The organism is Photobacterium atrarenae, from assembly GCF_024380015.1.
GTDB lineage: Bacteria > Pseudomonadota > Gammaproteobacteria > Enterobacterales > Vibrionaceae > Photobacterium > Photobacterium atrarenae.
The window spans coordinates 1,723,900-1,781,570 of record NZ_CP101509.1; the positions used below are offsets into that span (position 1 = coordinate 1,723,900).

Annotated in this window: 55 protein-coding genes and 1 pseudogene (1 of these 56 running past the window's edge); 37 read left to right on the forward strand and 19 right to left on the reverse strand. The window is 50.3% G+C overall.

Features of this window, described 5'->3' with window-relative positions; genetic code table 11:
- The 4 genes from NNL38_RS23710 to NNL38_RS23725 all read left to right on the forward strand — a co-directional run.
- Positions 1-189 carry the end of a transporter substrate-binding domain-containing protein gene (locus NNL38_RS23710; protein ID WP_255391336.1) on the forward strand. The gene continues 591 nt to the left of window position 1, outside the view, so the window shows 189 of its 780 coding nt (coding positions 592-780); its start codon lies beyond the left edge, outside the window; the stop codon is at positions 187-189.
- A 330-nt stretch (positions 190-519) separates the two neighbouring features.
- Entirely contained in the window at positions 520-870 is a 351-nt protein-coding gene (locus tag NNL38_RS23715) for a hypothetical protein (RefSeq protein WP_255391337.1), read from the forward strand.
- A gap of 127 nt (positions 871-997) precedes the next feature.
- The gene (locus tag NNL38_RS23720; protein WP_255391338.1) at positions 998-1,792 is read left to right on the forward strand and encodes a Mut7-C RNAse domain-containing protein; all 795 of its coding nucleotides are present in this window, start codon (positions 998-1,000) and stop codon (positions 1,790-1,792) included.
- A gap of 66 nt (positions 1,793-1,858) precedes the next feature.
- The gene (locus tag NNL38_RS23725; protein ID WP_255391339.1) at positions 1,859-2,623 is read left to right on the forward strand and encodes a VIT1/CCC1 transporter family protein; all 765 of its coding nucleotides are present in this window, start codon (positions 1,859-1,861) and stop codon (positions 2,621-2,623) included.
- 10 nt (positions 2,624-2,633) lie between these two features.
- Here NNL38_RS23725 and NNL38_RS23730 read toward each other — a convergent pair whose 3' ends face one another.
- On the reverse strand, positions 2,634-2,918 hold the full coding sequence (locus NNL38_RS23730) for a hypothetical protein (protein WP_255391340.1): 285 nt from the start codon (positions 2,916-2,918) through the stop codon (positions 2,634-2,636).
- 63 nt (positions 2,919-2,981) lie between these two features.
- Positions 2,982-3,149 carry a DUF1737 domain-containing protein gene (locus NNL38_RS23735; protein ID WP_255391341.1) on the reverse strand — a complete coding sequence of 56 codons (168 nt, stop codon included), beginning with the start codon at positions 3,147-3,149 and terminating at the stop codon, positions 2,982-2,984.
- A gap of 709 nt (positions 3,150-3,858) precedes the next feature.
- Here NNL38_RS23735 and ltrA (NNL38_RS23740) point away from each other — a divergent pair.
- Entirely contained in the window at positions 3,859-5,151 is a 1,293-nt protein-coding gene (gene ltrA, locus NNL38_RS23740; RefSeq protein ID WP_369414611.1) for a group II intron reverse transcriptase/maturase, read from the forward strand.
- 85 nt (positions 5,152-5,236) lie between these two features.
- Here the strand turns inward: ltrA (NNL38_RS23740) and NNL38_RS23745 are convergent, their stop codons facing one another.
- On the reverse strand, positions 5,237-5,587 hold the full coding sequence (locus tag NNL38_RS23745; RefSeq protein WP_255391342.1) for a hypothetical protein: 351 nt from the start codon (positions 5,585-5,587) through the stop codon (positions 5,237-5,239).
- 75 nt (positions 5,588-5,662) lie between these two features.
- Between NNL38_RS23745 and NNL38_RS23750 the strand changes: the two genes are divergently transcribed.
- From NNL38_RS23750 to cutA, 3 genes are all read left to right on the forward strand, one after another.
- Entirely contained in the window at positions 5,663-6,064 is a 402-nt protein-coding gene (locus NNL38_RS23750; protein ID WP_255391343.1) for an ACT domain-containing protein, read from the forward strand.
- A 102-nt stretch (positions 6,065-6,166) separates the two neighbouring features.
- Positions 6,167-6,805, forward strand: a complete 639-nt coding sequence (locus NNL38_RS23755; RefSeq protein WP_255391344.1) for a LysE family translocator — start codon at positions 6,167-6,169, stop codon at positions 6,803-6,805.
- Between the two features lie 32 nt (positions 6,806-6,837).
- Complete coding sequence (gene cutA, locus NNL38_RS23760; protein ID WP_255391345.1) at positions 6,838-7,176, forward strand: divalent-cation tolerance protein CutA; 339 nt, start codon at positions 6,838-6,840, stop codon at positions 7,174-7,176.
- 166 nt (positions 7,177-7,342) lie between these two features.
- On the opposite strand, the gene NNL38_RS23765 is transcribed toward cutA, so the two are convergent.
- Positions 7,343-8,989 (reverse strand): electron transfer flavoprotein-ubiquinone oxidoreductase, encoded by a 1,647-nt coding sequence (locus tag NNL38_RS23765; protein ID WP_255391346.1) that lies wholly within the window; start codon positions 8,987-8,989, stop codon positions 7,343-7,345.
- Between the two features lie 248 nt (positions 8,990-9,237).
- Between NNL38_RS23765 and NNL38_RS23770 the strand changes: the two genes are divergently transcribed.
- Entirely contained in the window at positions 9,238-9,987 is a 750-nt protein-coding gene (locus tag NNL38_RS23770) for an electron transfer flavoprotein subunit beta/FixA family protein (RefSeq protein WP_255391347.1), read from the forward strand.
- A complete protein-coding gene (locus tag NNL38_RS23775) occupies positions 9,987-10,916 on the forward strand; it encodes an electron transfer flavoprotein subunit alpha/FixB family protein (protein ID WP_255391348.1) in 930 nt (309 codons plus the stop codon). Before NNL38_RS23770 ends, NNL38_RS23775 begins: the two co-directional genes overlap by 1 nt.
- Positions 10,917-10,933: 17 nt before the next feature.
- Here the strand turns inward: NNL38_RS23775 and NNL38_RS23780 are convergent, their stop codons facing one another.
- Entirely contained in the window at positions 10,934-11,899 is a 966-nt protein-coding gene (locus NNL38_RS23780) for a LysR substrate-binding domain-containing protein (protein ID WP_255391349.1), read from the reverse strand.
- A 178-nt stretch (positions 11,900-12,077) separates the two neighbouring features.
- Between NNL38_RS23780 and NNL38_RS23785 the strand changes: the two genes are divergently transcribed.
- Together NNL38_RS23785 and ltrA (NNL38_RS23790) are read left to right on the forward strand one after the other, a co-directional pair.
- On the forward strand, positions 12,078-13,514 hold the full coding sequence (locus tag NNL38_RS23785; protein WP_255391350.1) for an MATE family efflux transporter: 1,437 nt from the start codon (positions 12,078-12,080) through the stop codon (positions 13,512-13,514).
- 642 nt (positions 13,515-14,156) lie between these two features.
- Entirely contained in the window at positions 14,157-15,449 is a 1,293-nt protein-coding gene (gene ltrA, locus NNL38_RS23790; protein ID WP_369414646.1) for a group II intron reverse transcriptase/maturase, read from the forward strand.
- A 47-nt stretch (positions 15,450-15,496) separates the two neighbouring features.
- On the opposite strand, the gene NNL38_RS24820 is transcribed toward ltrA (NNL38_RS23790), so the two are convergent.
- Entirely contained in the window at positions 15,497-15,682 is a 186-nt protein-coding gene (locus tag NNL38_RS24820) for an SPOR domain-containing protein (protein WP_369414627.1), read from the reverse strand.
- A 15-nt stretch (positions 15,683-15,697) separates the two neighbouring features.
- Positions 15,698-15,958 (reverse strand): hypothetical protein, encoded by a 261-nt coding sequence (locus NNL38_RS24825; RefSeq protein ID WP_369414628.1) that lies wholly within the window; start codon positions 15,956-15,958, stop codon positions 15,698-15,700.
- A 267-nt stretch (positions 15,959-16,225) separates the two neighbouring features.
- Between NNL38_RS24825 and NNL38_RS23800 the strand changes: the two genes are divergently transcribed.
- The 9 genes from NNL38_RS23800 to NNL38_RS23840 all read left to right on the forward strand — a co-directional run bounded on the left by NNL38_RS23800 (position 16,226) and on the right by NNL38_RS23840 (position 26,855).
- Positions 16,226-16,609 carry a LexA family protein gene (locus NNL38_RS23800; protein WP_255391351.1) on the forward strand — a complete coding sequence of 128 codons (384 nt, stop codon included), beginning with the start codon at positions 16,226-16,228 and terminating at the stop codon, positions 16,607-16,609.
- 6 nt (positions 16,610-16,615) lie between these two features.
- Positions 16,616-17,920 carry a Y-family DNA polymerase gene (locus tag NNL38_RS23805; protein WP_255391352.1) on the forward strand — a complete coding sequence of 435 codons (1,305 nt, stop codon included), beginning with the start codon at positions 16,616-16,618 and terminating at the stop codon, positions 17,918-17,920.
- A gap of 121 nt (positions 17,921-18,041) precedes the next feature.
- Complete coding sequence (locus tag NNL38_RS23810) at positions 18,042-20,066, forward strand: TonB-dependent receptor (protein WP_255391353.1); 2,025 nt, start codon at positions 18,042-18,044, stop codon at positions 20,064-20,066.
- A gap of 249 nt (positions 20,067-20,315) precedes the next feature.
- The gene (locus NNL38_RS23815; protein WP_255391354.1) at positions 20,316-21,245 is read left to right on the forward strand and encodes a Fe(3+) dicitrate ABC transporter substrate-binding protein; all 930 of its coding nucleotides are present in this window, start codon (positions 20,316-20,318) and stop codon (positions 21,243-21,245) included.
- A 77-nt stretch (positions 21,246-21,322) separates the two neighbouring features.
- The gene (locus NNL38_RS23820; protein ID WP_255391355.1) at positions 21,323-22,285 is read left to right on the forward strand and encodes a FecCD family ABC transporter permease; all 963 of its coding nucleotides are present in this window, start codon (positions 21,323-21,325) and stop codon (positions 22,283-22,285) included.
- A 5-nt stretch (positions 22,286-22,290) separates the two neighbouring features.
- On the forward strand, positions 22,291-23,265 hold the full coding sequence (locus tag NNL38_RS23825) for an iron chelate uptake ABC transporter family permease subunit (RefSeq protein WP_255392325.1): 975 nt from the start codon (positions 22,291-22,293) through the stop codon (positions 23,263-23,265).
- A complete protein-coding gene (gene fecE / locus NNL38_RS23830) occupies positions 23,265-24,029 on the forward strand; it encodes a Fe(3+) dicitrate ABC transporter ATP-binding protein FecE (protein WP_255391356.1) in 765 nt (254 codons plus the stop codon). Before NNL38_RS23825 ends, fecE begins: the two co-directional genes overlap by 1 nt.
- Positions 24,030-24,115: 86 nt before the next feature.
- Positions 24,116-26,224, forward strand: a complete 2,109-nt coding sequence (locus NNL38_RS23835; RefSeq protein ID WP_255391357.1) for a TonB-dependent receptor family protein — start codon at positions 24,116-24,118, stop codon at positions 26,222-26,224.
- A gap of 397 nt (positions 26,225-26,621) precedes the next feature.
- Complete coding sequence (locus tag NNL38_RS23840; RefSeq protein WP_255391358.1) at positions 26,622-26,855, forward strand: hypothetical protein; 234 nt, start codon at positions 26,622-26,624, stop codon at positions 26,853-26,855.
- A gap of 131 nt (positions 26,856-26,986) precedes the next feature.
- Here the strand turns inward: NNL38_RS23840 and NNL38_RS23845 are convergent, their stop codons facing one another.
- The 4 genes from NNL38_RS23845 to NNL38_RS23860 all read right to left on the reverse strand — a co-directional run bounded on the left by NNL38_RS23845 (position 26,987) and on the right by NNL38_RS23860 (position 32,148).
- A complete protein-coding gene (locus NNL38_RS23845; RefSeq protein ID WP_255392326.1) occupies positions 26,987-27,931 on the reverse strand; it encodes a YeiH family protein in 945 nt (314 codons plus the stop codon).
- Between the two features lie 153 nt (positions 27,932-28,084).
- Positions 28,085-28,408 carry a YdbL family probable chaperone protein gene (locus NNL38_RS23850; protein WP_255391359.1) on the reverse strand — a complete coding sequence of 108 codons (324 nt, stop codon included), beginning with the start codon at positions 28,406-28,408 and terminating at the stop codon, positions 28,085-28,087.
- 18 nt (positions 28,409-28,426) lie between these two features.
- On the reverse strand, positions 28,427-28,636 hold the full coding sequence (locus NNL38_RS23855; protein ID WP_255391360.1) for a YnbE family lipoprotein: 210 nt from the start codon (positions 28,634-28,636) through the stop codon (positions 28,427-28,429).
- 47 nt (positions 28,637-28,683) lie between these two features.
- Positions 28,684-32,148 (reverse strand): intermembrane phospholipid transport protein YdbH family protein, encoded by a 3,465-nt coding sequence (locus tag NNL38_RS23860; RefSeq protein ID WP_255391361.1) that lies wholly within the window; start codon positions 32,146-32,148, stop codon positions 28,684-28,686.
- A 397-nt stretch (positions 32,149-32,545) separates the two neighbouring features.
- On the opposite strand from NNL38_RS23860, the gene NNL38_RS23865 reads away from it, so the two are divergent.
- Together NNL38_RS23865 and NNL38_RS23870 are read left to right on the forward strand one after the other, a co-directional pair.
- Positions 32,546-33,823, forward strand: a complete 1,278-nt coding sequence (locus NNL38_RS23865) for an NRAMP family divalent metal transporter (protein ID WP_255391362.1) — start codon at positions 32,546-32,548, stop codon at positions 33,821-33,823.
- A 385-nt stretch (positions 33,824-34,208) separates the two neighbouring features.
- Positions 34,209-35,129 (forward strand): LysR family transcriptional regulator, encoded by a 921-nt coding sequence (locus NNL38_RS23870; RefSeq protein WP_255391363.1) that lies wholly within the window; start codon positions 34,209-34,211, stop codon positions 35,127-35,129.
- Between the two features lie 75 nt (positions 35,130-35,204).
- Here NNL38_RS23870 and NNL38_RS23875 read toward each other — a convergent pair whose 3' ends face one another.
- Positions 35,205-37,898, reverse strand: a complete 2,694-nt coding sequence (locus NNL38_RS23875; RefSeq protein WP_255391364.1) for a bifunctional acetate--CoA ligase family protein/GNAT family N-acetyltransferase — start codon at positions 37,896-37,898, stop codon at positions 35,205-35,207.
- 309 nt (positions 37,899-38,207) lie between these two features.
- On the opposite strand from NNL38_RS23875, the gene NNL38_RS23880 reads away from it, so the two are divergent.
- From NNL38_RS23880 to NNL38_RS23900, 5 genes are all read left to right on the forward strand, one after another.
- Entirely contained in the window at positions 38,208-38,819 is a 612-nt protein-coding gene (locus tag NNL38_RS23880) for an SPOR domain-containing protein (protein WP_255391365.1), read from the forward strand.
- Positions 38,820-39,424: 605 nt separating this feature from the next.
- Positions 39,425-40,717 carry a group II intron reverse transcriptase/maturase gene (ltrA, locus tag NNL38_RS23885; RefSeq protein WP_369414611.1) on the forward strand — a complete coding sequence of 431 codons (1,293 nt, stop codon included), beginning with the start codon at positions 39,425-39,427 and terminating at the stop codon, positions 40,715-40,717.
- 327 nt (positions 40,718-41,044) lie between these two features.
- Entirely contained in the window at positions 41,045-42,037 is a 993-nt protein-coding gene (locus NNL38_RS23890) for a D-alanine--D-alanine ligase (RefSeq protein WP_255391366.1), read from the forward strand.
- A gap of 89 nt (positions 42,038-42,126) precedes the next feature.
- Complete coding sequence (locus NNL38_RS23895; protein WP_255391368.1) at positions 42,127-42,300, forward strand: YhfG family protein; 174 nt, start codon at positions 42,127-42,129, stop codon at positions 42,298-42,300.
- Positions 42,290-42,925 (forward strand): putative adenosine monophosphate-protein transferase Fic, encoded by a 636-nt coding sequence (locus NNL38_RS23900; protein ID WP_255391369.1) that lies wholly within the window; start codon positions 42,290-42,292, stop codon positions 42,923-42,925. Before NNL38_RS23895 ends, NNL38_RS23900 begins: the two co-directional genes overlap by 11 nt.
- 48 nt (positions 42,926-42,973) lie before the next feature.
- On the opposite strand, the gene NNL38_RS23905 is transcribed toward NNL38_RS23900, so the two are convergent.
- A complete protein-coding gene (locus tag NNL38_RS23905) occupies positions 42,974-43,945 on the reverse strand; it encodes a tyrosine-type recombinase/integrase (RefSeq protein ID WP_255391370.1) in 972 nt (323 codons plus the stop codon).
- A 246-nt stretch (positions 43,946-44,191) separates the two neighbouring features.
- Here NNL38_RS23905 and NNL38_RS23910 point away from each other — a divergent pair, with 246 nt between their 5' ends.
- Complete coding sequence (locus NNL38_RS23910; RefSeq protein ID WP_255391372.1) at positions 44,192-44,557, forward strand: DUF3319 domain-containing protein; 366 nt, start codon at positions 44,192-44,194, stop codon at positions 44,555-44,557.
- 56 nt (positions 44,558-44,613) lie between these two features.
- On the opposite strand, the gene NNL38_RS23915 is transcribed toward NNL38_RS23910, so the two are convergent.
- Both NNL38_RS23915 and NNL38_RS23920 read right to left on the reverse strand, forming a co-directional pair.
- The gene (locus tag NNL38_RS23915) at positions 44,614-45,132 is read right to left on the reverse strand and encodes an ATP-dependent zinc protease family protein (RefSeq protein WP_255391373.1); all 519 of its coding nucleotides are present in this window, start codon (positions 45,130-45,132) and stop codon (positions 44,614-44,616) included.
- Between the two features lie 98 nt (positions 45,133-45,230).
- A complete protein-coding gene (locus NNL38_RS23920) occupies positions 45,231-45,836 on the reverse strand; it encodes an HAD family hydrolase (RefSeq protein ID WP_255391374.1) in 606 nt (201 codons plus the stop codon).
- Between the two features lie 119 nt (positions 45,837-45,955).
- Between NNL38_RS23920 and yciH the strand changes: the two genes are divergently transcribed.
- The 3 genes and pseudogenes from yciH (at position 45,956) to NNL38_RS23935 (ending at position 48,619) form a co-directional block, all read left to right on the forward strand.
- Positions 45,956-46,279 (forward strand): stress response translation initiation inhibitor YciH, encoded by a 324-nt coding sequence (yciH, locus tag NNL38_RS23925; RefSeq protein ID WP_255391375.1) that lies wholly within the window; start codon positions 45,956-45,958, stop codon positions 46,277-46,279.
- Between the two features lie 483 nt (positions 46,280-46,762).
- A pseudogene (locus tag NNL38_RS23930) lies at positions 46,763-47,785 on the forward strand (helix-turn-helix domain-containing protein).
- 369 nt (positions 47,786-48,154) lie between these two features.
- The gene (locus NNL38_RS23935) at positions 48,155-48,619 is read left to right on the forward strand and encodes a phage protein (protein WP_255391376.1); all 465 of its coding nucleotides are present in this window, start codon (positions 48,155-48,157) and stop codon (positions 48,617-48,619) included.
- 48 nt (positions 48,620-48,667) lie between these two features.
- Here the strand turns inward: NNL38_RS23935 and NNL38_RS23940 are convergent, their stop codons facing one another.
- The 3 genes from NNL38_RS23940 to NNL38_RS23950 form a co-directional block, all read right to left on the reverse strand.
- A complete protein-coding gene (locus tag NNL38_RS23940) occupies positions 48,668-49,993 on the reverse strand; it encodes a hypothetical protein (protein WP_255391377.1) in 1,326 nt (441 codons plus the stop codon).
- A 61-nt stretch (positions 49,994-50,054) separates the two neighbouring features.
- Positions 50,055-50,234, reverse strand: coding sequence for a hypothetical protein (locus tag NNL38_RS23945; RefSeq protein WP_255391378.1), 180 nt, complete (start codon positions 50,232-50,234; stop codon positions 50,055-50,057).
- Complete coding sequence (locus NNL38_RS23950) at positions 50,218-50,625, reverse strand: hypothetical protein (RefSeq protein WP_255391379.1); 408 nt, start codon at positions 50,623-50,625, stop codon at positions 50,218-50,220. Before NNL38_RS23950 ends, NNL38_RS23945 begins: the two co-directional genes overlap by 17 nt.
- Positions 50,626-50,915: 290 nt before the next feature.
- Between NNL38_RS23950 and NNL38_RS23955 the strand changes: the two genes are divergently transcribed.
- The 4 genes from NNL38_RS23955 (at position 50,916) to NNL38_RS23970 (ending at position 54,943) form a co-directional block, all read left to right on the forward strand.
- Positions 50,916-51,413 carry a helix-turn-helix domain-containing protein gene (locus NNL38_RS23955; RefSeq protein WP_255391380.1) on the forward strand — a complete coding sequence of 166 codons (498 nt, stop codon included), beginning with the start codon at positions 50,916-50,918 and terminating at the stop codon, positions 51,411-51,413.
- Between the two features lie 145 nt (positions 51,414-51,558).
- A complete protein-coding gene (locus NNL38_RS23960) occupies positions 51,559-51,987 on the forward strand; it encodes a hypothetical protein (protein WP_255391381.1) in 429 nt (142 codons plus the stop codon).
- 1,061 nt (positions 51,988-53,048) lie between these two features.
- Entirely contained in the window at positions 53,049-53,924 is an 876-nt protein-coding gene (gene rpoS, locus NNL38_RS23965) for an RNA polymerase sigma factor RpoS (protein WP_255391382.1), read from the forward strand.
- A 539-nt stretch (positions 53,925-54,463) separates the two neighbouring features.
- Positions 54,464-54,943: a YceB family lipoprotein gene (locus tag NNL38_RS23970; RefSeq protein ID WP_255391383.1), complete on the forward strand. Its 480-nt coding sequence runs from the start codon at positions 54,464-54,466 to the stop codon at positions 54,941-54,943.
- Between the two features lie 131 nt (positions 54,944-55,074).
- Here the strand turns inward: NNL38_RS23970 and chrA are convergent, their stop codons facing one another.
- Positions 55,075-56,226 (reverse strand): chromate efflux transporter, encoded by a 1,152-nt coding sequence (gene chrA / locus NNL38_RS23975; protein WP_255391384.1) that lies wholly within the window; start codon positions 56,224-56,226, stop codon positions 55,075-55,077.
- Between the two features lie 429 nt (positions 56,227-56,655).
- Here chrA and NNL38_RS23980 point away from each other — a divergent pair, with 429 nt between their 5' ends.
- Entirely contained in the window at positions 56,656-57,585 is a 930-nt protein-coding gene (locus NNL38_RS23980) for a LysR family transcriptional regulator (RefSeq protein ID WP_255391385.1), read from the forward strand.
- The last annotated feature ends 86 nt before the right edge of the window (positions 57,586-57,671 follow it).

Consider the following 57,671-nt stretch of genomic DNA (forward strand, 5'->3'; position numbering starts at 1 on the left):
TTTGTATTTGTCGGTGACGCGGTCACGGATCCAGCTTATATCGGGGAAGGGACCGCATTGGCCCTGCGCAAGCAAGATAGCGAGCTGGCAGAGAAATTTAACCGGGCGATCCAAACCATTCGTGATAACGGCACGTATGACAAGATTGCAGCGAAATATTTCACCTTTGATATTTATGGTGATGAATAATACCAATCGCAGTAAATAACGGGTGATCCTAGCTTGTGTAAATGCTCGATAACTGCGTTAGAATTTTTGATTGTAGAATAACTAGTTATCAAGAAATTCTGCCTTGTTCTCAAACATTTCTCCTGCGCTATTTTTGATCATTGACTTACTTTGATTGGTATAACCTGCGCTGCGCCTTAACGAAGCAGCAAGTTTGAACAAAAAAACAGCGCTTTTGCGTTGTTTTTATGTGGCGCTGTGACATTGCTAACTTTGTCGCTTCAATGCAGATGATCAGCGGCTACTCCCTGAGATACTGTATGCACTCTTGTTTATAACGGGTTTGTGTCGATGAAGGATTTGCTGGGGTTTGTCGTGCTCGCCAATGGTCTGGCCGGTGCAGTCGTGTGGCTCAGCGACCGTTTTTTGGGGTGGCCGGCGGTTCATTATTTTTCAGATTTTCTGTTCTTCAGCGCATTGCTTTTATGGGCGCTGGCCGGACTGATGTGGGATGGCGGCAGGCAAGGGCGCTTTTATGATCGGGACCGCGTTGCCAGAAAAGTGCAGTCGCTGGTGACGGATTTTGATCATGGCCAAAATAACCTTGATGAGTTCCGGGCCAATTTTCACACCGGCTTAAAACTGTTCATTGCAGGTCTGGTGGCATTGTTTGGTAGCTTTTTGCTCAACCAGATGTCTTAGCGGGTTGCTGTTTGGCGCCAATCCAACATACCGCGCGAGCAGCACACATCGGGCGGTTTGCTGCTCCCCGTGCGCTGAACTAGGCTTGGGAGTATTGCTGGATAATCTCTGATGGCCTTCGTTGTTGATGTGTAATCCTGCCGATGATCTTCATGCGCCGCGCTCGCGAACAGCCTGGTTCCGTTTTTACGAAGAGCTGAATGATTTCTTGCCCAAAGCGCAGCGAAAAGTGCGTTTTCCCTACGCCTTTACCGGGAAACCAGCCATCAAAGATACCCTCGAAGCGATTGGCGTCCCGCATACGGAAATTGATTTGATCCTGGTCGACGGCCGGTCAGTCGGCTTTGACCATCAGCTTCAGGGCAACGAACAGGTTGCTGTTTATCCAATGTTCGAGTCGTTCGATATTCAGTCCATGGTACGACTGCGACCGAAATCGCTGCGGGAATCCCGGTTTGTGGTCGATGTCAATTTGGGAAAACTGGCGCGTAAGCTGCGGCTGCTCGGCTTTGATACTTTATACAGCAATCAATTCGATGATGATGAAATCGTGGCCCTGTCGGTGGCGCAACAGCGTATTATTCTGACCCGGGATAAATTTATTTTTAAATACCGGGCGGTCACCCATGGTTACTGGGTACGCAGTGATCGCCTGGATGAGCAGCTCCATGAAGTCATCGGCCGTTTCCAGCTCGAAAACAGCTTTCGTCCGTTTACTCGCTGCGCCCGGTGTAATGGGCGGTTATCCCCGGTGGCACGGCAGCAGGTGATTGGCCGGGTGCCGGAAAATACCCTCAGGTATTACACCGAATTTTTCCAGTGTCGGGGCTGCCAGCATCTCTACTGGAAAGGCACCCATTTTACCCGTATGACACAATGGATGCGTCAGTTGCAGGCCTCATCCAAAGCATTTGCCGACTAGGCTTATGCCATGGGCCCTTGCTGCTGCAACGAGCGGGTTGATGGCAGCAACGGTGGAGGAATCAGTATGAAATATAATGCAACTGAAGATCTGCTGCGTTCACATCAGCCGGAAGTGATCCGTAAGCGCCTGGCACAGCCGCCGGAGTCTCAGAATATCTCCGATGCCGTACTGGGCGGAATCGACGGCTGTGTCACGACCTTTGCCGTGGTTTCTGCGGCTGCGGGGGCCGGGTTACCGGCATCCGTGGCGGTGATCCTCGGGGTCGCCAATCTGCTTGCCGACGGATTCAGCATGGCGGTCAGTACCTATGAATCCCATCGGGCAGAGCAGGACTATGCCCAAAGCCTGCGGGAAATGGAAGAAGCGCATATCGATTTGGTACCGGAAGGTGAGCGGGAGGAGATCCGCCAAATCTTCATCAACAAAGGCTTCGATGGTGAGGTGCTGGAAACCATCGTGGATACAATTTGCGAAGATCGCAAATTGTGGGTTGATACCATGCTGGTGGAAGAGCATGGGGTGAACGATCAGGCGTACATCAATCCGCTGGCTTCTGCCGGCGCGACCTTCCTGGCTTTTCTTGTTGTCGGGGCTGTTCCCCTGCTGCCTTTTTTGACCAGTGCCTTGACCTTAACTCAGCAGTTTGCCCTTAGTACAGCGCTGGCAGCGCTGATGTTTTTTATGATCGGGATGCTCAAAAGCCTGGTATTTAACCTGCCATATTTATGGTCTGGTCTGCGGACACTGGCGATGGGCGGTGCTGCGGCCAGTCTGGCGTTTGTGTCCGGTTACTTGCTGCGGGAGCTGTTCGGTCTATCCGGCTTCTAGGAGCGGCGATCTATTCGCTGCGGCTGAGATCGGTTTTGATCAGGTGCAGGACAGCGACATCATGCCCTACCGCGAAGCGGACCGTCCAGACATTGGTCAGATGGCCTGCCACCGCCGGACTCAGATCTGCCAGGCCGGAGAGCAGCGCGTCAGAATCCGTGAGTGGGAAGCCATCGATCGTGCAGACATCCAGTTCTTCACACCAGGCGTGCAGCGCCGATTGCTCGTCGCTTGACTCGACTTGCGAGAGGTAGGTTGCGCCATCATATTCTAGCACCAGGGTATACACAGCCATGCCTTAGCTTCCGGTTTGCCACTGGCATCGATGCGGTGTTGCAAACAGCGACCGCCGTCTGGCTCAGTCATCTCGAATCATCGACTGGGTGTACCAGCATGTCAGTTCGTGATCACTGCTGACCAGATTGACCACAACTTCACCGTAGAGTCGCCAGCCGTCTCCCATCAACTCGTTAATTTTTTTCTCAAAATCAAATTCATGTTTGTCACAGACAATTTTGTACTGCATATGTTGCCTCCGGCTGACTGTGATTGGCCTTTGCTTTTCGCTGGTGGTCCTGAATCCAATGGCATTGCTTTTTAAGGATAGCTAGAAAATGTTCGGTGGGCGGCACAAGGATAAGAAAAAAGCCAGCAGAACGCTGGCTTTTGAAGTTGTGCGCCGAGCATGGCGTTGTTCTAGGAGGTGAAAGTCCTCTACGGGCTCAGTCGAGCGAGAACCGTTAGCCTATGCAAGGGTGCCCACCGTGAGGTGGGATCTGAAGGAAGCAAACGGCAAAACTTGGGTGTGACGAACAGAAACCTGATAGTAGGCCAGTACAACTTGGGTAACCTAGCAATATATAGAACAGCCCAATGCCTCGACGGGAAGTGTGTACGGGTAAATCAGGCACAGCCAAGGGAAAGAACAACGTCTTACCTCGGGAGATCTTACGACCTGTCTCGGATGAGACTAATACAACAGTGATGTTGTGTGACGGGTAATAAGAAGTCAGCAGAAGGCATAGTACCTTGGGGAAGTACAACCCAAGGGAAGGCCGGAACTGAATATATCAAGAAGCAGTCACTAGACACTCAATCATGTGGGGTCATAGCAAGATGAACAACATCTCTACGTACTACTGGGCAACACCGCAAGTGACGCTCATGGCCACGAAGAATGACAAGCATGATCGGCGTAGACAGGAGGACGAGTCTTGGTGACCTCAACTCAGTTGATGGAGCGGATCTGCTCCTCAACAAATCTGAACCAAGCCCTGAGAAGAGTGAAGAAGAACAAGGGATGTGCTGGGGTTGATAAACTCGACATAACAGCGACTATCTCGATGCTTCGGCAGTCTTCTAATGGGCAAGCGCTCCGCCAGAGCCTTCTGGACGGGAGCTACCAACCGCAACCCGTTCTGGGTGTAGAAATTCCCAAACCTAGCGGGGGAGTGAGGCAGCTAGGTATCCCAACTGTACTTGATAGGGTAGTCCAACAGGCCATTACCTCAGTACTGACAGATATCTACGAACCTCAGTTTTCAAGCAACAGTTATGGGTTCAGGCCTAACCGCAGTGCCCACCATGCATTGGTGGCAGCAAGCCACTACATCAGGGAGGGGCGGGGTTATGTAGTCGACATAGACCTGGCGAAATACTTCGATACTGTGAACCACGATAGACTGATGCACAGGCTATCGGAGGACATCACAGATAAACGGGTCCTGAAGCTGGTCAGGTCATACCTACAGGCAGGCATAATGCGAAACGGGTTAGTTGAGCAGAGGCAACGAGGGACGCCACAGGGTGGACCATTATCTCCGCTGCTATCAAATATCGTATTAGATGAGTTGGATAAAGAGCTTGAGCGAAGAGGGCATAAGTTCTGCCGATATGCAGACGACTGCCAAATCTACGTGCACAGTGAGGAAGCCGCCAATCGAGTAAAAGCCTCAATCACGGAGTTCTTGGAGCAGAAACTGAAACTCAGGGTTAACCGTGAGAAAAGTGCGGCAACGAGAGTGACAGAGCGGACTTACCTAGGCCATCGCTTTCAACGAGATGGAAGCATCCATATCTCGAAGACAGCACAAACTCAGATGAAGAAGCGAGTGCGTCAAATAACGAAGCGGAATCGAGGGCGAGAGTTGAAGACAGTCCTAGTCGAACTCACTCAATACCTAAGAGGTTGGCAACACTATTTCAAGCTTGCCATACGGAAAAGCGCGATGCAGCGCTTGGATGAATGGATAAGGCGGCGCTTACGGTGCTATCGCCTCAAGCAGCGCAAGCGCAGATACAGCATAGCGACATGGTTACGCCAAGAGGGTGTAAGCGAACGCAATGCGTGGAAGCTGGCGATGTCAGATAAAGGGTGGTGGCACTTGGCTTTATCGCCCCAGCTCAATCAGGCCATGCCAATGAAATGGTTCAAGGAGATGGGTCTGTACTCGTTGCGAGATGGGTACGAGTCACTGAAAATATATTCGGAACCGCCGTATGCGACCCACGCTTGTACGGTGGTGTGAGAGGACGGAGGCCGTGAGGCCTCCTCCTACTCGATTTGAATAAAGAGAAATATTAATACCAATCAATGACTTACTGTGATTGGTATTACAGGCGTTTTGGTTGACGATAGGTACGGCCGGCTGCCTGGTAAATATCCTTGAGCTTGAGATCGAAGTTATCATAGAAGAACCAGGCGACAAATTTGATAACGTCGTCACCATCATTCATGATCCACTCCGCGAATTCTTCTGGTTCGCCTTGCTCATTTTCCTGCATCGACACATGATAAATGCGCTTTTCACCGTCGATTTCTGCCAAGCGGAACTGACCGGTCAGGGCTGCCGCGGCTTCAGCTATTTCCTGATCTTCACAGGATTTTAAGGCGTTCAGAACTTCAGGCATAGTGCTATGTTGGCACAGGGATTTAACCAAGGCTTCAAATTGATCTTGTTGCATTTCTTTTCAACTAATAATATTGATAGTCCTATTGTAGCAGTGACCGCCTTGTAAAGGAAAATGAAGGAGTTATCAATGACAGGCATGACGGATCTCAACCAGTTACTGCGTCATATGCAGCCCCGGCTTCGCGATGGCGAGTATGTGTTTTGTACCACAACGGCGCTTGATGATGCGCTGCTCGTCCAGCTCAAACCGTTGGCGACGTTTCGCGAAGATGAAGGGCTGACCCTGATACTGGAAAGAAACCTCGCCCGGGAACATGGGTTTGAGGCTGGATCGGTTTTTCGCGCGATCACCCTGACGGTGCATTCCAGCCTGGAAGCGGTCGGGTTGACCGCGGCTGTCGCCGGCAAGCTGGCAGAGAAAGGCATAAGCGCCAACGTGGTTGCGGCTTATTACCACGATCATATTTTTGTTCAGGCGGAGAAGGCGCAGCTTGCGCTGGACGCACTGGCTGAACTGAGTGCCCAGTGAGATCAATTGAATCAGTATCGACCATTGACTAGTTGATCGCTGCCGTCGGGTTGTTTGATGTTGCGTTTGAACGCATTGAGAGAATGATAAGGAAAATTATTGATGGAATTACATACCCTGTTACTGTTTGCACTAGCTTCTCTGACCCTGAATTTGATCCCGGGCCCGGACGTGGTTTATATCTTATCGAATACCATGAAGGGGAAGGCTTCGGCTGGTACTCAGGCAGCGCTGGGACTGGGTGTAGGCTATCTGTTTCACACCGTCGCAGCAGTGTTTGGTTTGTCGGCCCTGATCCTCAGCTCGGCGTATGCGTTTATGGTGGTGAAATACCTTGGAGCGGCCTACCTGTTGTATCTGGGCATTTGTGCGTTGAGAAGTTTTGCCCGCGGCGAGTCCAAGTTGGCACTGGATGATAGCCAGGCAGGAAATCAGAATATTTTCCGCCAGGGGGTGATTGTCAGTATCCTGAACCCGAAAGTGGCGATGTTCTTCCTCTCGTTTCTGCCTCAGTTTATTGATACCTCGCTGGCATCGTCACCCACCCATCAATTGTTGATCCTGGGTGTGGTGTTCTGTGGTCTGGCAACCTTGTGTAATGGCGTATATGCCATGCTGGGAAGCTGGGTGCTGGGCAGCCCGCAGGCCTCGCGTTTTAGCCGGGCGATTGAAGGGGTATCCGGGTTACTGTTGATTGGTCTGGCGGCGAAAATTGCGTTCAGTAAAAACAATGTCGGATAATGCGGCTTCACGATAGACATAGCGAGAATATCATGAGCTCAGATCAAACCTGTTGTATGGTGATGACCACCTTTGCCGATGAAGCGAATGGCCGGGCCATCATCCATTCCCTGATTGGAAAGCGATTGGCGGCCTGTATCCAGGTGCAGTCGATTGAGAGTTACTACCACTGGAAAGGGGCGGTCAATCAGGATCAGGAGAAACTGATGATGATTAAAACCACCGTCGAGCTATATGAGCAGGTCGAGGCAGATATTCTCGCTAACCATGATTATGAAACCCCGGAAATTATCCGGCTGCCCATTACTGCCGGGCTGCCGGATTATCTCCATTGGATCCGCTCGGAGTGTAATACCAATCGCAGTAAATAACTGGTCATCCTAGCTTGTTCAAATGCTCGATAACTGCGTTAGAATTTTTGATTGTAGAATAACTACTTATCTAAAAATTCTGCCTTGTTCTCAAACATTTTTCCTGCGCTATTTCTGAACACTTACTTACTTTGATTGGTATAAGCCATAGCGGATCCGAATGTGCTCACATATTCGGATAATTAGGACCACCGCCGCCTTCCGGCGTTACCCAGGTGATGTTCTGGGATGGATCCTTGATATCACAGGTTTTGCAATGAACGCAGTTGGCGGCATTGATCTGAAACTTGGGTCTGCCGTTGCTGCTCACTATCTCATATACCCCGGCCGGGCAATAGCGCTGGCTGGGCTCTCCAAATTGCTCTAAATGCATGCTGAGCGGCAAACTCTCATCTTTGAGCTTCAAATGACAAGGCTGGTTCTCCTCGTGCTGGGCGCCTGATAAATACACCGATGACGGTTTATCAAAGCTGATCACCCCGTCGGGCTTCGGATATTCGATTGGCTGGCTTTTTTCCAGTGGCCGCAGGCATTCATGATCGGCTTTGCGATCTTTCACTGTCCAACGCAGCCGGTGTTTGAGCCAGTTATGCTCCACGGTGGCCAGGGCGCCGCCGATAATGTTGCCGAATTTATGGATTTGAGCCCCGAAGTTTCGCGCTTCATCCAGCTCCTGGTAGAGCCAGGACTGTTCAAATAACTGCTCGTAGCCTGGCATGGTCTGGGCGAATCCCTGGTTGATCTCGGCAAATACCGCCTCGGCCGCCAGCATGCCAGACTTCATCGCGGTATGGCTGCCCTTGATTTTGGCAAAGTTCAGCGTGCCGGCGTCACAACCGACAAGGACGCCGCCCGGAAATTGTTGCCGGGGCAGGGAGTACAAGCCACCTTTCGTAATGGCCCGTGCACCATAGGCAATCCGCTGGCCGCCTTTGAGATATTGATGATACAGCGGGTGATGCTTCATCCGCTGAAATTCGTCGAACGGGCTGAGGTACGGGTTGTGATAATTGAGATCGACAATCAGTCCGACGGCCACCTGGTTGTTTTCCAAGTGGTAGAGAAAGCTGCCGCCGGTGGTGTCTGACTGGCTTAATGGCCAGCCGACCCCGTGCAGCACAAGCCCGGGCTGGTGCTGATCGGCGGGGATCTCCCACAGCTCCTTGATCCCCAGCGCGTAATGCTGCGGTTGTTTATCGTAGTCGAGATCGAAGTTGGCGATCAGCGTTTTGCCCAGATGGCCGCGGGCCCCCTCGGCAAAGATGGTGTACTTGGCTCGCAGCTCGATACCCGGCTCGAACGTCTGTTTGGGCTCGCCCTGTTTATCCCGCCCCATATCTGTGGTGATTACCCCGGCAACGGCGCCTTGCTCGTTGTAGAGCACTTCCGCTGCGGCAAAACCGGGATAAATTTCTGCACCGAGTGATTCGGCCTGCTGGCCCAGCCAGCGACAGAAGTTGGCCAGGCTGATGACAAAGTTGCCATCGTTTTTCATCGGCTCTGGGGTGAGATTGAGCGGGAAGTTCAGAAAATTGTGCTGGTTGGTGAGGAGACAAAATTGATCCTCGCACACGGCGGTGTGGAGTGGGGCATCCAGCCGCTCCCAGTCCGGAAACAATTCATCCAGGGCCCGATGTTCGAACAGGGCGCCCGAGAGAATATGGGCCCCGACTTCCGCCCCTTTTTCAACCACGCAGACGGATAGCGTCTGGCCGTTGTCCTCTGCCAGTTGCATCATGCGGCAGGCGGCGGAGAGGCCGGCAGGGCCTGCACCCACAATGACAACGTCAAATTCCATGCTTTCTCTTTCCATGTCTTCTTTTCCTATGCGTTCATTTTCCATGCAAAGTTTCCTGAACATCCGAGGCAATATTGGTAACTATAGTCCAGTTGACGTAAACGTAAATTCAACTAGGCTCAAAGAGTATCCGTTCTTGGATATGTCGGTATAAGTCAAGCCTTTAAGTCAACTTCGTGCTGGCTGTGATCAAAGGTCTGGCGGGGTTCCGGCTCGTGTTTACAGCATGTTGACAGTAACTTTAATCTGAAAAGGAAGACATCGTGAAAGTACTGGTAGCGATAAAACGTGTGGTGGATCCATACGTCAAAATCAGGGTCAATCGTGATGGCACTGGGGTGGAAACAAATAATGTCAAAATGGCCATGAACCCATTTTGTGAGATCGCCGTCGAAGAAGCCGTCCGGCTCAAGGAAGCAGGCATTGCTGAAGAAGTGGTTGTGGTCTCAGCCGGTGATTCATTGTGTCAGGAGCAGTTGCGAACAGCATTAGCCCTGGGGGCCGATCGGGCCATTCATATCGACACGGAAAACAACCTCGAGCCGCTGACAGTCGCCAAGTTGCTCAAGGCGGTGATGGAGAAAGAGCAGCCCGGCCTGGTGCTGCTGGGCAAACAGTCGATTGACTCGGACAATAACCAGGTGGCGCAGATGCTGGCGGCCCTGACCGGACGACCTCAGGGCACCTTCGCATCTAAGGTAGTGGTTGAGGGTGACGCTGTCACGGTAACCCGCGAAGTGGATGGCGGCCTGGAGACCCTGGCATTGAAATTACCAGCCATTATCAGTACCGACCTGCGTTTGAACGAACCGCGTTATGCATCGTTGCCGAATATCATGAAAGCGAAGAAGAAACCGATGGACAGTGTGCAGCCGGCCGATTTAGATGTGGCAATCACCCGGCATCAGGAGATTCTGTCGGTCTCGCCACCGCCGGAAAGAGCGGGCGGTGTTCAGGTAGCTTCCGTCGCGGAGCTGGTCGATAAGCTGAAAAATGAAGCGAAGGTGATCTGATGGCAACATTAATTATTGCGGCACACCACGAACAGTCCGTGCTGCCGGAAACGTTCAGAGTGATTCACGCGGCCCAGTCATTGCCAAAACCTGTATCGGTACTGGTTGCCGGGAGCGGATGCAGCGTGGTGGCCGAATCGGTGAGCCGGATCTCCGGCGTCGATGAAGTGCTGCTGGCAGATGATGTTGCTTATCAGCATCAACTGCCGGAGAACCTGGCTTCGCTGGTGGCAGCGCAGGCCGGACGGTTTAGCCATGTACTTGCCCCAGCGACGACGTTCGGGAAAAACCTGATGCCCCGGGTTGCTGCGCTGCTGGATGTCGGTCAGCTGTCAGATGTCACTGCGATTGAAAGTGAAGATACGGTGATCCGGCCGATTTACGCGGGCAACGCGCTGGCCAAGGTGAAGTCGCATGATCCGATCAAAGTGATGACCATCCGCCCGCCGGCATTTGATCCTGCACCGGAGCAGGAAACACCGGTCGCGATCACGTCACTGGATGCCGCTGAGCCGACTGACCTGTCTCAATTTATCAGTCTGGCTGAGACCCAAAGCGAACGGCCGGATTTATCGGTTGCCCGGGTGGTGATCTCAGGAGGACGGGGGCTGGGCGACAAAGAGAGCTTTGCTCTGATTGAGCAGCTGGCAGATAAGCTGGGTGGGGCGATTGGTGCCTCGCGGGCGGCGGTGGATGCCGGTTATGTGTCGAATGATTTACAGGTTGGGCAAACGGGTAAAATCGTGGCGCCCGAGTTGTATATCGCGGTGGGGATCTCCGGGGCAATCCAGCACCTGGCGGGGATGAAAGAGTCCAAGGTGATCGTGGCGATCAACAGTGATCCGGAAGCGCCGATCTTCCAAATCGCAGATTATGGTTTGGTCGGCGATTTGTTCGATATTCTGCCGCAGCTGATTGAGGCGGTTTAGCTGTCGCTGAGACTCCCCTAATCCAATATTCTCCAGCCGTGCTGCTCGGCCATTCTGAGCAGCACGGTTTTTTCTTTCATCTGCTCAGCGGTCAGCCAGTTGATAAAGTGCGTGACATCGTCACTTTCAGCTGTGGTGTGGTAGAAGTACATCCACTGGCTGTTTGCGACAATGGCAGCGTGCTCGGGTAACATCAGGTAGCCTTGCTCCAGCTCATGGACCACCAGCATCAGGTCAGTGATCGCCACGCCCTGGCCGGCGAGACAGGAGGTCAGCGCCATATCCAGGGTGTTGAAGGTGAGCCCCGGTTGATGGATCTGACTCGGACGCTGAATGCTCTTCAGCCACAACTTCCAGTCACTTTGATCTGAGGTCGGATGCAAGCGGGGATAGTTCAGCAGTTCATCAATCGAGACCGGTTGAGGACTCTGGGTCAGCTGGCCGGAATAGACCGGGGCCAGGTACTCTTTTCGCAGAAAATGCTGCTGATAGCGGCTCGGCGGCTCATGTTGCATGTTATAGATAGCCACATGATAGTCATCTTCGTCCAGCATCAGCTCTTCACTGGTATGTCCCATACTGGATGAAATCACAATATCCAGCTCCGGGTGTAATGCTTTAAATGAATGCAAGCGGGGGATCAGCCACCGTACGGCAAAACTCATCGCGACTTTTACTTTCAGGGTGCCGGTTTCCTGGGCCCGGCACTGTTTAATGGTGCGGTTGAGCTCACTGTACTGCCGGGTCAGCAGCAAAGCGATTTCCTTGCCTTGCTCGGTGAGCTCCAGGGCCCGGTGATGGCGGATAAACAGCGGAAATCCTAAACTTTCTTCGAGTTGACGGATCTGGCGACTGACAGCACTTTGGGTCACATTCAGCTCACTGGCGGCCAGCGTAAAGCTCAGGTGGCGGGCGGCTGACTCAAATACGCGCAGGCCATTGAGGGAAGGGGGCAACAAGGCATGTCTTTTTTTCAATTCCATCTGCAAATTCACTCTAGCTGGTGTTGCTCTTGGATGAGTTTTTAGAATGCAACAGTACTATAAATGTCGTTTGAAAGGCAAAGTTTTACCCCTTAGAGTAGCGAGGATAAAAGTAATGCCTGTTTCGAACAGGTTATGGTTTGATTTTTTGCCTTGCGTTGTGAGTATTGAATAAAACATGAAAAAGTTGGTCACGCTTGCCGTACCGCTGATTATTTCTCAGTTGGTGGCCCAATTATTGATTTTTACTGATGTCTGGATGATGGCCCAGCTCAGTATTATGGCGATTGCCGGTGGCGGCCTCGGGGCAACGGTGTATTCGATCGTGTTTATTATTGCCGGCAGCACCGTTGGTTGCGTCGCGAACTTGATCGCCATTGCCTACGGTAAGCGGGCAAGCCAGCCTGCGCAGGGAGAGCAGGAGATCCGTGCTGCGGTAAAAGGCGGGGTATTGTTGTCTGTGATCCTGACGCTGGCGTTACAGCCGGTATTTTTGCTGATGCCTGAGCTGCTGGCGATGGCCGATCAGGATCCGCAAGCCCAGCTACTGGCTGTTGATTATCTGGATGCCCTGAAGTGGTCGATGTTGCCCACCTTGCTCCTTTTGGTCCTGCGTAGCCTGGTGAGTGCGTTTGGCGATACCCGCTCGGTGATGGTGATGTCTTTGGTGACGGTGGCGCTGAATGTGCCGCTGAGTTATCTGTTTGCTTTCGAGTTGGACATGGGGCTGGCCGGCTTGGGCTACGGCACGTCGCTGGCGGCGTTGCTGGTGATGATTGGTTATGGCTATTGGGTGTTTCAGCAGCCGAAATATCGTGATTATCAACCGTTGCGGCAGTTCCGTGAATATCGGGTTGGGATGATGCTGCCGCTACTGGGACTCGGAGTGCCGATTATGATCGCCACTTTGCTTGAACATGCGCTCTTTTCCGGTGCCGCGTTACTGGCGGGCACGCTGGGCGCGGTTTCGCTGGCGATCCACCAAATCGCGCTGCAATGCCTGAATCTGTCCTGGAATGTGGCATTTGGCTTTTCCCAGGCCGCTTCGATCCTGGTCAGCCAGCATGTGGGTCGCCAGGAGCCGCAGTTGGTCCGACGCTATGCTTATCTGGGCATGTTTTTGGTCACCGCAGTCAGCGCGTTTTTTGGGATTGCCGTCAGCGTGTGGCCGGAGTTTCTGACCCAGGTCTTCAGCGTTGAAGGAGATGCTCTGGCGACGGAATTAGTGGCGGCCTTGCCGAGTGTGATGATTATGGTGGCGCTGTGCTTTGTTGTGGACGGCTGGCAGCTGGCAGCGATCAGTATTCTGCGCGGGATGAAAGTGGTGAAAGCGCCGACGATATCAACGGTGATTGGTTATTGGCTGATTGGCCTGCCGGCTGCCTGGTACCTGATGAAACTCATGGGACTGGAAGGTGTTTGGGCCGGTTTAGGAATTGGCCTGGCGATCACCGGGGTAATGTTGGTGAGCCTGCTGTACCGCCACCTGAATCATTTTGAGCGCCTGGTGTTGCAGTCACAAGGCCAGCCTGAACAAGCGCGCTCGGCCCAGCCTGAGTCGGGCCCATCAGGACAGCAAATCCCGGCGGAAAGCACATCAGCGGTGCTGACTTAGTCGAATCTAGCTGGTAGCAATGCGCCGTTGACAGGTCATCGAGCAATGAAGAAAGCCGGAAGTAATTCCGGCTTTCTTGTTGTGCGCCGAGCATGGTGTTGTTCTAGGAGGTGAAAGTCCTCTACGGGCTCAGTCGAGCGAGAACCGTTAGCCTATGCAAGGGTGCCCACCGTGAGGTGGGATCTGAAGGAAGCAAACGGCAAAACTTGGGTGTGACGAACAGAAACCTGATAGTAGGCCAGTACAACTTGGGTAACCTAGCAATATATAGAACAGCCCAATGCCTCGACGGGAAGTGTGTACGGGTAAATCAGGCACAGCCAAGGGAAAGAACAACGTCTTACCTCGGGAGATCTTACGACCTGTCTCGGATGAGACTAACACAACAGTGATGTTGTGTGACGGGTAATAAGAAGTCAGCAGAAGGCATAGTACCTTGGGGAAGTACAACCCAAGGGAAGGCCGGAACTGAATATATCAAGAAGCAGTCACTAGACACTCAATCATGTGGGGTCATAGCAAGATGAACAACATCTCTACGTACTACTGGGCAACACCGCAAGTGACGCTCATGGCCACGAAGAATGACAAGCATGATCGGCGTAGACAGGAGGACGAGTCTTGGTGACCTCAACTCAGTTGATGGAGCGGATCTGCTCCTCAACAAATCTGAACCAAGCCCTGAGAAGAGTGAAGAAGAACAAGGGATGTGCTGGGGTTGATAAACTCGACATAACAGCGACTATCTCGATGCTTCGGCAGTCTTCTAATGGGCAAGCGCTCCGCCAGAGCCTTCTGGACGGGAGCTACCAACCCCAACCCGTTCTGGGTGTAGAAATTCCCAAACCTAGCGGGGGAGTGAGGCAGCTAGGTATCCCAACTGTACTTGATAGGGTAGTCCAACAGGCCATTACCTCAGTACTGACAGATATCTACGAACCTCAGTTCTCAAGCAACAGTTATGGGTTCAGGCCTAACCGCAGTGCCCACCATGCATTGGTGGCAGCAAGCCACTACATCAGGGAGGGGCGGGGTTATGTAGTCGACATAGACCTGGCGAAATACTTCGATACTGTGAACCACGATAAACTGATGCACAGGCTATCGGAGGACATCACAGATAAACGGGTCCTGAAGCTGGTCAGGTCATACCTACAGGCAGGCATAATGCGAAACGGGTTAGTTGAGCAGAGGCAACGAGGGACGCCACAGGGTGGACCATTATCTCCGCTGCTATCAAATATCGTATTAGATGAGTTGGATAAAGAGCTTGAGCGAAGAGGGCATAAGTTCTGCCGATATGCAGACGACTGCCAAATCTACGTGCACAGTGAGGAAGCCGCCAATCGAGTAAAAGCCTCAATCACGGAGTTCTTGGAGCAGAAACTGAAACTCAGGGTTAACCGTGAGAAAAGTGCGGCAACGAGAGTGACAGAGCGGACTTACCTAGGCCATCGCTTTCAACGAGATGGAAGCATCCATATCTCGAAGACAGCACAAACTCAGATGAAGAATCGAGTGCGTCAAATAACGAAGCGGAATCGAGGGCGAGAGTTGAAGACAGTCCTAGTCGAACTCACTCAATACCTAAGAGGTTGGCAACACTATTTCAAGCTTGCCATACGGAAAAGCGCGATGCAGCGCTTGGATGAATGGATAAGGCGGCGCTTACGGTGCTATCGCCTCAAGCAGCGCAAGCGCAGATACAGCATAGCGACATGGTTACGCCAAGAGGGTGTAAGCGAACGCAATGCGTGGAAGCTGGCGATGTCAGATAAAGGGTGGTGGCACTTGGCTTTATCGCCCCAGCTCAATCAGGCCATGCCAATGAAATGGTTCAAGGAGATGGGTCTGTACTCGTTGCGAGATGGGTACGAGTCACTGAAAATATATTCGGAACCGCCGTATGCGACCCACGCTTGTACGGTGGTGTGAGAGGACGGAGGCCGTGAGGCCTCCTCCTACTCGATTTGTGGTTGGCGTTAGCGCATGCGAAAGACATCGGTTTGTTTGTCTTGCTGCACTTCGGCAAAGCTGCGCACAAACGGTCCTTGCTGGCGGATGCGGGTTGGTAAGGTGTCAATAATACGTTTGGCTTCGGCTTTGGTGGCGAAGTCACCGTAAATCACAGCGTACCAGCGGTTGCCCAGGCTGCGCTTCCAGTTCACCCAGATTGGGTCCTGTCATTTAATATCCCGGATATAACCACGGACATCGCGCTCTTCACTCAGCGCCAGAACCTGGATGGTATAACGGTTAGGGTCCAGGTGGCCATAGGCTTCCTGGGTCGTCATTGCGCCGACACATTGGCTTGGGCCGTGGGTTGTCGGATTTACATGCTTCTCTTTGTTACTGGTTTTATATCCAGTATGTTGGCAGAAGCGGTCACGGAATTCAACGGCTTGCTTGACGTGTGTGACCGCCAGAGCTTTACTGGCCAGCACCTAACCAGAACGTGGTGAGCTCTTTTTTCATGATAGGCCTACTTCCATGAGTCATGAAAAAAAACAATCGTGAAAACAGACTATGTAAAGAAAATTCCTGCCTGCTCATTGTCGGGATAATCTCGCTTCAAATCAGCCTGTTCGCCTTCAAATTGCCGAGGGGTGTATCACCTGAAACAAAATTTCGCTTTTGGGGATGACGATTGTAGCTTCTCTCGAATAAACTGTATATATATACAGTTTCTTTAATCGTGGAGCGAGTGAAGTATGGCGGTATTTCCTGTTTTCATAGAGTCCATTCCTTGTGGCTTTCCATCACCGGCAGATGGCCATCAGGAAGAATTAGATTTGGATGACTACTTGATCCGTCACCCGAATGCGACGTTTTTTCTCCGCGCGTGTGGCGATTCCATGACGGGCGCGGGGATCTATGACGGGGATCTGCTGGTGGTCGATCGCGCTGAAGCCATAGTGCCCAATCGAATTGTGATTGCCCGGGTGTATGATGAGTTCACCTGCAAGCGTCTGGTCCGGCACCAGGAGCAATGGTGGTTAAAGGCTGAAAATCATCACTATCAGCCGTTTCCCTTGCCGGAAGACGCGGAAATCTTCGGGGTGGTGACACGCAATATTCATAATTTGCTGGATTGAAGGCGTATGAGTGCAGTGTTTACAGGCTATCGGGATCAAATCTGGGCATTGGTGGATGCCAAAAGTTTCTATACCAGTTGCGAGCAGGTATTTGATCCGGCACTGGCGGGAAAGCCGGTGGTGGTCTTGTCGAATAATGATGGTTGCTGTGTGGCGATTTCCGAGCAGGCCAAAGGGCTGGGGATTCAGCGGGGCGCGCCTTGGTTCAAAGTCGAACGGGAGGCACGCAAACTGGGCGTGCAGGTTCGTAGTTCCAATTATGTGTTGTATGCGGATATGAGCCGACGGTTTATCGAAGAGTTGTCCCGCTTTTCACCCCAGGTGGAGCAGTATTCCATCGACGAAGCCTTTGTCCGTCTTGATGGCATGAGCCATGAGAATTTAACCGAGTACGGCAAACAGATCCGGGACACGATTGATCGTCATCTCGGTCTGGCTGTGCGGGTGGGGATTGGTGCGACCCCCACGCTGGCAAAATTGGGCAATCAGGCGGCGAAAACCTATGAGCAGCGGTTGGAAGGTGTGGCTGAAATTCGCACTGAGCATCAGCGGCGTTGGTTGTTGCAGCGAACCGATGTGCAAGACATCTGGGGCATTGGGGCAAAAATGGCGACCCGGCTGCGCACGTCCGGGATCACCACAGCACTGCAATTGGCCGATCAAAACCCGGCGGATATGCGCCGGCTGTGGAATGTAGGCCTGGCCCGCACCGTCCTCGAATTACAGGGCGTGGCCTGCATGGCGCCGGGGGATATTGACGAAAAGCGCAAACAAATCCTGTCCAGCCGCAGTTTTGGCGTCGGGATCAGTCAGCTGGATGAGCTCAAAGCCGCATTGGCATTTCATTGCCAGCGCGCTGGGGAAAAACTGCGTCAGCAGGGCAGCCAGGCTGGGGTGGTCAGCCTGTTTTTACGCACCAACCGCTATAAAGATTTACCGCAATATAATAAGAGCACGGCGCGGGTGCTGGCTTGCCCCAGCCAGGATACCTATCAGTTCTTGAATTCGGCGATCGAACAGCTCCATGGGATATACCGGCCTGGCTGTGAGTATCAGAAGATCGGAGTGATCCTCAATGATTTGTCCGATGTGCAGCACCAGTCTATTCAGTTGGATATGTTTGACGCCAGCACCCTGAATGAAGTGAAGCGACGCAAACTGATGGCAATCTCTGATCAGCTCAATGCCCGCTACAAGAACGGTGTGAAACCAGCCTCGGTGATTAGCTCGACCAACTGGCATATGCGCCAGGCTTTTCGCTCCAACCGCTGGACAACGCGGCTGGATGAGCTGCAAGTAGCTAAGTGTTGAACAACGTGAGGGAAAGCAATTGATTCGGGTAAATCAAAAAAAATAATTTGCAAATACAAATGACATTTGTTTTTATTCGCGCCATTGATGGTTTTGTTAAATGCTATAAATGGAATTTGTAATGAAAACAATGTTTATCCGACACCCGCTGGCTCTGGCGATTTCACTTGTCGTGGCCCCAGCCTTGGCTCAAAGTGATGCCCAGAGTACAGAAACGCTGACTGTCTATGGTCAGGGCTATGAAGGCTATGCTGAGCATATGCCAACGTCGGGGATGAAAACGGATCTGGAATGGCTGGATGTGCCTCAGTCCGTTTCCGTGGTGACCGGAACAGAAATCAAAGACCGGGGCGCGGTGCGTTTGGTTGATGCCCTGGATGGTGTCGCAGGGGTGAATAATACGCTGGGTGAGGGGAGCCGGGATCAGTTCGTGATCCGCGGTTTTGATGCGCTCAACGATGTTTACCGTGACGGACTGCGGGATGACGGAAATTTGCAATCCTACCGTAGCCTGGCAAATATTGAGCGGATTGAAGTTGTTAAGGGGGCCGCAGGCGCATTGTATGGACGCGGCTCTGCCGGAGGCTTGATTAATTTGGTGACTAAACGTGCCAACGGGGAAAAGTTCACACGCTTCAATGCAGGTGTTGGCAGCAACAACCAGTTTGTGGGTCAGGTTGATAGCTCAACATCACTGTCAGACAGTGTGAACGGGCGCGTGAACCTGGAGTACCGCGAAGGTGATTCCTATGTCGATCATGTGGATTCACATGATTATTTTATTGCGCCAACCTTGAGAATGACACCCATGCAAGGGCACACGCTAGACCTGGATGTGGAGTATGCCTACCAAGAGCTGGTCCCGTACCGGGGCGTGCCATCGAAAGACGGCAAGCCGGTTGACGTACCGGTGGATACCTTCTTTGGCGGCACGAATGACTATCAGAAATCAGACAGCCTTCGTCTGGCGGCCGACTATGAAATTGAGTTTAACCATGCGCTGACATGGAATAATCGTGTTTCCTGGAACAAGATAGAGCTGGAGCAAAAAGGAACCCGGCAAGCGAGTGCCGCTGTGACCGGGGATACGGTTGCACAGACCGTCAATAACTTTGGCTATGATCCGCGCACCACGACCACGCTACAGTCCGAGTTGGTCTGGGATACTGGCGCGAACCAGCTTCTGCTCGGGGCTGACTACAACCGCATCGATATTGACCTGACGCTGGCCAGCGATAAAACGCTGCCGGGCAAAGATATTCACAACCCGGCTGCCGGACCGACGCCGGATCCGGGCTTTAAACCGTTTCGGGACAATGTAACGGAAACGACCAGTTTATATATTCAGGATGTATACACCCTTGGTGACCTGTCCCTGATTGGTAACGTGCGCTACGACATGATGGATCTTGAACAGCAAAAGTTTGGTCAGGAGAAAGAATCACTGAGCGATGAGAAAATCAGCTACCGCGCCGGCGCTGTTTATCGCCTGACGAGCGATGTTTCAACGTATGCGACATGGGCCCGTTCATGGCAGCTGCCTTATGCCGGGATCTATATTAATCCGAAACTGGCAGAGTTTTTCCATACCGACCTGCAAGAGCTGGGCTTGAAAGCGTACTTGTTGGATGATTCGTTGATGCTGAATGCTGCGCTGTTCCGGATCGATCAGGAGCAGCCTCAAACCAATACTGACGGTGATGTCATCGATAAAACAGAAGCGCGTCATCAAGGGGTTGAGCTTGAGATCCGTGGCCAGCTGACTGAGCAGTGGAATGTTTCTGCCGGCTATAGCTACCTGGATGCTGAAGATAAGGAGACTGGGAAGAAACCAAATGATGTCTCTGATCATTTGTTCTCTCTGTGGACTGCATATCAGCTGGATGACTACTGGCGCTTCGGCGGCGGGGTGAAATATGTGGGTGATCGTTTTGCCGGCAATAACGAAGCGGTTGCGCTGGGAGATTATACCACAGTCGATCTGATGGCTGAGTACAGCATTGGCCGTCACCTAGTACAGCTGAATGCGTATAACATCCTGGATGAGAAGTATATCCTGGGCGCGACAAACGGGACCTCTGGTCTGAATCAGATAGGTTATGGTGCACCTGCAGAGTTCATGCTGCGCTACGGTTATCAATTCTAATCACAATGACAGGCAACCCTCAGGGGTTGCCTCTTTTCTTCGATGCGGTTTCGAGCCAGCTGTTTTCTTGACGACTATTTAAAAACAGAAATATCACTATTGTAAATGATTGTAAGATTTGTTTTCATTTGCCACCTTTGGTGATGTCACTGAAATAGCTGATTTATTTCCTAAGCAGCAGTGCCGTTGGGTATTGGTCTACAGGTCAGGCCTGGGTGGATTTAACAATAATAGAAAGGAGTGTGAGACGTGGGTCAGCGAGCATATTTTGTTTTTGGGTTGTTAGTTACGTTGCTGGGGAGCCTGCTCTCCAGTGCTTCGGTATCGGCGGCTGATACCAGAACTGATACCAGAACGGTACGAGGTGAAATCGGAGAAGTGACGCTGACCGGGACGCCGACGCGTATTGTGGCGCTCGAGTTCTCCTTTGTCGATGCAATGGCTGCTGTTGGTGTGGCACCTTTGGGGATTGCTGATGACGGCAAGCCGGAGCGTCTGATCCCAGCGGTGAAAGCTGTTGTCCCGACCTGGCACTCTGTCGGTTCACGTTATCAGCCGAGTCTCGAGGCAATTGCTGAACTCAAACCGGATTTGATTATTGCGGATTTGGAGCGACACAGCACCATTTATCAGGACCTGAGCCGTATTGCACCGACGCTGGTTTTGAAAAGCCGGGGAGAGACCTATCAGGAAAACCTTGAAGCGGTGATCACGCTGGCGAAAGCCATTAACAAATCACCAGAAATGGCGGCGCGTCTAGCGCAGCACCGGGAAACTATGGCGGCTTTTAAGGCGGAGATCCAGGCACCAGGTACGGTTCAGTTTGCGGTGCTTTCTGAGCGCGGCATGTGGATGCACGGCCCCGCGTCTTATGCAGGCAGCGTATTGGATTCACTGGGCATCAAAGGCCCGATCCCGGAGCAAACTGAACAAGCTTATATTCCAACCAGCCTTGAGCAACTGCTGGCGGCGAATCCTGACTGGCTGCTCATTGGCCGCTATTCGGAGCAAACCCCCCTGGATGAGTGGCAATCGAGCCCGATGTATTCGCTGCTACGGGCGGTAAAACATGACCGGGTGGTCGAAGTGTCACCAGGCCTGTGGTCCCTGAGCCGCGGGATGCTGGCAGCAGAAGGGATGGCTGAGAATATTACCAAGCTATTGAATAGTCAGTTATGAGTCGTTCGCCTTCGGCAACCGTCAGCGTTGCTTCAAGTAAATCGCTTTCTTTTCAATGTCTGGCAAGGTGGGGCCTGATGTTGGCCTTGGCCGGCAGTGGGGTCGTTGTTGGTCTGCTTAGCTGGTCCAGCTTCTCCCTGCAATTGTCAGACCTCACGGGCCTGGTCCTGGCTTACAATGAAGCCAGCATTGCCCAGCAACTGATCTTCAATATCCGCCTGCCGCGGGTCCTGTCGACATTGATGATCGGGGCCAGTCTGGCTGTCGCCGGTGTCCTCATGCAGGGCGTGACCCGAAACCCACTGGCGTCTCCGGCCATTTTGGGGGTGAATGCCGGGGCTGCTTGTTTCATGGCCCTGTCTGCCATTGGGGTTGCGGTGATCAGTGAGCTACATCCGCTGCTGTGTGCCTTGTTTGGCGGAGCCCTGGGCGGGTTGATGGTGATCGCGCTCGGGGGATACCTGAGTGGTAACCGAATTAATCCGGTCCGCCTGGTCCTGGCCGGGATCGCAATCAATGCCCTGTTGGCCGGGCTGACACGGGCCGCGCTGATCATCGCTGACGAAATGGCCTACAGCATTATTTACTGGCTGGCTGGTTCGGTGGCGGAGGCTGGTTGGCAGCAATGGATGCTGTTGTGGCCGGTCTGCTCTGTGGCGTTGTTGCTCTCTTTTGCACTTGCCCCTCAGCTCAATACTTTGGCATTGGGCGATGAAGTTGCCGAAAGTTTAGGGATTGGTTTAGGCAAAGTCCGCTTGCTCGCGATTGTCGCTATTCTTGTGCTGACCGCCGCTTGTGTGGCGGTCGCCGGTCCTATCGCCTTTGTTGGCCTGATCGTGCCGCATGTCTGTCGCGCTGTGGTCGGCAGAGATCACCGAATATTACTTCCATTTGCCGCGCTGGGCGGCGCTGTTCTTCTGGTGTGGGCAGACGTACTTGCTCGCGCGATCGGATTTCCGGCGGAAACACCGGTAGGTGTGGTGACGGCACTTATTGGGACGCCTTTCTTTATCTTTTTATCCGCCAAAGGACGTACCTAATGCAGATGGCATTGTCGAAAAAGCCCATCGGGTTTGCGGTATTCGGACTCATCATTGCCGGAATTACCAGCTTGTACACCGGTGTGATCAATTTAGATACCGGGCAGATCCTTGAGGCTTTGCGCAACGGGGGAGAGCATGACTTTGTCGTCAATCACTACCGGTTGCCGCGGATGGTACTGGCAATGCTGGTCGGTGCCGGACTCGGGTTGTCCGGCGTTCTGGTTCAGGGAGTGATCCGAAATCCGCTGGCTTCTCCGGATTTGATGGGGATCAGCGCCGGGGCCGGACTGGCCGCAACCGGCTTACTTGTTTTCTATCCGCAGGCACCGCTGTGGTTGCTGCCTGTCGCGGCAATCTCCGGCGGGTTGCTTGCTGCGTTGATGATCTACGCTACAGCGATGCTGACGCATCCGACACCCGCTCGGCTGGCACTGACCGGGGTGGCAATCAGTGCGTTCTTGTCCAGCGGAATTGATTTTCTCCTGATCGTGCACCCTATTGAAATTAACACCGCTATGGTTTGGCTGACCGGCAGTTTGTGGGGACGAAACTGGGAGCAGTTCCCACTTCTGTTTGCTGTGATGTGCTTGTTGATCCCGATTGCTTTTTGGCTGGCGTGGCGTCTGGATGTACTCGGAAGCGGCGAATCCATTGCCAGGGGACTGGGCGTTCATGTCACTCAGGTACAAGCGCTGGCTTTGATCGTGTCTGTGGTACTGGCCAGTGTCAGTGTGTCGGTGGCCGGCACCATCAGCTTTGTCGGCTTGCTCTCTCCCCATCTGGCGAGATTGTTGGTCGGCGGCAAGCACGCGGTTCTGATCCCGATGGCTGCATTGATTGGCGCATTACTGGTATTGGTGAGCGACATTCTGGCACGGGGGCTCATTCCGCCAACAGAGTTCCCAGCGGGGATTATCACTTCGGTGATAGGTGCACCTTACTTTATTTATTTGTTATCACGGTATAAGGGGTGGTAATGCTGCATGCGATGAATGTTTCGGTCGGGTATGGCGAGAAAGCAATTCTCAATAACCTGTCGGTGACGATCCCTCGGGGAAAAGTCACGGCACTGATTGGTCCGAATGGTTGCGGGAAGTCCACACTGCTGAAAACGCTGTCACGGGTCATCTCACCATCATCTGGTCAGGTTCAATTGAACGACCGCCCACTCAGCAAATGGGCAACGAAAGCAATCGCGCAGCATATCTCCCTGTTGCCGCAGAATTTACTTCATCCCGAGGGGATCACGGTTCGCCAACTCGTCGAGTACGGACGTACGCCGTATGTGTCTCATTGGGGCCGGCTGAAATCCGAAGATCGGCACATTGTCGAGCAGGCGATGGTGCGCACTGGCGTTGATGAATTTCAACACACGCTGCTTGATGGCCTGTCAGGCGGACAGCGGCAACGGGCATGGATTGCGATGATCCTGGCTCAGGATACTGAGATCGTGATGCTGGATGAGCCGACAACATTTCTCGATCTCTCGCACCAGATCGAACTGATGCAGATTATTCGTGATATGCAGGCAACCGGAAAAACGGTTGTTGTTGTTCTGCATGATCTCAACCAGGCGGCGCGATATTGCGATCATCTGGTGGTGCTCAAGCAAGGGGTCATCGAAGCTGAAGGAGCGCCCGAGGCCATTATGACCCATCAGTTACTGAACGATGTTTTTTCGGTGAAAGCCAAAGTGGTGGCTGATCCGGTATCCGGCACCCCTTTATGTGTGCCGTTATAACAATAAAAAGCTGCCGTTGGCAGTGTCATGGAAGCTGCTTGTGAGTGCAAGCATGATCAATTGAAGACGTAAGTAGGAAATTAAGCGTGGCGAAGAAAACTCAGACTCCACCCCATAACACCTGGAAATACTCATTGCTCGCCGGTTCGGTCGTTTTGGCCCTGAATGCGCAGGCCAGTGAATACCAGACAACCGATGAGGTCATGGTGATCACCGGCAGTGTGATTGGGACATCAAGCATTGAAGAAGTAAGAGATTACCCGGGTAACCGTACTGTTCTGACTCAGGATGACATCAAAAAGTCAGCAACCTTGTCAATTGACGGCGCCTTACAGCGGGTGCCTGGTATTAAGATCCAGGATGAAACAGGAACAGGGGTGCTACCAAATATCTCTGTGCGGGGCCTGAAAGCGAGTCGAAGCGGACATGCCCAGTTTTTGATGGACGGGGTGCCGATGACGCTGGCACCTTACGGGCATACAGGCCAGTCTATTTTCCCTTCCACGTTGAGCGCGTTAGATCGCATTGATGTGGTTCGGGGTGGGGCTGCGGTTCAGTATGGCCCGAACAACGTCGGCGGGGTGATTAACCTGGTGACCAAGCCGATTTCGCAGACGTGGGAAACCGAGCTCAGTAATAAATTGACTGTGTTTGAAGGCGGTGATGCGCCGTTGAATGACTTTTACTTGCGCACCGGTGGCTGGGTGTCCGATAGTTTTGCGATTCAATTGGAAGGTAACTTCCTCACCGGAGAAAGCTTCCGTGAGCACACCGATACCGACGTGAAGAACTTCCAGTTGAAAACAGAGTGGTTGGTCGACGAGTTACAATCCGTAGAAGCATTTGTACAACGCTATGATGCGGATACGCAAATGCCGGGGGCGCTGACTCCTACCGACTATCAGGCGGATCGCCATCAATCAACCCGCCCTCATGATAACTTTGAAGGGGAGACAACGCGGTGGAACGTCCGTTATACCCGTGATATTTCAACACTTCCATTCGCGGACCTGGCAGAAGCCGAAGTACTGCTGTTTGGCCACCATGCCAAGCGTAACTTTGAGTGGGGCTTTAACAGTGGTGATGGCCATTGGGCCGACCCGGGCATTGCGTCGACGCACTTGCGCACTTCTCCACGGACCTTTGATGTTTATGGGGTCGAGCCTAAAGTGAACTTCTACGTTGCGGGTACCCGCGTCAGTCAGAACTGGATTATCGGAACCCGGTTTGTCAATGAAGATATCGATTATAAGTTGACTCAAACCGCTTTCGCCGATGGGACCACGACCACGCCGCGTGACTGGAATCTGAAAACCGATGCCTGGGCGGCCTACGTCAGCAACGAAATGGGTTTCCTGGACGATACGTTGATGGTTACCCCAGGTTTGCGTTACGAATCCATTGATATGCGTTTTCATGATCTGGGCAAGGAAACGAGCGACGATAACCAAGTCAGTGAACTGTTACCGGGTCTGACCCTGGCTTATCACTTCACTGACGCGTGGGTTGGTTACGCCAATGGTCAGCGTTCATTGCGCGCACCGCAGATTGCTTATATTCGCGGCAAAGGTGAAGAAGGCATGGAGCTGGCGTGGAATTATGAATTAGGCGCCCGCTTTACCGGCGAAACATCGGCCTTCAATATCGCGCTGTATCGCATCGATTTTGAAGATCAGCTGCAGTGGAACAGCGGTGAGCAGTCGTTTGACAATATCGGTGAAACGCGTCACCAGGGGATTGAAGTGGAAGGCAGCTATTCGCCGGTCGCACTACCGGAGCTGTCGCTGCACCTGGCGTATAATTACCTGGATGCAGAGCAGCGAGAGGGGGAATTTGCGGGTAACCAGCTGCCATATACCTCAAAGCATCAGGTGATCTGGGATACAAGCTATGATTTCCGTGGCTACGAGACCACCGTATCCGGACTGTATTTCAGTGATGCCTTCAGCGATAACGCGAATACAGTCGATGAAGACGCCAGTGGCGCAACGGGTAGAGTTCCGAGTTATACCGTGTGGAATTTCAATGTCGGTAAAGACTTGTTTGCCAACGACAGCGGTACCCTGCGTGCAAACATCGCCATTAATAACCTGTTCGATAAAGAGTATTATTTCCGTGGCATTGATGTCAGCCCGGTTGGACGCTACCCGGCGCCAGGACGTTCCTACAGCCTGGATCTGAATTACACCTTCTAATACCAATCGTAGTAAATAAGGGGTCATCCTAGCTTGTTAAAGTGCTCGATAACTGCGTTAGAATTTTTGATTGTAGAATAACTACTTATCAAAAAATTCTGCCTTGTTCTCAAACATTTTTCCTGCGCTATTCTGATCACTGACTTACTTTGATTGGTATAAATGAATCAGCCAGCCCCTTCTCACTTTGGGAGAAGGGGCCTCTTTCCTAAAAGTTCATTCACAGATGAAGGGACAGCCCTCGTGTGAAGGCACTTATAAGCAACATTGGTTAAATTTTCTTTCGTTATAACCAAAACCTCTTTCATAGAGAGAATGGGTATTTTTCTTTCCCGTACCGGATTTTCGATAATAACCTCAGAGAGAAGGCTTCACCCGGGTATGGGTTGGGAAAGAGATGATGGGAAAATGGATCCTCGCTGTTTTAATATTAGTTGCAGTGTCCGTGATGACATCCGGATTGATCAGTGCGCTGGCCGATCTGGCAGCTTTTTTGCTGCTGTTGTATACCGTGGCCCGAAAAGCGGTCAACAAAGCCAAATATGCGAGCCCGTCGCATGTCACTTCAGGGACGGAGAGCAGCCCGTGCTCCGATCGGGGGCAATCTGATAAAATCGATATTGTCCCCTGAATAGCTCAGAAATGCATGTAACTGAATAAGTAAGATGTCAGGTGAGAATTAAAAAAGCGAGTGGCCCTGCCACTCGCTTTTTACGTTAGAAGGGGAACTTAGGGGGCTTCGTCATGAGAAGAATATCAGGTTCAGGCGAGCTGAATGTAGGCCAGTGAGCCGACACCGATGATCAACCACAACAGGATCCCCAGCAGTAATGGCTGGAACCCGGCAGCGCGAAGTTTCTGTACCGTGATGCCAGAGCCGATGAGAAACAGGCACACCACCAAAACACGTTTGGACACCATGAAAATCTGATCGTACAGCGGTTGTAGATCCGGTACCCAGTGGGCGAACAGGATGGCAAGGCAGTAAAAAACGATAAAAAACGGGATGCCGATTTTCTTACTATCGCCTTTGAACAACAGCGCACTGAGAAAGGCGACGGGAATGATCCACAGGGCCCGGGCAAGCTTGAGGGTGGTGGCGGTTTTCAGCGCTTCATCGCCATAGGCACCGGCGGCACCGACCACCGATGAGGTGTCATGGATAGCAATCGCCGCCCAGGTGCCGAAGGCGTGCTGGCTCATCTCCATCAGATGGCCCAGAGCCGGAAATAGAAACAGCGCGACTGAGTTCAGGACGAAAACCGTGGCCAATGCCAACGAAGTTTGATCGTCACGGGCATTGATCGCGGGGGCAACGGCGGCGATGGCACTGCCACCGCAAATGGCGGTACCGGCGGCAATCAAGTGTCCGGTTTTATGCTCAATCCGCAGCAGCTTGGTCAGCAAGTAACCGATGCCGAGCGTACAAAAAATAGAGCCAATGACGAGTCCGAGTCCTTGCTGGCTGGCTTCAATTGCTTGATCCAGATGGATCCCAAATCCAAGACCGATAATGGAATAGGACAGCAGTTTTTTGGTCAGGGCTGCCAGGTTGACTTGCGTCGGGACTAACCCGAGGCTGGCCAGAATGAACCCCAGAATCAAAGCCACGGGAGAGCTGATCATCGGAAACAGACAGACCAGCGCTACCAGGTAAAAGCTGTAACCAGAAGCCCGCGAGCTTTTAAAGGTTTGATAAAGCGACATCATTCGCGTACTCACCAAGGACGAAAAGAAAAGGTGCGGGCATTATACGAAGAAAATCACGTTAGATAGATTGAAATGTTTTGAAGGCAGGGTTAAGTAATGTTGAACATGTGGTGTTCTGAGCATTTGGTGTCCGCGCGTTAAAGCGCATGACTATTTCCTGACCCAGGCCCCGGCAGCATTTTGGACATAATGACCCGGCTCGGTTTTTCGAATTGCTTTTTGATAGGCCAGTCTGCCGACCTCTTCGGTGGTCAGGCCGTTGGAGACCGCAATTCGCTGGTAATTGGCTTTACGGATCCGGTTGACTGAGCTGACTAATTGCCGGACTTCAGAGGTGGTCGTTACGGTCACCGGTGCGATATAACCGGTGTTGGCTTCCCCCACCAGCCCCTGATCTTTTGCCTGTTGGAGATCCAGGGCATATGCGTTGAATGAGAGGCAAAGCGCGAACAAAAAGTACACAATTTTCTTCATGGCAATCTCCCTGCCAACTCAGAATACATCGTCGTCACTGAATAAGTCATCTATTTCCTTATCAACTTTAATTCGGATCTCATGTTCAATTTTAACATTGAGATTGACTTCGATGGGTTTTTCCGAGGCGGTGACCTGAACGGTCGGGGTGCAGGCTGATAACGCACTCACCATCGTGAGGACGGCCAGAACTGCAAGTATGCTGGTAAGTTTAAGCTGAATATCCATGAGCGACGACCATTCTTAGCCTTCATCTTAAAAAAGCGCAATCAATGCTACTCATCCACACCAAGCTGCTTTAAAAATTGACCTTCCAGCTTGGATGAATTAATCGCATTCATGGTTTTTATTAATGCTGGAATATCGTCTTCAATGTTCAGGTTGATATAAACAGGCTGACCGGACTGAAAGTCTGGATTTGCCCCTTTAAACCGTGAACGGGCTTTTAATTTTCCTTCTTTAGAATAGTCTACATCAACTGCCAAGGAATCGAATTTATAATTTTTGAGAATCTGGCTGATTCGTTTGAGACTATCGCTGGTGGAGGCCTGAATATTCTGATCAATGGAAGAGCCGGGTTTGTATCGCAGCACACCGCCAGGATAGCGCGAATGCAGTCGACCGTTGTGTATGGCCGGCAGTCCATCCTGAATCGACAGCGGTAAGGTGCCATCCAGAATCCCGGTTAGTTCAATATCCGGGTAGGCCAGCATTTCCATGAGCGCCTGAAGATCCAGATGTTGGATCTGGATCGGGATACGGTCGATATTGCGTAAGTCGCGGCTGCTCACCCCCCGGGTACTGATGGTACCGCCGAGCGTGCGGGTACTGGCCCGGTGCAAGGCATAATGATTGCGGCCGGTGTCAAACTCGGCCTGGGCAATAATATCTTCCAGCAATAAACCGATATGGAGATATTCAGTGCGGATGCTGAGTGGGAATTTGGAACGAATGCCGTCCGGGGTGATCTCTGCCGTCAGGGAGGCGTTCACGTCGGCAAAGTGGAACCCCCGCAGGTGGCCCTGGAGATGCTCGGTAAAGAGGCCGAATTCACCACTCAGCTGTTGGTGATGGAGCACCAGATCGGCATACAAGCTGATGTTGCCGCTGGTTAAGTCGTAGCTGAGCGGCAGTAAAGGCAAGTAATGATTCTTCAGCGATTGATGATGGGAAAAGTGAAGTTTGTGACGATGTAACTGAATATGGGTGCGGGCATTGCTGAACCGGGAGTTCAGTGAAAATTTCAACAGGGGGGTCTGCCGGGCATTGGTCAGCGTACCGGACAGGCGGGCGCTTTCTGGTTCCAGTTGCACGCGGCCATGGCTGAGAAACGGCGGAAAACGTTGGTTGTTTTGTTGAAAGTTCAGTTGCACCTGATAATCACCGTTGAGTGTCAGGTGGGGACCGTTGGGGCTCATCAGTAAGGTGCGAAGGGATAAGGCTTTGAAGTTGAGTGTGATATCTCCGTGATATTTCTGGACCGGCTGGCGGCTTTTCTTTTGCGCCTGTTCTGGCTGAGGCTCACCAATCAGCTTCTCCGCATTATAATCTGCATTGAGTGTGATCGGGGTCTCTGCTGTTAGGGTGAATTTCAGAGGCGCCGTCGCAGCTGACTGAGTGGCAGAGGTTGGGGAGAGGTTACCCTGTACGGGCGCCAGCTCAAGCTCGAGTTTGTCATTGTACAGTGTCAGATTGTCAGCCCGGGCGTTGAGCAATGCTGCGGGTAAGCGTGAAGATTCTGCGCCTGATAGAAGCTGCAAGCGCTCGGCTGCCAGTTGGTTTTGCCGAAACTGGGCAGTGAACATGTGGTTCGACCATTGCATCGCGAAAGCGCTGGCGAGTGTGAGGTTGCTGAGTGTGATATCCGGTTGCGGGGAAAGCTGTTTGAGGTTGGCCTGGAGTTTGCTCTCTGCGTGACACTGTAGCGTATCAAAGAACGTATCAAGCGTCGTCTGATGGGGCGTCGTATCCACTCGGGAAGTACAGCCGAGCTGGCGCAGCAAGACTTTGAGCTGGCCCAGGCGGTGGTTGACGGTCAATGGGGTCTTCATTTCAGCCATCATCAGGGACAGCTGCTGAGGGCGATAACGGGCTGTCAGTTGCAGCTCACCAGAACTGCTGAGGGACAGTTGCCGGATGGCCGCAGGCTTTCCGGGATGAGGCTGAACTGCATCACCCGGAGCAGGTGCAGGTAAAAGTCCGGGCAGGTTAAGGGCATATTTTCCCAAATGGATATCAAGTTGCTTGGGCCAGGTGAGCTTCAGCCGGTAGTCTGCCTCACTGAGCGCATCCGGGGTCAGGGTTGGCTGCTGTAACTGGGTCAGGCTGAGCGTCAGAGGCTGAGTCAGCCTGGCATGTGGTAAATCGGGTTTTGTCAGCTTGTTATTGAATACTCGGGTATCGCTTATATCGACCTGGCATTGGAGTGATTCAGGCAATGGTTGGTTTGTGTACAAACGGACCTGGCATGCCAGATGATCACGGCCATCAGATAACCGGGCCTGGAGCTGGTTGCGATCCTGCTCATCACTCTCCAGCGTCACTGATACATCAAAAGGTGTTGGTATCAAGGCTTTGCCGCGGAGTTGAAAATATGGCTCTGTGTGAGCGTCATCCGATGCCTGCTCTTTGGCGGTGTCATTGCTTTTGTCTGCGCCTTGGCTCAGCCCGCCCGGAGAATCTTTTCCGGGCGGGCTGAAATGCAACTGTGTCTGACTGAGCCAGTTGCCAAAACGAAAATCATCAATCCTGATCCGGCGGACCGGAAGCTGGTTCAGGCGGGTCATCAGGTATCCCAAATGCAATCCCGGCTGTTGTTGCAGCTGGGAAGGGAACTCGGGCAGTTGAGTCGGTTTGTCGATATGGAGTTGCGTCGCGCTTAACGTGATGGTGCTCTCTGGCTGGCTGAGGTTCATCGAGAACGAAGCGTTGGTGGCGATTTGAGAAAAATTCGGGATCACCGTTGGCCACTGCGGCGTGAGTTTGCGGATGTGTACTGTCAGCGGTATCTGCGGCGTCAACCAGCTGAGGGAAAAATTGGCGTGGTCGAACTGGAACGGATAGCGATTGTTATTTTGATCGCCGGGAAGCATGAACGCCAGCGCCCCCTGGCCGATAAAGCCGCTCAGGACCGGTTTGGGCTGGGTGGAAAGTACCAGATCGACATTGTTGATGCGCTGTTTGATTGCTTTTTCCTTGCCCTGTGTTTGGCCATGGGGTGCTTTTGCATGCGTGGACACGGCTGCGGGTGTCAGTGTGGTTTCAATTTGTTCAGCATGGGCACTGAACAGGTACGGTTTGGAAAGATGAATGAAGCGAAAGGCGGTATTGGTCAGCGTCAAGTGACCCAGTACGATGCCTTGCTCAGCCAGGGGGCGCAATAGGTTGGGTGCTAACCGGATCGTGCTGCGGGCTGCAAACAGCCGCCAGGAAGCATTGGAAATCGCACTTTGTTGTTCGACAAAATGCGCCAGTGAAACATGGTGGAAGGTCATCTGGTTACCCTGAATGGCAATCGAGACCTCTTGGATTGTCAGCCCCTGCTCAAAGCCAATGCCTGAAATAGCATTGATTTCGATCCCCTTACTGGCCAGCCAGGGTGGCACCAGGATTGCGGGAATCACGATAAGCCCGAGAATCAAACACAGACCATAAACAAACAGCTTCACCTTGCGGCTGTATTTTCTGCTGCGCTTGCCGGCGGGGGAAGCCGTGGGCGGTAATGTTTGGTCTACATTCATGAATACGGCTGCTTAAAGACTTTTCAGGTTAGGGGAAGATATGTCCTCCCTTCTAAGCATAAACCGGAACGGAAAAAGAGGTGAAAATGAAGCACCTAGGGTGCTTATTACTTCGCAAGGGGCGATGAGGCGGCGGCCTGCACCGCGATAGGTCAGCAATGGATTCGAATGCTATGCCGGCTGCGAATGTTTTTTATTGTTTTTTTCTCTCTATTTGCACGACAAATAAGTGGGCGGCCAAAACCGTATTGACACAAAACACCATTAATTTATCTACACGCAGCGGTAAATGCTGAATGAACGATTTGGATGGGTTGATCAAGAGTAGGAAAGCTGAGAGAAATTGGACTGCTCAACACAAAAATATCAAAAAATAAAAAATCATTAGGAAGTGATTATGACCGATGCAGCAAACACCCAGGTTCAACCCGTGAGGAGCCAGAATTTCAAACAACTGATCCAGTCGTTGGGGCCGGGGATTATGATGGCGACTGCCGCCGTCGGCGGTTCTCACCTGGTTGCTTCAACGAAGGCCGGGGCCATTTATGGATGGCAACTGGCTGCGCTTATTCTGCTGGTTAACCTTTTAAAATATCCTTTTTTCCGTGCCGGCGTTCAGTTCACGATGGGAACCGGGAATAGCTTGATCCAGGGCTACGATAGCCTTGGCCGGGGTTATCTGTGGGTCTTTACCGGACTAAGCATGATCTCCGGGATTGTGAATACCGCAGCGTTGGTGTTGTTCAGCGCCAGCTTGTTGGGGTACTTCCTGCCGGTAACATTGTCACTTCCGGTGCTGTCGGCGATTGTGGCGACCGCGTGTCTGGTGATTCTGCTGGCCGGACACTACAAAGCGCTGGATGGGCTGTCGAAAACCATTATGGCGGTTCTGGTGATTGCAACGTTGTCGGCTGTGATGATCGCGGCAGGGAAAGGTGCCGTGGCGCCGGCTGACTTTGAAGCCCCATCGGTATGGAGCATCGCCTCGATTGGATTTGTTGTGGTGATGATGGGCTGGATGCCGGCACCGATTGAAATTTCCTGCCTGACGTCGTTGTGGCTGAAAAGCCAGAAAAAATCGCAGCACGTCACACCGCAGTCGGCTTTGATGGATTTTAATGTTGGGTATATTGGCACCGCGATCCTGGCGGTGGTGTTCCTGGCGCTGGGTGCGTTGGTATTGCATGGTTCGGGAACGGAACTTAAAAGCTCCGGGATTGGTTTCTCCCATCAGTTGGTTGGCCTGTATGCATCGACGATTGGTGAGTGGTCCCGCTACCTGATCGCTGTGATCGCCTTTTTCTGTATTTTCGGAAGTACGATCACCGTGATCGACGGTTACTCGCGCGCACTGGCAGAATCGCAGTTGCTGCTGCAGAAAAAGCCGTTAGAGCAGCGCAGTTACCATAACGCCTGGATGCTGTTGGTCACGGCTGCCGCCCTGGCGATTATTTTCTTCTTCAGCTCTGCACTGATGCCGATGCTGAACTTTGCCATGGTGCTGGCATTTATGACCACACCGGTATTTGCGCTGCTCAATTATCTGCTGGTTGCAAACACGGCGCTGCCAAAAGCCTTGCAATGGAGTCGAACCATGAAATGGCTGTCCTGGGTTGGGCTGACCTACCTGTTCGGCTTCCTGGCCGTGTTTATCTGGTGGAAGTGGTTGATGTAAATGGATCAGCGATGCAGCTGAGCGCTGCATCGGCTGTCAGGCACTCTTTTCTCAAAGTCTCCGAAGCGGAGGCTTTGTTGTTTTTGGCGCAGGCTAAATCGGCCGGGTAAACAAGAGGCAGGGTGAAACTGAAATTTGAAGCGCTGAGTTCTATCACATTGCACGTTGTTGATTATTCATATTTTTGAATGAAATCAGCAGTTAGTGAGAAAAATCTCGGGGGAAAGACAGAGCATTTTGAATCGATATTCGCTTTGAGTGTATGGCCGACGTGATGTGATTGCGATGCTGAAGTCGCGATAACCTGTGCTTTTTCATGGGAATAGCACATGATTCTATGATACAAAGTGTCATCATCAGATGAGCTTGTCAGCCGGGAGAACAAGTGAATAAATTATTGTCGTTTGAGGCGTTGTTGGTACTGGATGCGATTGAACGTCGCGGCAGTTTTGCAGCGGCCTCGGAAGAGCTGGGTCGGGCCCCGTCCTCATTGAGTTATCAGGTTCAGAAGTTGGAGCAGGATCTGGATCTGGTTATTTTTGATCGCTCCGGCCATAAAGCTGCGTTTACCAAAGCCGGTCGCTTGCTTCTGGAGCGGGGACGCCAGCTTCTCACCGCGGCAGATGAAATGATTTCAGATGCTAGTGCGCTGGCCCATGGCTGGGAGCTGGATATCACCATTGCTTATGATGGTCTGATCCGGTTGGAGCATATGCTGTCACTGGTTGAGGGCTTGGCGAAGAAAAGTAAAACCCGATTGCGCTTTCAGGAAGAAATTCTGGCTGGATGTTGGGAAGCGCTGGCCCAGGATCGTGCAGATCTGTTGATTGCCCCGGCGCCCAGTGTTGCTCCGCCCGAGGTGAAAATTCAGCCGATTGGCAAGCTGGATTTGGTTTGGGTTGCTCATCCGGATCATCCGATCCACCAACATGACAACCCGTTGGATCCGGCGGTCAGGAAACAGTATCGAGGAATTGCTGTAGCGGATACTGCCCGCAACCTGCCGCCGCTGACGCACAATATCCTTGATGAACAGCCGTTGCTGACGGTCAGTTCAATGCACGACAAGCTGGTGGCGCTGAAAGCCGGAATGGGGATCGGCACTATGTCGGTTTGCTATGCCGAAGAAGCGATGAATCGCGGTGAGCTGGTGGTGATTGGTAATGATCCTGTGATTGAAATGGACATTGTATTAGCCTGGAATCGCAGCCGAATGGGAAAAGCCAAAACCTGGTGTATTCAGCATATCGAAACCTTGTGGAAAGGCACGCTGAACCAACCGGCTGAAGGCCATCAAAAAGGATAAATAGGGGCTTTGCTCCTCAAAGAATGAACAAGCCCCGACACAGCTAAACACTGTTTTCGTTGGGGCATGTTTGCATTATTTCAGCGGCAGCATCATCTCAACAATGCCGTCTTCCATCTGGATATCAATGCTGAACCCGACCTTTTGCGCCAGCATGATCATGCCCCGGTTTGAAGGCATGGTCATGCCGGTTAAGCGCTCGAGTCCTCGCTGACGGCTGTAATCAATTATCTTGGTCATCAGGATACGGCCCAGGCCAACCCCTTTCAAATCCGAACGCACCAGGATTGCAAACTCCGCTTCTTCATTCTCCGGATCCGACAAGGCCCGGGTCACGCCGATGATCTCTTCATCTTGTTGGCCATCGAGCCGGGTAATTTGCCGGGTTGCAACAAATGCCATTTCGCGGTCGTAGTCAATCTGAGTCAGGTTGGCCAGGGCTTCATGGTTAAACTCACCGACATCGGAGAAGAAACGACGATAGAGGTCATCCACTGAAACTTTGGAGATGAAGGCTTTATGCTTGGGCTCATCTTCCGGCAGGATGGGGCGCAGCAGAATTTCAGAGCCGTCTTTGAGAGTGACCTGTTGCTCATGCTCTTTCGGGTACGGGCGAATCGCCAGCCGGGTTTGTTTGTCCCCATCAAAGGGTTTGATGCTCATCGATACATCAATCACGGTCATCTCTTCGCCGGCCGCCAATAGCGGATGAATATCGAAGCTTTCAATTTCCGGACAATCAATGATGAGCTGGGAAATTTTGACCAGCAGTCGACACAGCGCCGGGATATCGATCCGTTCCGGAAAGCTGCGCTGTTTGATCTTGCCGGTTTTAATCGCATTGATCACCATGTAGCGCGCCAGGGCCATGTTCAGTGGTGGCAGGGCGACGGCTGCATCTTTGTGAATATCCCACTCGGCCGCATCTTCTCCCATGAAAATCACCGGACCAAACACCGCATCATGGTGAACGGAGATCCGTAGCTCCTGAGCACCGGAGCGGTTTGCCATGCGCTGCACCAACAGGCCATCAATCCGGGCATTCGGGTAATTGAGTGTGACCCGATCCAGAATCGCCTGGGCGCTGTTGGCTACCTCCGCCGCCGTGCGCAGGTGCAGCATCACCCCGTGGATTTCGGATTTATGGCGAATGTCCGGAGAGCGCAGTTTCACCGCAACCGGGTAGCCAATTTGTTCAGCAATGTGGGCCGCTTCCGCCGGATCGGTGGCAATCCAGGTCGGTAGCGTACTGAAGCCATAACTTTCCAGTACCGGCCGGACCTCATGGGTTTCAAGGTGCGAAGTGCCCTGGGCTAACAGGTGGTTAAGTACATCGTGAACATGGCGTGGATTGGCAGCGGTTTCACCGTAAGATACGGGTGTTTCCATCAATTGTTTCTGGTTGCGCCGGTACTCCACTAAGTGCATGAAGGCCGAAACGGCGCTTTCTGGGGTTCGGTAGGCCGGAAATCCGGCTTCAGTGAAGATTTGCCGTGACAACGCTGCTTCATTTTCACCGGCCCAGTTGCTGAGGATATTGAATCGCTTGGTTCGGGGATGAGATTGCAGAACATGAACCAGCCGTCTGGCAGTTTCATTTCCCGGGGCGATTGCCGAGGGCGAGTGCATGATTAGCAGTGCATCAAAGTCGTCACTGTCGAGCAGGATACGAATCGCTTTTTCATAGCGGTTAATCCCAGCATCTCCAATAATATCGATCGGATTGGCATGGGACCAGCAAGCTGGGAGCACCTCCGATAATTTCTCGACGGTCTCGGGGCTTAGCTGTGCCAGTTTTCCGCCGCGATCGGCCAGGGCATCGACCGCCATCACGGCCGGGCCACCACCATTGGTCAGAATGGCCAGCCGCTCGCCACGTAGCGGAACTGAATGCGCCAGGGTTTCCACCGCGGCAAAAAGTTCATGGGTGTTGTGAACCCGCAGCATTCCGGCCCGGCGAATGGCGGCGTCATAGACACCATCGAGTCCAATCTCGCCACCAGTATGCAGATAGGCCGCTGCGCTGCCTGCACGGGTGCGGCCACTTTTCAACACCAGGATCCGGCGGTTGCGGGCCGCAGCCCGGGCGGCAGACATAAACCGGCGCGCATCTTTAATCGAGTCGACATAGAGCAAGATGGCTTCGGTTTTGCTGTCGCGACAGAGATAGTCGAGTAATTCGGCAAAATTGATATCGCAGGCATCGCCGAGTGACAGGAAGGTCGAAAAGCCAATGCTTTTGTTCTTTGCCCAGTCCAGGATGGTGGTACACACCGCTGCGGATTGAGAAATGAAAGCGATGTTACCTTGATTTGCCGCGACGGGTGAAAAAGAGGCATTGAGGTTCAACCAGGGCAGGATCAGCCCCATGCTGTTCGGGCCGACCAGACGCATACCGTACTGCCGGGCTGTTGTGAACATCCGGTCTTCTTCGGTCTCATTCTGGCCCGGAAAGACCGTGTTCATGCCGGCAGCTAATACTATGGCAACTTTGACGCCTTTTTCGCCGAGCTGGCGAATGACGTCTACATTTCGATGGGCATTGGTACAGACGATAGCCAGATCGGGCACCCGGGGTAAGCTGTCAATGGTCGGGTAGGCCAGTACTCCGGCAACGGCATCATACTTGGGGGTGACCGGCATGATGGGACCATGAAAGCTGCCGGCCAGAAGATTGCGGATTACGACGTTCCCGGCCCGGCTGGGGTTATCAGAAGCGCCAATCACAGTAATTGATTTAGGCTTGAGCAGTTTATCCAGTCCTTCCATAGCATCACCTGCAATATTTAAACGCTTTTCAGGAGTTTAACGGATCACGCCCGGAGTTTCTGACTAAAGTATGCGGGCTGTGACGGATGCCCTGGCAATCTGGCTCTGCTTCGAACGAAGAGGCTGGGGTGTGATTGTGGCAATTACGGCGAATGGGTGAGGGAGACCAGGAGGGCCTGCATTGGAGCCACGGTAACCGGCTTCCTGTGACACGTGGCGAAGAGTTATTGATTTTACTTGAACTTGCTCTTGATTGCGTGAAGGAGCGACGGCAGAATGAAGTCAGATTTACTATTTGGCAGAGTTAGAATGAAGAAAATTGCTGTGTTTGCCGTTGCCGCGGCATTAGTCGGGTGTGCATCAGACAGAGAAACCATCCAGATTGTCAGTGCATCATCTGAAGAAGTATACACGGCTGATCCGCTGCAATCGATCGCTTCGGCGACGTCGGCGCAGAATGAGCAGGCTGCCGTGGCGCTAGATGAAAAAGTCGTTGGCGAGAAGCCGGCGATGGTCACTGCAAAGCCGACAACAACGCCGAAACTCGTGCAGCCGGATCCTGTACCGGCCGCAAAAGTTGAGCCGAAACCGGTTCCCCCGGCTGCGAAGAAAAAACCAACTTATCAGTACGTACAGAGAAAAACGGGCGGTTATACCATTCAGGTACTGGCGTTGAGTCATAATAAAGGGTTTCAGCCATATCTGAATAAATTGCCTTCGGATCAGCCGGTATGGATGAATCAGAAGCAAGTGCAGGGGCTGCCTTGGTATACGTTGCTTTACGGTCGTTTCGAGACGCGTCAGCAAGCAGAACAAGCACTCAAGGCGTTGCCGAACGACGTTAAATCCTACGGCCCGTTCATCAGAAGTCTGGCGAAAATTAAATCTTCGTCCACCCCGAAAATGACAAAATTGAACTAAGAATGTTGATTGAAAAAGAGAGCTCCGGCTCTCTTTTTCTCTTTGTGCGCCGAGCATGGCGTTGTTCTAGGAGGTGAAAGTCCTCTACGGGCTCAGTCGAGCGAGAACCGTTAGCCTATGCAAGGGTGCCCACCGTGAGGTGGGATCTGAAGGAAGCAAACGGCAAAACTTGGGTGTGACGAACAGAAACCTGATAGTAGGCCAGTACAACTTGGGTAACCTAGCAATATATAGAACAGCCCAATGCCTCGACGGGAAGTGTGTACGGGTAAATCAGGCACAGCCAAGGGAAAGAACAACGTCTTACCTCGGGAGATCTTACGACCTGTCTCGGATGAGACTAATACAACAGTGATGTTGTGTGACGGGTAATAAGAAGTCAGCAGAAGGCATAGTACCTTGGGGAAGTACAACCCAAGGGAAGGCCGGAACTGAATATATCAAGAAGCAGTCACTAGACACTCAATCATGTGGGGTCATAGCAAGATGAACAACATCTCTACGTACTACTGGGCAACACCGCAAGTGACGCTCATGGCCACGAAGAATGACAAGCATGATCGGCGTAGACAGGAGGACGAGTCTTGGTGACCTCAACTCAGTTGATGGAGCGGATCTGCTCCTCAACAAATCTGAACCAAGCCCTGAGAAGAGTGAAGAAGAACAAGGGATGTGCTGGGGTTGATAAACTCGACATAACAGCGACTATCTCGATGCTTCGGCAGTCTTCTAATGGGCAAGCGCTCCGCCAGAGCCTTCTGGACGGGAGCTACCAACCGCAACCCGTTCTGGGTGTAGAAATTCCCAAACCTAGCGGGGGAGTGAGGCAGCTAGGTATCCCAACTGTACTTGATAGGGTAGTCCAACAGGCCATTACCTCAGTACTGACAGATATCTACGAACCTCAGTTTTCAAGCAACAGTTATGGGTTCAGGCCTAACCGCAGTGCCCACCATGCATTGGTGGCAGCAAGCCACTACATCAGGGAGGGGCGGGGTTATGTAGTCGACATAGACCTGGCGAAATACTTCGATACTGTGAACCACGATAGACTGATGCACAGGCTATCGGAGGACATCACAGATAAACGGGTCCTGAAGCTGGTCAGGTCATACCTACAGGCAGGCATAATGCGAAACGGGTTAGTTGAGCAGAGGCAACGAGGGACGCCACAGGGTGGACCATTATCTCCGCTGCTATCAAATATCGTATTAGATGAGTTGGATAAAGAGCTTGAGCGAAGAGGGCATAAGTTCTGCCGATATGCAGACGACTGCCAAATCTACGTGCACAGTGAGGAAGCCGCCAATCGAGTAAAAGCCTCAATCACGGAGTTCTTGGAGCAGAAACTGAAACTCAGGGTTAACCGTGAGAAAAGTGCGGCAACGAGAGTGACAGAGCGGACTTACCTAGGCCATCGCTTTCAACGAGATGGAAGCATCCATATCTCGAAGACAGCACAAACTCAGATGAAGAAGCGAGTGCGTCAAATAACGAAGCGGAATCGAGGGCGAGAGTTGAAGACAGTCCTAGTCGAACTCACTCAATACCTAAGAGGTTGGCAACACTATTTCAAGCTTGCCATACGGAAAAGCGCGATGCAGCGCTTGGATGAATGGATAAGGCGGCGCTTACGGTGCTATCGCCTCAAGCAGCGCAAGCGCAGATACAGCATAGCGACATGGTTACGCCAAGAGGGTGTAAGCGAACGCAATGCGTGGAAGCTGGCGATGTCAGATAAAGGGTGGTGGCACTTGGCTTTATCGCCCCAGCTCAATCAGGCCATGCCAATGAAATGGTTCAAGGAGATGGGTCTGTACTCGTTGCGAGATGGGTACGAGTCACTGAAAATATATTCGGAACCGCCGTATGCGACCCACGCTTGTACGGTGGTGTGAGAGGACGGAGGCCGTGAGGCCTCCTCCTACTCGATTTGATGCGGCCAACATGCGGATCGGAACGGGAGGTAAGATCAGCCGGATTGCGGGAGAATGTCTGGGATAAGCGAACGCTTTATCGGAACGCAATCGCAGATTTAATAGCCGCAAACTGTCAATTTATCGAAATTTTTCATTGTAAACTGCGATCCTGGCTGCCATCTGTTTCCTTTTTTGATTAACATTGCCGAAGTACTATCGATTTAGTGTGCGGCGCCCCAGCGCGCTGCGCAGCAATCATGATGACTGATAAGCGAAATTTATCAGTGATGAAGACAAGGGATGATAATGAGCTCAATCCACGTATTATTACTGTGCGGCGGCGGCAGTGCCGAGCATGAAATTTCTCTCATTTCTGCTAACTTCGTTGAGCAGCAGTTACAAATGCTTGATGACATCACGTACACACGCGTTGAGATGAAGCAGGACGGCTGGTTTGATGATCAGGGCTGGCCCTGCCAGCTTAACCTTGATCGCACCTTGCAGACTGAAGCCGGCAAAGTGGACATCAATTATGTGATCCCTTGTATTCATGGTTATCCGGGAGAAACCGGTGACTTGCAGTCATTCCTGGAGATCGCAAAATTGCCTTATTTCGGTTGTGATGCCCAGGCGAGTACCAACTGTTTTAACAAAATCACCACCAAGCTGTGGTTCGACGCGCTGGATATCCCCAATACGCCGTATATTTTCCTGAGTGAAAATAACGATGAGAGTCACACAAAAGCAGAAGCTGCGCTGGCGAATTGGGGGACCGTTTTTGTGAAGGCCGCATGTCAGGGCTCCTCTGTGGGGTGCTATAAAGTCACTTCCCCGGCAGACCTTGCTGATGCAATCAACCAGGCGTTTACCTTCTCAGATCAGGTGCTGGTCGAGAAAGCGATCAAACCCCGTGAGCTGGAGATTGCCGCTTACCAGTATGGCGATGAGCTGGTGATTACTAAGCCCGGTGAAGTGAGCTGCCCGGATGATCAGTTCTACACCTATGAGGAAAAATACAGCGCTGACAGTCACTCCACGACATCCGTTGAAGCTACAGGGTTGACCGAAGCACAGGTCGAGCAAATTCGTGGTTATGCCCGTAAAGCTTTTGTGCAGATGAAGCTGAAAGATCTGTCACGGATTGATTTTTTCCTCAGTGAAGAGAATGAAATATTGCTGAATGAAATCAACACCTTTCCGGGAATGACACCGATTTCAATGTTCCCGCAGATGCTCAAGCATCATGGTCATCAGTTCCATCGATACCTGGAGCAAGCCATCAAGTCTGCAGCTGTGTAATCTTTAGCCGGAAGGTTAATCCCTTCCGGCTGATGTGACGTTTCTTTGACTGAGTGTAATACTGGTTATAGATGCAAGTAAGGAACAACATGCTATCAGAGAAGCAAAAGCGTGAACGTTTTGTTGCATTACGTGAACGTAACTATCGGGCAAGCCTGCAGTTAGAAGGCTTTGATGTGGAGCCAGCCAAAGTAAACGCTGAATCTGATAGCACACCTGAGTCAGTCAAAATCGCCAAACTGAAAGAGCACTATGCGAGATAAATATGGTGTGACGCAGGACCCGGATTGTTACCCCGACAGTCCGGTACTGAAGAACCTGTTATCGATCCGAGATGAAGATGAGCTGGAGCGCGCCGAGCGGGACTTTACCCGGGTGCGGGCCGCGCATTTCGAACCTGAGTTTGGCCAGTTTAACTTAGCTTATCTCCAAAAAATTCACCGTATTCTGTTTCAGGACCTCTACGCCTGGGCCGGGCAGATCCGTCAGGTCGATATCACCAAGGGGCAAACCCGCTTCTGCCATATGCAGAATATTGAGCGAGAAGCTGAGCGCTTGTTTCAGGAGCTGGCTGAAGAGCATTACCTCTGTGGCTTATCTTTTACTCAGTTTATTCAACGCATTGCGCACTATTATTGCGAACTGAATATCATTCATCCTTTCAGGGAGGGAAACGGTCGGGTTCAGCGGATATTTTTCGAGATCCTGGCAATTAACGCCGGCTACGAAGTCTGTTGGGAAGGAATCAATCTCAAAGAATGGGTCGATGCCAACCAAATGGGTTATTTCGGCGAACTGAAACCGCTTGAGAAACTGTTTGAGCGGATCACTGTACCGATTGATCTGCAACATGGTCCTGGCGAGCATTGGACGGATAGCCCGCAGTAGTGGAAAACAGATTCCATCTGACGCACTATAATTTTATGTTTTGAACCCTCATTTTTCCCAGGGCTTGTGCTTAATGTACTTCGCAATTTCCTGATCATGGCGATCAGTATGGCCAACATATTGCGCCGGCATGGCTGGGCTTTTCCAACGGCCTTGCTCCTGGATATCAGGGATGGAAACGCCGGAGTCGGCTAAATCCTGTGCGGCGCCGACCCGCGGGGATTGGCCGGAAAACAGATCATTCGACGGCATGCCCAGTTCGTCACTGGCACGGCGGAAAACCCGGTAAATTGAAGAGTGGTCCAGTGGGAGTTCACCCAGATTACTGTGGCGATCAATGCGACGGAACAGGTAACCGTCCGTGATCATGCCGGCGACAAGCCAACGCTGGAGTGCCTTGGATGCAATGGCGCTGAGCGCGATCCGGGTGTCGGTGACTTCGAGATCAATGAGGCCATCGGGGTGGATATTCAGGTTATCGAGTGTTAATGCCGCCAACTCGCTGCGTTTGAGCATGGCTTCAAACGCGACCGACCAAATCGCAACATCACGGATGTCTTTGAGTTTTGGGGATGATTCGAATTGCTCGAGCAGACGTTGCAAGTGGGTGTCACGAAATGCAGCGGCATTTTTGTAGTCATCGTGTTTTTCAAGTTGCTGTTTTTGCATCGCCAGTCGAACTTCAGTTTGAGCACAAGGGTCGGGTAACTGATGGCAACGGTGTACTAAGGAAATCGTGACCATGTAACGCTTCAGACTCGCCAGTTTCCGGCTACGCGACATGTATTCAATGTATCGATGCACGGTGTCAGCCTTCGCGGGTAAGGGCTGAACATGATGCTCAATGCAAAAACTAAGAAAGTTATGCCAATCGTTTTTAAAGGCAACCAGCGTGTTACGGGCATATTGATTCTGTGTCAGTACTTGCCAAGGAGTGAGGGAGTCTTGGTACTTGCTGAATAGTTGAATGCTCTCCTGACATTGGTCTGGATCGTCGATTGGTGTAACTTTCTTTGCCATAATGATAAATTCACTTAACGCACTATAATTTTCAATTTAGCATAAACAACAAATATCTAGCAGAAAAACATTAAAAAAGTCACATCCTTTATAATTTATGGGCTTATCAGCAAGACAAATCCGTTTTAGGGTGCTTCAATAGAGTAAGAACGGAAATAAACTTATACATCAATTGTTCTGAGACGAAGTGCTTGATTTTGCTCAAGGTTTGAACAATTTTTAGCTCAAAGTAGCTGAGAGGCGTTAATGAAAAAAAGACTATTCCATCGCGGGCACAATATTGAAAATTCCTCAGGTGCACCGGATGGTTGGAAGACCAGTATCAATGGCCATCCAGTTGAAAGCAAGCTCACCCTAGTCAAAAAAAGTATCGACTGGTGGTGTGATATGAAAGCGTTTATGCCACCTGAAAAATTTGAAGGTGTCTCGACTCAAAAGCAGCCAGCTGAGCAAAAAGTTGAAGAATATCGCGGGTTTAAACTTATGAATGACAATGGCCAACCGAATGAGTGGTATGTCATTCTACGTGGTCGCTTGTTTAAAGGCTCACCGGCCGCCTTGAAGAAGCACCTCGACGCAGTGATAGAAAAAATGCAACAGCAGAAGAGGTAGGTGAGGGGACAAACAATCGAAACGCCCAATCAAGGGCGTTTCGATTTTCATGTGGGTTAATCGTCTTCATCTTTCTTATCGACATCAACCAGGTAATCACCACTGAGCCAGTTACGCCCAATCAAGAGTTTGTAGTCGAGCTTGCCACGGTCACGCAAATTCACCGAGACACGCTTATGCTCACCATTCCAACCTAAATCCATTTTTACAGCGTAGCGACGTTCTACGCCCTGAGCGTTGCGAATCTTACTAACTTTGATTATTTTCGCTTTATAAGTCGCTTTTTCGCCTTTTTCGTTAAAGGTTGTGAATTCAACCATATCACCCAGGTGATCTCGCATATTGTCGCTGTCACTGTCTTCGCCAGTCACTTTGATATCAACGGCGTGAATTGACGTTGTTTTTGCACCGGTATCAATCCGCGCCTTGTAATCGAGTTCCAGTTCATGAATTCGAATCGTTTCAACTTGGCCTACAATTGAACGACTCACGTTATCCGCGCGTTCTGCCAGCGCAAGGTTGGCATTGGTAGCAGAGAATAGTAGTAATAGTGCGGTTAGCAGAAGCTTTTTCACAGAGACTCCTAAATACATCTTGTTTGTGAATGACTGTAGACAAACAATCAGAACGTTTGTTCTTACTATACCAATCGTCCCTGGGATCGTATCAAATTCTAGTTAAAATTCAGAATCTTTCGAATATTCTCAAAACAAGATGGTGTTTGCGTAAACAAAACCGTTTGGAATCCAAGGGCTTGGGCTGTTTCAATATTTGCAGTGGTATCGTCAATAAACAGTGTTTCTGCCGGTACCAGGTTATACTGCTGCCTCAATTGATGAAAGATGTCAGGCTCTGGCTTTACCATCCGTTCATTGGCAGAAACGATCCCGCCTAAAAACAAAGAGATGAAACCATTACGTTCGCTCAACGTTTCGAAAAATGCGGTATTCATGTTGGTGAGGTAATAGAGCGCATAATGATAGCCGGCGATTTGATATAACAAGGCTTCGGTTTCATCAATCTTCACCAGACTGTCAACGACATGCGTCAGGAAGTCTTCAATACGGCCTTCTGATATACCGGTTCTGGCAGAAAATTTTGGAATACTTTCTGCCAGCAACATCGTGCCACGATCGAGAGACAGCCAGTCAGGATGACACAGAATCTTCGTGAGCAAGAGGTTCTGCTCCTCAGTTGAACTGGTGAAGGATTCGACGATTTCTTGTGGGTACCATTGAAAAAGGACGCCGCCAAAGTCAAAGACTACGTTTCGAATCATATCTGTTTCCGTTTCAAGGCCATTTATTGATAATATTTGGTCACTGGTGATCTGCAAGGTGGAGTATGAGAGTTACTACCAGGGTCACAAATCCAAGAAAATAGACGAGATTTATCCCAATGAATGATAACAGCCGCTTAGTGTTTTCAACTGAAACCGGTCGCATCAAAGAAGAGAAACAAGCGCCCGAGCGTCCTAAAGGTGACGGCATTGTTCGCATTCAGCGCCAGACCAAAGGTCGTAAAGGCAAAGGCGTTTGTATTGTGACGGGCCTGGACCTGGAAGATGCGCAACTCAAACTACTGGCTGCCGAGCTGAAAAAAGTCTGTGGCTGTGGCGGCTCGGTGAAAGACGGGACGATTGAAATTCAGGGCGACAAACGCGATGTGATTAAAGCCGCGCTGGAGAAAAAAGGCCATACTGTGAAACTGGCCGGCGGTTAATCGACATTGGCGACATCCAAAAAACAGCTTGGGAGTACCCAAGCTGTTTTTCTATGCTGGAAAAAGTGTTACTGGTTTTGACTCATTCCGAATAACCTGATGATTCGTTGCTGGATGGTGCGCTTCGAATCGTTTTAGTAATAACACCTGATTTTGAAACGCCAGGCAAACTGACCATTTGCAGCCGGGTTTAAAAATAGGTGTTAATTACCTATTTTATGGTAAATAGCCAATACTGTTAAATTGCCCGGTACTGGCTGTGTTATGAGAAGCAGAGGGGATGAAAGCAAGCGGTCTTAGGCTATGGATTTGCGTTTCATCTTTTTTATCTTACATCATATTTAACATAATCTATATAATGCGTACTAGGGATGTAAGATCTAGTTAGAAATGTCAGGTTTGAGCCAGATTGAAATGTCATGTTGTTCTAGCTTCAAAACACGCTTTATTAGCCGTGTTTGGAGCCCTTGGATGCTATTGACCATGACTGACAATGAATTATTGAGAATCAAACTAATCCAAGACATCTGTGATAAACGGATCACCGGTGTCGATGCTGCCCGCTTACTTAAGCTCAGTCCTCGCCAAGTTTATCGCTTGGTCAAACGCTTCATCGAATTTGGTGCTGCTGGTTTGGTTTCTTTAAAACGTGGTCAGCCTGGCAACCATCGTCATGATGAGAAATTAAAATTACAGACGCTGGCCTTGCTTCACCAACTGTATAGTGATTTCGGCCCGACATTGGCCCATGAGAAACTCGCCGGGACTGTCTCGGCGAACTGGTTCAGCTTGACGGCTCCCACCATGACTGGTTCGAAGGTCGCAGCGACAAATGCTGCCTCCTGGTGTTTATCGATGATGCCACCGGCCGCCTGATGAACCTGCGCTTTAGCGAAACTGAGTCAGCTTTCGATTGATCGCTTAGTCAAAGAAATGCGCCTGCAAGGCATCGATACCATCGAGCAAGCCAATGCCTGGCTCCCCGACTTCATCGCTGATTTTAACCGCCGCTTTGCCAAGCCGGCACGGTTTCCGAAAGACATGCACCGAGCGCTGTGGGAATCCACCGACGAACTGGATGATATCTTTGCATGGCAAGAGCTGCGTAAGCTCACGAAATCCCTGACATTTCAGTATGACAAGGTGGTTTACCTGATTGATCCAACAGAAGAAAACCAGCGATTGGTGAATCAAGTGGTCAAGGTACTTGACCGGCCCGATGGCACCATCGCCATCCAGTATGGCCATCGTAAACTGGCATTTAAAACCTTCGACAAGCTGGCTGATGTTGATCAGGGCCAGGTTGTCGAGAACAAGCGTTTGGGCGCCGTGCTGAAATTTGCCCAGGCCAAGCAGGAAGAATTCGAGCAGCAACAGAAACGCAGCCGCAGCAAAAAAGCGCCAAAACGTACCGCGCAACAACGTGCTATCCGGCAATTGGAAGCGCTGAACCCGGTACTCGTTCACCCTGAACAATTCAGAGCCAGCAGCCGGAAGAAACCCTGACTTCCCTACTCTACAGCCAGTTTCCGAGCAGGATGAACTACCTTGAGAAGAGACATTTGAATCTGGGAATCAAACAGGACATTTTAAATTAGGGTAAACAGAGGGTGGTAAATTTAACAATTAATGAGTCAGTCTGGAAACCCGCCGTAATATCGACATAAAAACCTTTAGAAACAGTTGGTTAAACTAAACTTTGCCGATTTTAAGCCCTTTGATTACCCGGTAGTTTTGAATGCCTGAGAACAAGGCCTGTTGGTCATGATGACATTTGTCGGCGGTGTTTGCCCGCTTGATAGATACCAATAATCAATAGCCTTGCAATCAATCGAGAAAAACTTAGATAAACCGATTAATTTTGCGAGGTTCATCATGCTGCATGAATCATTCAAACGACTCTTTTGGCTGACTTTCGACCACATCGACCAGGCGGCGGCGTGGTTTCATGTCCGGCCCATTACCGTCAAACGCTGGCTCACCGGCGAAGTTGACGTCAATCCGATGGCTGAAAAACTGCTGATTATCCGCGCCCGTGGCTACCTGCCGGATGATACCCGCTGGCAAGGTTTTCGGATTGATGAGGAATACTGCGTAATTGTCACGCCCGAGGGTCGCCGTTTCAGCCCCAAAGAGCTGGAATCATGGGCACTTCGGTTTGACGAGTTCCACACGCTGAAACGAATGTATGAGCTGGACTATGTGCCGGTTCGCTCCAATGTCGTCACGCCGCTGCCGTTCCGTGGTGGCCGTCGCCTGCAAGAACCACGAAGTGACACCGTGACCAAAGATAAAAAGAAGGCCTACCGCAAGGCACAGGCCAAACGTGCCAGCAAGTAGGCTCCCTCGCCTTTGGGTATGAAAAGGCCCGCGATTGCGGGCTTTAAATTAAACCTCAATACATAATTTCAATTGAGAACAACTATCTCCCCAACTTTCTGTTTGGACATTAACGGCTTTACCTTGGGATTTTATTGTGAACTTTTCGTGATTCTTGAGTGCATGTTCAAATTCAACTGGCATAGGCTTATGAAGGGATTTTAAATACAGTGACTTACCAATCTTTAAAAATTCATCTACAGCAGATTTTTCTGATGATGATCTATTTATAATTAAGCTTAACGTTAACTTTTTAACTTCATGGAACGTACCTGATATTGAATAATGCACATCATTACCACCAATGGATTTTTTAGGCAGAGCTGAAATTGTCATATAGTTTGATTGTGCATACCATTCATTGTCATACAAGTTCTTGTAGTGCTTGGTATTTAAATTGAATTCCTCAAGGAATGTATTGGCAAGGTATGGTGACCATCCATTTTTTGATGGAATAGTAGGAGGTTTTTCTTGAAGTCGCTTCATCTTCCTGATTAAGTGAATAGAGTCATTCACATCACTTATCGATGTTAGGTCCTTTGTAAAAAGAGTATCTGCCCACCACTCCGCTGTGCTAATTGACCCTCTGAAAAACAATTGAGAAATTGTTAATGCATATAGTCTTAAAGCCTTGTTAGGTATGGCAACTCTAACTTTATTTCTAACACCCTCATATCTAATATACACTGTAAGCAAGTACATATAAAGTAGTATAGCTATTGACAAAACAACTGGAACTACAAGATTATTAAAGCCCTTTTTGCTTATTACCTCATCAGGGTTATCAATCAGGCTGTATATTGCAAACACAATAATAATGGCTCCTGATAGCTCTATAAACCTGCTCAGCAACACCTTAATCTTATGATACTTTTCGTTTGTTTTTGAAAACTCAATCATCATGAAAATCAAGGTAAACACAGGTATTATTATTAGCTCCACAATAAAGTCAAATGTGTATGTGTTCACTAGAAACTGAATAAGGACGACTATTTTGAAGTTAGCTAACAGAGTGTTTTTAAAGTAATTCTTATCTTGCTTTATTTTGTTTGCGTTGAAGAAGTTGACAAGTGCAACAGTTACAATCCAAATGAATAAGTTCTTAAATTGACCGCTATCCCAGACATCTATTTTGGCTAACATTATTGATACTAATGAAACGTAAATCAACATCAGCCCTAAAGCGATTAAAATCGACTTATTGTAAACGGCTGAGAAGAAGCCTTTAATGGATGTTTGTATGATGTCGTTATCTTTACTTTTTAGGTACACCCAAAAGACAAAAACAAACATCCAAAATATTGTCGCTAATTCTCGGTTGTTCAGGACATCCAAAATATCACCTCCTTAAAAGAAACATCTTAATATGCACTTGGTGACTTAAGCAAGGATGGAGTTATTCTTTGTTATTTTTCCATTCTAATTTCATAATCCGCTTTTCATGCTGGGCCAGCATTTTTCTTAGCTCATCGAGCACGGTTTCGTGGGCTTTGACGGCCCGGAACAGCAGATAACACATAATCAGGGTTGGTGGGTCGATACCCAGCTCGGTAAACAGCTTAATCAGTTCGCCCATGCAAGCCCCCTAACCTATTTTTATGCCAATTCTCGATGGCCTGCCGCAGCATGCGGCGGAATCCAAACGAGTCGATATAGACCATTGCCAAGCCGTACCAGTAATACTCGGGCACCGTGTTGAGCGCGGCGAACCCGGCATCGACATGCGGCACCATGCCGGGCACAAAGCACAGAATCAGCGGCGTGGTCGTCACCAGTAACAGGTATTCGTCCTTCCAGCCACGCTGGGCAATGCTGAGTCGGTCCAGCTCGGCGGCGTTGTCGTCGCTGGTTTGAATCCGGCGGATTTTGGCCTGCGTTTTGGCTTCCCGGATGCGCTCGGTGCGCTCCCTCGCCTTCGCTTTGTTGGTCTGCCACTGCTGGAGAAGCGACAGGGTCGTTGCGAGCACGGGACAGCTTGAGCACCTGCGATTCCATTACCACCAAGTTGTAACTGGTGCTGACATTGGCGGCATAGCCCACCGCTTTAATGATGTAGCTGCCGGCAGCCATCGGTTTTTTGATGCGCTCAAGGTGGGCGAATCCGTTACCCCATAACTTTTCTAACCGCTGCGCCCACGCCGGGAACAGGTTTTGCGGCACCGACCAGCGCAGCACACATGCACATGCACATGCACATGCACATGCGGGTTCAGTATCTATCTGGTCTGTGTGAGATAAACAAAAGATGTTGGTAACCATGAATGACAAAGAGATTTTACGTCTGAGTGCTATTCGTGACGTATGTGAAAAACGTATTCGACGTTCGGATGCCGTTCGTATTCTTTCACTAAGCACCCGTCAGATCCAACGCCTGGTGACTCGGTTTCACCAAATGGGTGCAGCTGGGATCATCCATCAGCGTCGAGGCAAACCTTCATCAAACAAAATTAATGAGAATATTCGATACCAATGTCTCAATATTATTCGTGAATGCTATTTGGATTTTGGACCAACGCAGACCTATGAAAAACTCACTGAGTGCCATAACATTTCTATCTCATTGGAAAACCTGCGCCAATGGATGATCGCCGATGGTCTATGGGTTCCCCATGCCAAACGCAAACCCCGAATTTATCAACCGCGTCATCGCCGGGACTGTCTCGGCGAACTGGTTCAGATTGACGGCTCCGCCCATGACTGGTTTGAATGCCGCAGCGACAAAAGTTTACCTTATAGGCTCAGAGAGTCCATTTGATTAATGAGTAACACATGATTCAGCCATGTACGCTATTTATTGAGAGTTGTCCCGTAAGCTGAATAATTCTTCCTTTACATCATTTTTCATGTATTGATATTAGAGTTTGATATCCACTGACGCTTTCACAGGGCTTCATCTAAACATGAACAATAATCAAGAAACAGCAATGACTCAGGTCTACACACCAAAACAAGTGGCTTTCGGAGCACTCGGCGGCCCCGTTGGGATGCTGTATTTCATCTGGGCTAATTTTTCCATACTCAAAAAAGACAACCATAGCAAAGTAACAATCGTGCTAGGGATTGCCTTTATCATTTCACTCATATTTGCAGCTCCCTTCGTTCCCCAAAGTATCCCGTCGATTGCATTTACCCTTGTATATATCCTCGTAGCATACATGCTGTCTCAAAAGTTCCATCTCCGGAAAAGCGTGATCATTAAATCAGATAAGTACACATGCCATTCCAGCGTTCGTGTCTTATGTATCACCATTGCCTGCTTTTGGGCCTCTTATCTGGTTGTTACAGCACCGTTACACCTATTATATTCAATTGGTTTTTTCTCCGTATAGCTTAAGCCAGGCTGCCAAAGAAAGAGTCATGAGTTGATGGGCTGAAAGGTTCATCAACCCATACTGCTGATAATAGAAACCACCAAAATAAGTTACATTGTCACCCATCTAAGCCAGTTTAACGCCCTGCATCACTTCACTCAGTGGGTACTGGTACCCGACTTCCATTCTGGCCATGGCTTGGATAACTCTAGCCGCGGTATCATTATCACTCAAGTCAAGTTGCTGATGTTACCCTAATCCTGACCATTGGCTGACCAAATTGGCATAATGTTCGCTATTATTTTCATGGCTCGGTGCAAACGTATGAACGATATTGTAAATTGTATTGATATTGCGTCGTTGGTAACTGCGTAATATTCGGGTACCGGCTCGAAAACCATAAGTTGAACTTTCAAAAATGACGAACCGACCATCATGACCCAGTTGACCCTGCCATTGATTCTGCTGATTAAATTCAATATTCAAGGGATTATGATTACGAACACCTCGCGGTAAGCTTTTATTGTTACGTTTGGTGTTAAACGAAAGATATTTTTCCCACTTTCGGAACCGAAACAAACGTACTTGAAAACTGTGATTTAATCTACTTATCATTCTGTGAAACATATTAAAGATAACCACTGCTGCCATAACTTTAAGTCATTGATATACCATGACTTTATGATTCAAACGTGAACAATAGCTAAATCACACGCCTTTCACGAGTTTATCTTTGTAACGTTCACACGAATCATGTAAGCAAAGTTATCACTTGAGCTGTATCTATATCATTCAATGAAAATCATAAGTACTGCAAAAAATGATTAACACTCAATTTTTGAATTGTGTAGCTTTATCTTGGATAGAATTTTGTTACCTTTCTACTTACAATTTTGTTAATAACTTATTATGTCGTACAAATATAAATAGAATATAAAAGACCGATTAATAACCAAATAGTATACCCAGTGGCAATATTATGCCCATAGTTGAATAGAATATGTCACATTCATATGGTAGTGTGTTTTTGTGTGGAAATAATAACAAATACACATTTATAAATAAATGAGGGTGGTCATATGGATATCAAAGGAAATGATATCAACGGTTTTGATATTGATGTAATACATTTATATTTACAAGAAATTGCTAAAAAGCCATTGCTAACGAAATTTGATGAAGTACATTTTAGTCGAAAAAGTTTATGTGGTGATAAAAATGCAAAATCATCACTGATCGAAAGTAACTTAAGGCTTGTTGTTAGTATTGCCAAAAAGTACCGTGGTAGTGGCATGCAGTTAAGTGACTTGATTGACGAGGGAAATATTGGATTAATTACAGCAGTTGAAAAATTTGACCCTGAACGGGGCTTTCGTTTTTCGACCTACGCAACCTGGTGGATTAAGCAGACAATTGAGCGGGCGATCCACAACCAGGCACGGACAATTCGCCTCCCTGTCCATGTCTCCAAAGAAATTAACACCATTCTTCGAACACACAAGCAGCTCTTAAAAAGTACCAACCAGGAGCCGAGTCACGAAGAGATAGCGACCAAACTAGAGCGCAACGTTGAAGAAATATCATCTGTCCTGGCATTAGATGCACCTGTCATGTCGATTGATCAAACAGTCTCCGATGACAGCAATGCGCAGTCAATTTCTGCCTTCATCGCGGATGATGGCTCGAAGAAACCAGAAACGGTACTTGGGAACCAGGACGTTGCGAGTCTTGCCCTATCAGTGCTGGATTGTCTGAACGAACGTGATAAAGAGATTATTTGCCGCCGTTTTGGCTTGCTGGGTTATGAAGCGCAGACGTTACAGCAAGTTGCCGATGAAGTGGGCCTAACACGCGAACGGATCCGTCAACTTCAAGTAAACTCCTTGAAGAAACTGAGAAATAATTTGTTACGATGTAACTACGATTTAGAAGTTCTCTTCTCTGAAATCGCCTAATGGATTCAAAAGCGCGCTTGGATTCCGGCGCGCTTTGAACTCTCCTCTCACTTTCACTTAATTGACTTGTCTCCCAGCTCAGGTACTTTGCGTGCTGACTGGCAAAAGTACCATTCTTTACTATCTGGATTGTTACCGTCTTCGTACGCTCATGTAATTTTCGTGTGGAGGTTGAATGATAATGGCTAAAATCTGGATAACAGTCCTGTTGTGCCTGATGGTGAGCGGTGCTTATACTGCAGAGGCCAAGGGAAACTCGAATAATAAATGCCTGAAAACAAGAGAAAAAATAGAGAAGATTCAGAGTAAAATGCGACAAGGTTACACCAATAAGCAAGGCATAAAATACAGGAAGAAGCTCAAAAAGCTGTACAAGGATGAATTCAAGTACTGTATTTGAACGTCTTGAAACTGTACTGGCATCGACTCAGGCATGAGTCATACTTACCGTTATTTTGACGAAAAATTGAGAGCTCTCAGTGAGAAGTATCATTGTATTGCTATGCCTTACGACACTGGCCTCCTGCGTTAGTTACAGTGTGACAGAGTCTGAAATCCAGGAGTACTTAAACAGTCGTGCCAGCTATGAGCGAACCGTGGGGGTAAAGGGTTTTGCTCATGCCAACGTGAAGTTTAATGAGCTGAAGATCGGGATAGGCCGTGTGACTGAAGATCGGGTGAATTTAGATGCGAAATCTCACGCCAAAATCATGATCACCGGTCAGCCGCAACAAGAAGTGGCCATCCAGGCCAACTTCAGTGCCATTCCATTTTATGATAAGAGTGAGGGTGCGATTTTCCTGAAAGATTTGAAGGTAGAATCTCTCGATTTGACGCCAGACACTTTTACCAATTTTGCGACTAAACAACTGCTCTCCCCCATCATCGAGATGGTCGGTAATCTGATCCTTACCCAACCTGTTTACCGTCTCGATGATGAAGACATGAAACAGTCCTTGCTGAAAACAGCCCGGCCAGAGTTAAAAATCAAAAATCATGCTCTGGTGGTACAGATGTAATCTGTTGTATAGCATCTATTGTTCATTATATGGAGTCGTTGTTTTGATTTTGTAGCTATATAAAAAGTTATAGTGCATTAGGTTTAAAGACAAAGCAGCGGTCAATAGCCGCTGCTCGCTCATAATAGTGGTTAGATCGCAATGCTGTATCCACAAAATGCCAGGATCAATATCCAAACCGGGCACTGGCGATACTTTAACAGCGCATATCCGATGAATACCGCAACTAAGTCAAACGCAGAAGTTATTGAGGTTTCGATGACTGGAGATACGAATGCACTAGCTAACAGGCCAACGACACAAGCATTCACCAAGGTCAATGACAGCTTCAGTTTTGGATGAACCATTAGCGCATGCCATGCCGGCAGAAATGCAAACAACAAGAGCCCACCGGGAAGAAAAATGGCCAGGGTCGCCACAGCACTTCCCAGCACAGGACTGTCAGCCATCATCGCAGAGCCGAGGTAGCTTGCCATGGTGAACATTGGGCCCGGCACCAATTGTGCCGACGCATAGGCACTCAGAAATGTTTCCTGCGTCACCATACCATGCACCAAAGGTTCCAATAACGGCAGGACCACGTGCCCACCGCCAAAAACAAAACTGCCCGCCTGAAAGAAAGTGTTGAATAAATACGCCCATGGTGACATTGCGGCGATCAGCGGTAGCCCGAACAACAACAGGGTAAATACACTCAGTAAGAAAACGTTTGGTCGGATTTTGCTCTGTCGGTTCACCGCTGCTGCATCCGAACCGCGGCTAAAGGAGATCACGTAACCAAGCAGCGCAGCGCATAATATCGGGACAATCTGCCCTAACAGGCCGGTACTGAAATAAACACTCGCGGCAGTCGCAACTGCCGTAACCACGGTAATCACATTGGTCAGGTTTTTCTTAGCCATTCCCCATAGCGCATCTGCCACAACAACAACAGCCAACAGTTTCGCCGCATGAATCACACTGTCGATCACCGTGTTATCCGCAAATTGATGAGCGCCGATCGCAAGCCCGGTCAGCAACATGAACGATGGAAAAGTAAATCCGAGAAAGGCTGCCAACGCCCCCAGATAGCCTGCTTTCGAATAGCCAATATACATACCTAACTGGCTACTGGCCGGCCCAGGCAAAAACTGGCACAAGGCAACCGCCTGAGTGAAATCCTGATCACTCAGCCATTTACGCTGCAGCACAAACTCACGCTGAAAATAACCGATATGGGCCGCCGGGCCACCGAAGCTATAAAGCCCGAGGATGAAGAATCGATATAAAACCTGTAGATACATAATGCCTCCTGTGAGCCTGCATCATAGGACACTCCAGCGAATTGATGAAATCGTTCACCTTGATTAACCAAATTAATCACATCGATTTTGCAAAGATCATCGCCGATCAGATGATCATTCTGTACCAACTCAGGTGATAAAATTTAATTACAAAAACCACCAAGCACCATCCCCCTGGAGAAACAATGGTTATAAATAATTGATTTTAAAGGGTTATTTGATCTATTCCTTGTCAGGAGAATCAGTTAATTGTTCTAAACAAGCGCAGTTTCGCCTTCGTAAAAACAATATGGGGTCACAGGCTACAAGTAAGGCGCTTGATTTACCGGGTAATATTGATGTGACATTGTCACAGATTTTTTATAGCAGCATTTACCGGTTAATAATCAATGGTATAATTTCGACGTCTTTATTATGCGGTTCTCCCTTATGCTAGAAAATCTTCAACAAATGGTGATCTTGGCAACTGTCGGCCATGAGCAGAATTTCACCCGTGCAGCCGAGCGGCTTGGGATCTCTAAGTCTCAAGTCAGTAAGCAGATCCGGATACTTGAAGAGCGCTTGGGATGTCAACTGGTACAGCGGAGTACACGTGCTGTGGCATTGACAGATATCGGTCTGCAGTATTCTGAATATGGTCAGCAACTGCTCGACACCGTCAATGAAGCCGAAGCCATGGTGGCAGGTTACCGCAATGAAATTAAAGGGGTGTTGCGGGTAGGTATTGCCCAGTCGTTCGGCAATTCGCACATCACATCTGCCTTGGCTGAGTTTCAGAAGGCCCATCCGGATCTAGAACTGGAAGTGAGCCTATTCGACCACCGCCCTAACCTGCTGGAAGAAGGATTTGATTGCTGGGTGGCGATACACGAACATCCTCCGGAGGGGATGGTTGCCCGCAAGCTCGCGGATTGCCGGTTTGCCGTTGTAGCATCGCCGGAATATATCGCCATGCACGGGACACCAAAGTCACCAGGTGAACTGCGCAAACATAACTGTATTACCTACCAGAGCCGAGAGCGCAAATATGTGAATTGGGAATTTGTGCGTGATGGCGTTCGCCAATCAATTCGTGCTCGAGGCAACTATCGGATTGATAATGCGCCAGCCGTCCTTGAAGCTGCCATGTCAGGCCTGGGCATCGCTTATCTGGCAACCTACTTAATCACTGATGAGCTCGATACCGGAAAACTGGTCCAGTTATTACCGGAATGGGAAGCGGATGTTGAATTGCCGATTTACGCTGTCTATCCGCGTCGAAAGTACCTGGCACCTAAAGTCCGCTCTTTTATCGATTTTATGTCAGAGCGGATGTCGGTTCCCCCTTATCGAGAGCTCAATCCTATCACCCAGGGCTAAACCTTCTTCACAAAACAGTTGTGGATCTGGTCATTTGTTCTAAACCTAAAGGAGTGTCTTGTAATCTTTGGTTTAGCAATGCCATG

Coding starts and splice junctions, on each gene's coding strand:
- NNL38_RS23935 (WP_255391376.1), top strand. CDS start 48,155: ATGCTGCATGAATCATTCAAACGACTCTTTTGGCTGACTTTCGACCAC.
- NNL38_RS23800 (WP_255391351.1), top strand. CDS start 16,226: ATGGCGGTATTTCCTGTTTTCATAGAGTCCATTCCTTGTGGCTTTCCA.
- NNL38_RS23920 (WP_255391374.1), bottom strand. CDS start 45,836: ATGATTCGAAACGTAGTCTTTGACTTTGGCGGCGTCCTTTTTCAATGG.
- NNL38_RS23980 (WP_255391385.1), top strand. CDS start 56,656: ATGCTAGAAAATCTTCAACAAATGGTGATCTTGGCAACTGTCGGCCAT.
- NNL38_RS23945 (WP_255391378.1), bottom strand. CDS start 50,234: ATGGGCGAACTGATTAAGCTGTTTACCGAGCTGGGTATCGACCCACCA.
- ltrA (WP_369414646.1), top strand. CDS start 14,157: ATGGAGCGGATCTGCTCCTCAACAAATCTGAACCAAGCCCTGAGAAGA.
- NNL38_RS23910 (WP_255391372.1), top strand. CDS start 44,192: ATGAAAAAAAGACTATTCCATCGCGGGCACAATATTGAAAATTCCTCA.
- NNL38_RS23810 (WP_255391353.1), top strand. CDS start 18,042: ATGAAAACAATGTTTATCCGACACCCGCTGGCTCTGGCGATTTCACTT.
- rpoS (WP_255391382.1), top strand. CDS start 53,049: ATGGATATCAAAGGAAATGATATCAACGGTTTTGATATTGATGTAATA.
- chrA (WP_255391384.1), bottom strand. CDS start 56,226: ATGTATCTACAGGTTTTATATCGATTCTTCATCCTCGGGCTTTATAGC.
- NNL38_RS23855 (WP_255391360.1), bottom strand. CDS start 28,636: ATGGATATTCAGCTTAAACTTACCAGCATACTTGCAGTTCTGGCCGTC.
- yciH (WP_255391375.1), top strand. CDS start 45,956: ATGAATGATAACAGCCGCTTAGTGTTTTCAACTGAAACCGGTCGCATC.
- NNL38_RS23785 (WP_255391350.1), top strand. CDS start 12,078: ATGAAAAAGTTGGTCACGCTTGCCGTACCGCTGATTATTTCTCAGTTG.
- NNL38_RS23735 (WP_255391341.1), bottom strand. CDS start 3,149: ATGCAGTACAAAATTGTCTGTGACAAACATGAATTTGATTTTGAGAAA.
- cutA (WP_255391345.1), top strand. CDS start 6,838: ATGAGCTCAGATCAAACCTGTTGTATGGTGATGACCACCTTTGCCGAT.
- NNL38_RS23765 (WP_255391346.1), bottom strand. CDS start 8,989: ATGGAAAGAGAAAGCATGGAATTTGACGTTGTCATTGTGGGTGCAGGC.
- NNL38_RS23905 (WP_255391370.1), bottom strand. CDS start 43,945: ATGGCAAAGAAAGTTACACCAATCGACGATCCAGACCAATGTCAGGAG.
- NNL38_RS23825 (WP_255392325.1), top strand. CDS start 22,291: ATGGCATTGTCGAAAAAGCCCATCGGGTTTGCGGTATTCGGACTCATC.
- NNL38_RS23755 (WP_255391344.1), top strand. CDS start 6,167: ATGGAATTACATACCCTGTTACTGTTTGCACTAGCTTCTCTGACCCTG.
- NNL38_RS23750 (WP_255391343.1), top strand. CDS start 5,663: ATGACAGGCATGACGGATCTCAACCAGTTACTGCGTCATATGCAGCCC.
- ltrA (WP_369414611.1), top strand. CDS start 3,859: ATGGAGCGGATCTGCTCCTCAACAAATCTGAACCAAGCCCTGAGAAGA.
- NNL38_RS23805 (WP_255391352.1), top strand. CDS start 16,616: ATGAGTGCAGTGTTTACAGGCTATCGGGATCAAATCTGGGCATTGGTG.
- NNL38_RS23780 (WP_255391349.1), bottom strand. CDS start 11,899: ATGGAATTGAAAAAAAGACATGCCTTGTTGCCCCCTTCCCTCAATGGC.
- NNL38_RS23820 (WP_255391355.1), top strand. CDS start 21,323: ATGTTGGCCTTGGCCGGCAGTGGGGTCGTTGTTGGTCTGCTTAGCTGG.
- NNL38_RS23720 (WP_255391338.1), top strand. CDS start 998: ATGTGTAATCCTGCCGATGATCTTCATGCGCCGCGCTCGCGAACAGCC.
- NNL38_RS23845 (WP_255392326.1), bottom strand. CDS start 27,931: ATGTCGCTTTATCAAACCTTTAAAAGCTCGCGGGCTTCTGGTTACAGC.
- NNL38_RS23745 (WP_255391342.1), bottom strand. CDS start 5,587: ATGCAACAAGATCAATTTGAAGCCTTGGTTAAATCCCTGTGCCAACAT.
- NNL38_RS23860 (WP_255391361.1), bottom strand. CDS start 32,148: ATGAATGTAGACCAAACATTACCGCCCACGGCTTCCCCCGCCGGCAAG.
- NNL38_RS23895 (WP_255391368.1), top strand. CDS start 42,127: ATGCTATCAGAGAAGCAAAAGCGTGAACGTTTTGTTGCATTACGTGAA.
- NNL38_RS23875 (WP_255391364.1), bottom strand. CDS start 37,898: ATGGAAGGACTGGATAAACTGCTCAAGCCTAAATCAATTACTGTGATT.
- fecE (WP_255391356.1), top strand. CDS start 23,265: ATGCTGCATGCGATGAATGTTTCGGTCGGGTATGGCGAGAAAGCAATT.
- NNL38_RS23960 (WP_255391381.1), top strand. CDS start 51,559: ATGAACAATAATCAAGAAACAGCAATGACTCAGGTCTACACACCAAAA.
- ltrA (WP_369414611.1), top strand. CDS start 39,425: ATGGAGCGGATCTGCTCCTCAACAAATCTGAACCAAGCCCTGAGAAGA.
- NNL38_RS23715 (WP_255391337.1), top strand. CDS start 520: ATGAAGGATTTGCTGGGGTTTGTCGTGCTCGCCAATGGTCTGGCCGGT.
- NNL38_RS23730 (WP_255391340.1), bottom strand. CDS start 2,918: ATGGCTGTGTATACCCTGGTGCTAGAATATGATGGCGCAACCTACCTC.
- NNL38_RS23775 (WP_255391348.1), top strand. CDS start 9,987: ATGGCAACATTAATTATTGCGGCACACCACGAACAGTCCGTGCTGCCG.
- NNL38_RS23850 (WP_255391359.1), bottom strand. CDS start 28,408: ATGAAGAAAATTGTGTACTTTTTGTTCGCGCTTTGCCTCTCATTCAAC.
- NNL38_RS23955 (WP_255391380.1), top strand. CDS start 50,916: ATGAATGACAAAGAGATTTTACGTCTGAGTGCTATTCGTGACGTATGT.
- NNL38_RS23880 (WP_255391365.1), top strand. CDS start 38,208: ATGAAGAAAATTGCTGTGTTTGCCGTTGCCGCGGCATTAGTCGGGTGT.
- NNL38_RS23725 (WP_255391339.1), top strand. CDS start 1,859: ATGAAATATAATGCAACTGAAGATCTGCTGCGTTCACATCAGCCGGAA.
- NNL38_RS23840 (WP_255391358.1), top strand. CDS start 26,622: ATGATGGGAAAATGGATCCTCGCTGTTTTAATATTAGTTGCAGTGTCC.
- NNL38_RS23900 (WP_255391369.1), top strand. CDS start 42,290: ATGCGAGATAAATATGGTGTGACGCAGGACCCGGATTGTTACCCCGAC.
- NNL38_RS23890 (WP_255391366.1), top strand. CDS start 41,045: ATGAGCTCAATCCACGTATTATTACTGTGCGGCGGCGGCAGTGCCGAG.
- NNL38_RS23865 (WP_255391362.1), top strand. CDS start 32,546: ATGACCGATGCAGCAAACACCCAGGTTCAACCCGTGAGGAGCCAGAAT.